40 protein-coding genes are annotated in these 51,623 nt (G+C 66.0%); 14 read left to right on the forward strand and 26 right to left on the reverse strand.

Going from position 1 to position 51,623, the window contains the following annotated elements:
• Positions 1 to 202 precede the first annotated feature (202 nt).
• A complete protein-coding gene (locus BDI24065_RS36465; protein WP_175035242.1) occupies positions 203 to 1,189 on the reverse strand; it encodes a FecR domain-containing protein in 987 nt (328 codons plus the stop codon).
• 3 nt (positions 1,190 to 1,192) lie between these two features.
• Positions 1,193 to 1,702, reverse strand: a complete 510-nt coding sequence (locus BDI24065_RS36470) for a sigma-70 family RNA polymerase sigma factor (protein WP_175035243.1) — start codon at positions 1,700 to 1,702, stop codon at positions 1,193 to 1,195.
• 555 nt (positions 1,703 to 2,257) lie between these two features.
• On the opposite strand from BDI24065_RS36470, the gene BDI24065_RS36475 reads away from it, so the two are divergent.
• Together BDI24065_RS36475 and BDI24065_RS36480 are read left to right on the forward strand one after the other, a co-directional pair.
• A complete protein-coding gene (locus tag BDI24065_RS36475; protein WP_175035244.1) occupies positions 2,258 to 3,418 on the forward strand; it encodes a porin in 1,161 nt (386 codons plus the stop codon).
• A 411-nt stretch (positions 3,419 to 3,829) separates the two neighbouring features.
• Entirely contained in the window at positions 3,830 to 5,059 is a 1,230-nt protein-coding gene (locus tag BDI24065_RS36480) for a transglycosylase SLT domain-containing protein (RefSeq protein ID WP_175035245.1), read from the forward strand.
• Between the two features lie 31 nt (positions 5,060 to 5,090).
• Here the strand turns inward: BDI24065_RS36480 and BDI24065_RS36485 are convergent, their stop codons facing one another.
• The 3 genes from BDI24065_RS36485 to BDI24065_RS36495 form a co-directional block, all read right to left on the reverse strand.
• The gene (locus BDI24065_RS36485) at positions 5,091 to 5,612 is read right to left on the reverse strand and encodes a hypothetical protein (RefSeq protein ID WP_254609929.1); all 522 of its coding nucleotides are present in this window, start codon (positions 5,610 to 5,612) and stop codon (positions 5,091 to 5,093) included.
• Between the two features lie 44 nt (positions 5,613 to 5,656).
• Complete coding sequence (locus tag BDI24065_RS36490) at positions 5,657 to 5,986, reverse strand: hypothetical protein (RefSeq protein ID WP_175035246.1); 330 nt, start codon at positions 5,984 to 5,986, stop codon at positions 5,657 to 5,659.
• 221 nt (positions 5,987 to 6,207) lie between these two features.
• A complete protein-coding gene (locus tag BDI24065_RS36495; protein WP_175035247.1) occupies positions 6,208 to 6,954 on the reverse strand; it encodes a MipA/OmpV family protein in 747 nt (248 codons plus the stop codon).
• Positions 6,955 to 7,200: 246 nt separating this feature from the next.
• Here BDI24065_RS36495 and BDI24065_RS36500 point away from each other — a divergent pair, with 246 nt between their 5' ends.
• Positions 7,201 to 7,926: a response regulator gene (locus BDI24065_RS36500; RefSeq protein WP_175035248.1), complete on the forward strand. Its 726-nt coding sequence runs from the start codon at positions 7,201 to 7,203 to the stop codon at positions 7,924 to 7,926.
• Positions 7,927 to 9,303, forward strand: a complete 1,377-nt coding sequence (locus tag BDI24065_RS36505) for an ATP-binding protein (RefSeq protein ID WP_175035249.1) — start codon at positions 7,927 to 7,929, stop codon at positions 9,301 to 9,303.
• Between the two features lie 63 nt (positions 9,304 to 9,366).
• Here BDI24065_RS36505 and BDI24065_RS36510 read toward each other — a convergent pair whose 3' ends face one another.
• From BDI24065_RS36510 to BDI24065_RS36535, 6 genes are all read right to left on the reverse strand, one after another.
• Positions 9,367 to 10,407 (reverse strand): FecCD family ABC transporter permease, encoded by a 1,041-nt coding sequence (locus tag BDI24065_RS36510; RefSeq protein ID WP_175035250.1) that lies wholly within the window; start codon positions 10,405 to 10,407, stop codon positions 9,367 to 9,369.
• Positions 10,404 to 11,420, reverse strand: coding sequence for an ABC transporter substrate-binding protein (locus BDI24065_RS36515; protein WP_438820046.1), 1,017 nt, complete (start codon positions 11,418 to 11,420; stop codon positions 10,404 to 10,406). The genes BDI24065_RS36510 and BDI24065_RS36515 overlap by 4 nt, the downstream gene beginning before the upstream one ends.
• Positions 11,417 to 12,193 (reverse strand): ABC transporter ATP-binding protein, encoded by a 777-nt coding sequence (locus BDI24065_RS36520; RefSeq protein ID WP_175035252.1) that lies wholly within the window; start codon positions 12,191 to 12,193, stop codon positions 11,417 to 11,419. The genes BDI24065_RS36515 and BDI24065_RS36520 overlap by 4 nt, the downstream gene beginning before the upstream one ends.
• A gap of 20 nt (positions 12,194 to 12,213) precedes the next feature.
• On the reverse strand, positions 12,214 to 14,304 hold the full coding sequence (locus tag BDI24065_RS36525) for a TonB-dependent receptor (RefSeq protein ID WP_175035277.1): 2,091 nt from the start codon (positions 14,302 to 14,304) through the stop codon (positions 12,214 to 12,216).
• 270 nt (positions 14,305 to 14,574) lie between these two features.
• Positions 14,575 to 15,483: a SphA family protein gene (locus BDI24065_RS36530; protein WP_175035253.1), complete on the reverse strand. Its 909-nt coding sequence runs from the start codon at positions 15,481 to 15,483 to the stop codon at positions 14,575 to 14,577.
• Between the two features lie 162 nt (positions 15,484 to 15,645).
• Positions 15,646 to 16,569: a LysR family transcriptional regulator gene (locus tag BDI24065_RS36535; RefSeq protein ID WP_089430918.1), complete on the reverse strand. Its 924-nt coding sequence runs from the start codon at positions 16,567 to 16,569 to the stop codon at positions 15,646 to 15,648.
• Between the two features lie 118 nt (positions 16,570 to 16,687).
• Between BDI24065_RS36535 and BDI24065_RS36540 the strand changes: the two genes are divergently transcribed.
• The 5 genes from BDI24065_RS36540 to BDI24065_RS36560 are packed head-to-tail and all read left to right on the forward strand — an operon-like array spanning position 16,688 to position 21,751.
• The gene (locus BDI24065_RS36540; RefSeq protein WP_175035254.1) at positions 16,688 to 17,569 is read left to right on the forward strand and encodes an intradiol ring-cleavage dioxygenase; all 882 of its coding nucleotides are present in this window, start codon (positions 16,688 to 16,690) and stop codon (positions 17,567 to 17,569) included.
• Positions 17,566 to 17,868: a Dabb family protein gene (locus BDI24065_RS36545; RefSeq protein WP_174934753.1), complete on the forward strand. Its 303-nt coding sequence runs from the start codon at positions 17,566 to 17,568 to the stop codon at positions 17,866 to 17,868. The genes BDI24065_RS36540 and BDI24065_RS36545 overlap by 4 nt, the downstream gene beginning before the upstream one ends.
• 7 nt (positions 17,869 to 17,875) lie before the next feature.
• Complete coding sequence (locus BDI24065_RS36550) at positions 17,876 to 18,943, forward strand: maleylacetate reductase (protein ID WP_175035255.1); 1,068 nt, start codon at positions 17,876 to 17,878, stop codon at positions 18,941 to 18,943.
• Positions 18,944 to 18,993: 50 nt separating this feature from the next.
• Positions 18,994 to 20,661 (forward strand): bifunctional 3-(3-hydroxy-phenyl)propionate/3-hydroxycinnamic acid hydroxylase MhpA, encoded by a 1,668-nt coding sequence (gene mhpA, locus BDI24065_RS36555; protein ID WP_175035256.1) that lies wholly within the window; start codon positions 18,994 to 18,996, stop codon positions 20,659 to 20,661.
• Between the two features lie 13 nt (positions 20,662 to 20,674).
• Complete coding sequence (locus BDI24065_RS36560; protein WP_175035257.1) at positions 20,675 to 21,751, forward strand: alpha/beta hydrolase family protein; 1,077 nt, start codon at positions 20,675 to 20,677, stop codon at positions 21,749 to 21,751.
• Positions 21,752 to 21,799: 48 nt separating this feature from the next.
• Here the strand turns inward: BDI24065_RS36560 and BDI24065_RS36565 are convergent, their stop codons facing one another.
• Positions 21,800 to 22,531 (reverse strand): transporter substrate-binding domain-containing protein, encoded by a 732-nt coding sequence (locus BDI24065_RS36565; protein ID WP_175035258.1) that lies wholly within the window; start codon positions 22,529 to 22,531, stop codon positions 21,800 to 21,802.
• 52 nt (positions 22,532 to 22,583) lie between these two features.
• Positions 22,584 to 23,744 carry a pyridoxal phosphate-dependent aminotransferase gene (locus tag BDI24065_RS36570; RefSeq protein ID WP_175035259.1) on the reverse strand — a complete coding sequence of 387 codons (1,161 nt, stop codon included), beginning with the start codon at positions 23,742 to 23,744 and terminating at the stop codon, positions 22,584 to 22,586.
• A 167-nt stretch (positions 23,745 to 23,911) separates the two neighbouring features.
• Here BDI24065_RS36570 and BDI24065_RS36575 point away from each other — a divergent pair, with 167 nt between their 5' ends.
• Entirely contained in the window at positions 23,912 to 25,345 is a 1,434-nt protein-coding gene (locus BDI24065_RS36575; RefSeq protein ID WP_175035260.1) for a PLP-dependent aminotransferase family protein, read from the forward strand.
• Positions 25,346 to 25,379: 34 nt separating this feature from the next.
• Here the strand turns inward: BDI24065_RS36575 and BDI24065_RS36580 are convergent, their stop codons facing one another.
• Both BDI24065_RS36580 and BDI24065_RS36585 read right to left on the reverse strand, forming a co-directional pair.
• Positions 25,380 to 25,820 carry a nuclear transport factor 2 family protein gene (locus BDI24065_RS36580; RefSeq protein WP_175035261.1) on the reverse strand — a complete coding sequence of 147 codons (441 nt, stop codon included), beginning with the start codon at positions 25,818 to 25,820 and terminating at the stop codon, positions 25,380 to 25,382.
• 50 nt (positions 25,821 to 25,870) lie between these two features.
• A complete protein-coding gene (locus BDI24065_RS36585; protein ID WP_175035262.1) occupies positions 25,871 to 27,895 on the reverse strand; it encodes an NADPH-dependent 2,4-dienoyl-CoA reductase in 2,025 nt (674 codons plus the stop codon).
• A gap of 150 nt (positions 27,896 to 28,045) precedes the next feature.
• Here BDI24065_RS36585 and BDI24065_RS36590 point away from each other — a divergent pair, with 150 nt between their 5' ends.
• Together BDI24065_RS36590 and BDI24065_RS36595 are read left to right on the forward strand one after the other, a co-directional pair.
• On the forward strand, positions 28,046 to 28,582 hold the full coding sequence (locus tag BDI24065_RS36590) for a PadR family transcriptional regulator (RefSeq protein ID WP_172625589.1): 537 nt from the start codon (positions 28,046 to 28,048) through the stop codon (positions 28,580 to 28,582).
• Between the two features lie 30 nt (positions 28,583 to 28,612).
• Positions 28,613 to 29,257, forward strand: coding sequence for an SGNH/GDSL hydrolase family protein (locus BDI24065_RS36595; protein WP_175035263.1), 645 nt, complete (start codon positions 28,613 to 28,615; stop codon positions 29,255 to 29,257).
• A gap of 62 nt (positions 29,258 to 29,319) precedes the next feature.
• On the opposite strand, the gene BDI24065_RS36600 is transcribed toward BDI24065_RS36595, so the two are convergent.
• From BDI24065_RS36600 to wecB, 6 genes are all read right to left on the reverse strand, one after another.
• On the reverse strand, positions 29,320 to 30,300 hold the full coding sequence (locus tag BDI24065_RS36600) for an NADPH:quinone oxidoreductase family protein (protein WP_175035264.1): 981 nt from the start codon (positions 30,298 to 30,300) through the stop codon (positions 29,320 to 29,322).
• Positions 30,301 to 30,448: 148 nt separating this feature from the next.
• Complete coding sequence (locus tag BDI24065_RS36605; protein WP_175035265.1) at positions 30,449 to 32,278, reverse strand: acyl-CoA dehydrogenase; 1,830 nt, start codon at positions 32,276 to 32,278, stop codon at positions 30,449 to 30,451.
• Positions 32,279 to 32,387: 109 nt separating this feature from the next.
• Positions 32,388 to 33,155 carry a class II aldolase/adducin family protein gene (locus BDI24065_RS36610; protein ID WP_175035266.1) on the reverse strand — a complete coding sequence of 256 codons (768 nt, stop codon included), beginning with the start codon at positions 33,153 to 33,155 and terminating at the stop codon, positions 32,388 to 32,390.
• 72 nt (positions 33,156 to 33,227) lie between these two features.
• Positions 33,228 to 35,552, reverse strand: a complete 2,325-nt coding sequence (locus BDI24065_RS36615) for a xanthine dehydrogenase family protein molybdopterin-binding subunit (protein WP_175035267.1) — start codon at positions 35,550 to 35,552, stop codon at positions 33,228 to 33,230.
• Complete coding sequence (locus tag BDI24065_RS36620) at positions 35,549 to 36,010, reverse strand: (2Fe-2S)-binding protein (protein WP_011351636.1); 462 nt, start codon at positions 36,008 to 36,010, stop codon at positions 35,549 to 35,551. Before BDI24065_RS36620 ends, BDI24065_RS36615 begins: the two co-directional genes overlap by 4 nt.
• A gap of 848 nt (positions 36,011 to 36,858) precedes the next feature.
• Positions 36,859 to 38,076, reverse strand: coding sequence for a non-hydrolyzing UDP-N-acetylglucosamine 2-epimerase (gene wecB, locus BDI24065_RS36625; RefSeq protein ID WP_175035268.1), 1,218 nt, complete (start codon positions 38,074 to 38,076; stop codon positions 36,859 to 36,861).
• A gap of 1,322 nt (positions 38,077 to 39,398) precedes the next feature.
• On the opposite strand from wecB, the gene BDI24065_RS36630 reads away from it, so the two are divergent.
• Both BDI24065_RS36630 and glmS read left to right on the forward strand, forming a co-directional pair.
• A complete protein-coding gene (locus BDI24065_RS36630; RefSeq protein WP_175035269.1) occupies positions 39,399 to 40,487 on the forward strand; it encodes a hypothetical protein in 1,089 nt (362 codons plus the stop codon).
• 49 nt (positions 40,488 to 40,536) lie between these two features.
• Positions 40,537 to 42,354, forward strand: a complete 1,818-nt coding sequence (glmS, locus tag BDI24065_RS36635) for a glutamine--fructose-6-phosphate transaminase (isomerizing) (RefSeq protein WP_175035270.1) — start codon at positions 40,537 to 40,539, stop codon at positions 42,352 to 42,354.
• A 619-nt stretch (positions 42,355 to 42,973) separates the two neighbouring features.
• On the opposite strand, the gene BDI24065_RS36640 is transcribed toward glmS, so the two are convergent.
• The 5 genes from BDI24065_RS36640 to BDI24065_RS36660 all read right to left on the reverse strand — a co-directional run bounded on the left by BDI24065_RS36640 (position 42,974) and on the right by BDI24065_RS36660 (position 50,833).
• Positions 42,974 to 43,216 carry a hypothetical protein gene (locus tag BDI24065_RS36640; RefSeq protein ID WP_175035271.1) on the reverse strand — a complete coding sequence of 81 codons (243 nt, stop codon included), beginning with the start codon at positions 43,214 to 43,216 and terminating at the stop codon, positions 42,974 to 42,976.
• 364 nt (positions 43,217 to 43,580) lie between these two features.
• Positions 43,581 to 46,424, reverse strand: coding sequence for a hypothetical protein (locus BDI24065_RS36645; protein WP_175035272.1), 2,844 nt, complete (start codon positions 46,422 to 46,424; stop codon positions 43,581 to 43,583).
• 231 nt (positions 46,425 to 46,655) lie between these two features.
• Positions 46,656 to 48,158 (reverse strand): hypothetical protein, encoded by a 1,503-nt coding sequence (locus BDI24065_RS36650; protein ID WP_175035273.1) that lies wholly within the window; start codon positions 48,156 to 48,158, stop codon positions 46,656 to 46,658.
• A 381-nt stretch (positions 48,159 to 48,539) separates the two neighbouring features.
• On the reverse strand, positions 48,540 to 49,634 hold the full coding sequence (locus BDI24065_RS36655) for a hypothetical protein (protein ID WP_175035274.1): 1,095 nt from the start codon (positions 49,632 to 49,634) through the stop codon (positions 48,540 to 48,542).
• Between the two features lie 95 nt (positions 49,635 to 49,729).
• Positions 49,730 to 50,833: a peptidoglycan-binding domain-containing protein gene (locus BDI24065_RS36660; RefSeq protein WP_175035275.1), complete on the reverse strand. Its 1,104-nt coding sequence runs from the start codon at positions 50,831 to 50,833 to the stop codon at positions 49,730 to 49,732.
• Positions 50,834 to 51,623: the final 790 nt, after the last annotated feature.

Genomic DNA, 51,623 nt, shown 5'->3' on the forward strand with positions numbered 1-51,623 from the left:
CCCGGCGCGGCAGGCGCAGCGGATGCAGCCGGGCGCGACGCGCGCGGCAGATGTCGGGCGGGCGCCGGACGGCGCCGATACGTGAGACGGATGGAAACCATGATCGGGAAGTCGGTGGACGATGGGCCAGTGCTGCTTTCATTACCCATGTCACGCGAACATCGAGAAACAGCTCAGGTCAGCGAAAAAATTTCCGACGCGCTCACGAACGGGCCGGCACGACCGTGGCCCAGTAGCGCGTCAGGTAGTGAACGTCGATCGGCAACGTCGCCTTCAGCGTATCGAGCACGCGTGCCGGATCGTCGAGCGGATAGGTACCCGACACGAGCAGGTCGGCCACGGCCGGATCGCAGCGCAGGCTGCCGCGGCGGTAGCGGTCGAGTTCGGCGACGAGGTCGGCCAGCCGCATGCGCGACGCGACGAGCGTGCCGCCCGTCCACGCGGACGCATACGCATCGAGCGGGGCCGATGCACCGATCGCGTCGCGCGTGAAATCCGCGCCCTCTCCGGCCGCGATCACGCGCGCGTCGGCGGCCGCATCGTCGGGCTGCACGTGCACGGCACCGGCGAACACCTCGACGCGAGTCGCACCGTCGCGCTGCCGCACCGCGAAGCGCGTGCCGAGCGGCCGCAGCTCGCCCTGCGCAGTCGCGACGACGAGCGGCCGCACGGGCACGCGATCGTCGCGACCGCTCGTCACCATGATCGTGCCGCGCAGCAGGCGCAGGCGGCGCGTCGCATCGTCGAAGTGCACATCGAGCGCCGTATCGGTATCGAGGACGACGACCGTGCGATCCGCGAGCGTCACCGTGCGCCGCTCGCCGACTGCCGTGCGCAGGTCCGCCGGCCAAATCGCCGCGCGCCGCGCGGGTTCGGCCATCCATGCGGCGCCACCCGCGAACAGCAGCACGGCCAGCGTCTTCACTGCCACACGGCGGCGGCCCGCACGCGGCGGCAGCAGCGCCGCGTGCGCGGCCTGCGGGTCGAGCCCGGCCGCCAGCCCGCCGAACCTGCGTTGCATCGCTTCGATATGACGCCATGCCGCGTCGTGCGCAGGATCCTCCGCACGCCAGCAGGCGAGCGCGGCATCGAACGCTTCGTCGGTGCGGCCGGCCTGCCGGTCGACCCACCATTCGACTGCGCGTCGCGCCACATGCGGCGGCACCGCCGGCGCTCCCGGGGCGGCCATCGGTCAGGCCGCCATCGCGAAGAAGCACTGCGTGCCGGCCTTCACGAGATAGCGCTTCACCGTCGCCAGCGACACACCGAGTTCGCGCGCGATCTCGGCCTGCGTGAGCCCGTCGAGCTGCGCGAGCAGGAACGCCCGCTTCGCCGCGAGCGGCAGGCCGTCGAGCAGCCGGTCGATTTCGAGCAGCGTCTCGAGCACGACGGCCCGCTCCTCCGGCGACGGCGCAACCGCTTCAGGGCGCTGCGCGAGCACCTCGAGATACGCGCGCTCGACCTGCTCGCGCCGCCAGTGGTTGCTCAGCACACGCTGCGCGACCGTCATCAGGAACGCACGCGGCTCGTCTGCGCCGATCGGCTCGTCGCGCGCAAGCAGGCGCATGAACGTGTCGTGCGCCAGATCGGCCGCGCGATGCGCGCAACCGAGCTTCCGGCTCAACCAGCCGCGCAGCCACGCATGGTGGCCGGTATAGAGGGCGTCGATTTCTCGATGGAGAGACAGCTTGTCAGCAGACATGGCCGGGTTCCGGGGTGCGCAGGCGTCAACGATTTTGTAAATGAGAATGATTATTATATACAAAACCAGATCGGCGACCGGGGTTTCGGTGCGCGGTGGCTGCCGCTGCGCTCCGGCGGGTGGCGCGCTGCTGTTGGACACGCCGGCGTGGCACACGCCTGGCGTTCCACGCACGCCGCGCCAGTGACAAGGCATCGGCAGCCAAGCCGTGAGGCCGTCGCCGGACGCGCGGATAACACATCCATTACATCCCGGCCAATTCGATTCATTAAATAATTATTTGACGGATCGATAACAATATCCCGGCCATCTCGATTTCGCGCTGAATTACCCGAAATTATCGCGAAATATGCAATTCGCAATGACTAAATCTCGAAATACCAATCGATTGATACGTAATTTTAAACAATTCAAATCCCTCGATCGTGGAAATCGGAGGACATCCCTGTCTGCCTCAGGCCACAAAAGAGAATTTCATTTTTGCCGATTTAATCGGGCTCGGTAGTCTCCTGCCATTCCGGATCACGAACACAAGCCAATGCGCAAGGAGATGACATGAAACGCACGACCCTCTCGCTGATTTCCATCGCGTCATTCGCGGCGATACCCGTCGCGCATGCGCAATCGAGCGTCACGCTGTATGGCGTGATCGACACGTCGATCACCTACGTGAACCATGCGCAGGGCAAGGACAACGCGTGGATGCTCGGCAACAGCAGCGCGGGCAACCTGGCCGGCAGCCGCTGGGGCGTGAAAGGCACCGAGGATCTCGGCGGCGGGCTGAAGGCGCTGTTCCAGCTCGAGAACGGGTTCGACCCGAGCAACGGCCGGATGGGCCAGGGCGGCCGCATGTTCGGCCGGCAGGCGTTCGTCGGCCTGACGAGCGATCGCTACGGCACGCTCACGTTCGGCCGCCAGTACGATCCGCTCGTCGATCTCGTGCAGGGCATCACCGCCGACAACTATCTGGGCAGCGTGTTCGCGACGCCGGGCGACGTCGACAACTACGACAACAGCTTCCGCGTCGACAACGCGGTGAAGTACACGTCGGCCGTCTATTCGGGCCTGCAGTTCTCGGCGATGTATTCGTTCGGCGGCATCGCCGGCAGCACCGGCGCCGCGAATTCGTATTCGGCCGCGGTGTCGTACAACAACGGGCCGTTCAGCGTTGCGGGCGGCTACTTCCACACGACCAACAGCCCCGCGTCGAACACCCAGCGCACCGGCTGGACCAGTTCGTCGGACGGCACGTTCGACGGCCCGATCAACAGCGGCTATGCAAGCGCGCATTCGATCGGCATCGCGCGCATCGCGGGCCAGTACGTCGCCGGCCCGTTCACGTTCGGCCTCGGCTACAGCAACGCGCAGTACCGCCGCGATGGAAGCTCGGTGTTCGGCTCGAACGAGCACTACAACACCGGGCAAGGCTTCGTGAACTACCAGGCGACGAACGCGCTGCTGGTCGGCGTCGGCTACAGCTACACGCGCTCGGGCGGCGACACGTCGGCCACCTATCACCAGGTATCGGCCGGCGCGGACTACAACCTGTCGAAGCGCACGGACGTCTACCTGACCGCCGCGTACCAGCACGCAAGCGGCCGGACCGGCGACGGCAACGGCGGCTCGATGGCCGCGCAGGCGTCGATCGGTTCGTACGGCTATGCGGGCACGAGCTCGCAGACGATGGTCAACCTCGGCCTGCGTCACCGCTTCTGACGCAACACGGCCGGCTGCGCACCGCGCGGCCGGTCGAATCCGCATTCATCGATACGGCGGCTTCGGCCGCCGTGGTTTTTGAATCGCCTTTCCATCGCCCTTTTCAAACCCGGATATCGACTGCCGCGCATTTTCCATCCGGTTCGATTCAGCACCGATTTCCCCGCGCGAATGACGCGACGCGTCAGTATTCCGGCGCCGCCACTGCCCCGGCACTCACGCGGAAATCCGGCCATTTTTACCGACGATGCTTCGCCGAACCCCGTGATCGGACACGATAAAAATGCGTGGCGAACGCATGGGCAAATGCAAAGGAAAGTTTGACGTGAGCCATTTGCCTGCGCGCTATGGCACACTTCGCGTCTGCGTAATTTCCTTGCACCGGGCGGCCGGATTCCGCCCCATCCTGCCATGCCGCGTCAGACAACCCGTTCGATCAGCCGAGAAACGCTGAAAATCGCCTCGACGATTGCAATGTCGTGTGCGCTCGCCGGCGTCGCGCGGGCCGATTGTCTCGACGACGCGGCCGCGTTCCAGCACGTGAGCGTCAGCCTGATGCGCGGCATCGCGCAGGTCGAGTCGGGCATGAATCCGAAAGCCGTCAACACCAATACGAACGGCACGGTCGACATCGGCCTGATGCAGATCAACAGCACCTGGCTGCCGACGCTCGCGCGCGAAGGCATCACGCGGGAGAGCCTGTTCGATGCATGCACGAACGCGTATGTCGGCGCGTGGATCCTGTCGCAGAACATCCGCCAGCTCGGCGCCAACTGGAACGCGATCGGCGCGTACAACTCCGCCTCCCCCGACAAGCGCCTCGCGTATGCGCGCAAGGTCTATGATGCAATCCGGACCATGCCGGATTCGCCGGATACTCCCATGCCTATCCTTCCACCGTCCTTTACGCCGCCGCAACAGGCCCAGGCGTACAACCCGTTCGCGAGCCTGAGCGTGTCCGCTCCGCAGCAGGTCACGCGTCCGCGCACGATCTCGTCGGCCCCGCCTCCGCCGCCGCAGGGCGGCCCCGCCGGCCCGGCCGGCTCGTACAACTTCGGATGGTCGGTCACGGGCGCGGACCAGGCGAAGCCGACCCAGGTGTTCGACGACGGCGCGCGGATCTACGTGCAGTTCAGCGACATGAAGCACGTGCCGGCGATCTTCACCGAGACGTCGGCCGGGCGCGTGCTGATGTCGTGGGAGCTGCAGTTTCCGTATGCCGTTCTGACGCGTCCCGCGCAAACGTTAATCTTCCAGCTCGGGCCGTTCGAGGCGCGTGCGCAACGTGGTGCGGGCAATGGCGCCGGCATGACGGCGCAGGCCGGTACGGGGGGCACGGCGCCGGCTGCGGCCGCGGGGTCGAAAAAGTCGGCGAACGCGGCAAATGCGGCAACGAGCGCTGCAGCCAATCCGGCTACAGCGACGGCAAAACGCACGGCGTCTGCCGATGCGCTCTGGTACGTGAATACGCCTTCGACGTCGGGAACGGCGGCGGCCTCGCCGTCGACCGCGAACATTCCGGCCACGCTGCCGACCGCCATCACGTCGAACACGCCGCCGCCCGCGCCGGCCCAAGTGCCGGCTGCGGCCGCTCAGCCTTCGCGCGCCAGCGCGGATGCGCTGTGGTACATCTCGAAGTAGCGCACCGCCGATCGCACGCGTCGCGCGGCGATCATTTCTCCACGGTCGGCGGCAATTCGGGCGCGTTCATGTCGTCCACCCATTGCAGTTCGGCCGTACCGTTCTTCCTGAAATACACGCGCAGATAGCGCGACGTCGACGATTCCGGCTGCGGGATCGTCACGTCGATCGTCTTGTGTTCCGCCGCGACGCCACGCTCGATCTCGTCCAGCGGTTGCGCGAACGCCCACGCCAGCTTCACCGTTTGCCCCGGCGTGACCTGGCAGCCGCACGCGAACCCGCCGCCGCCGCCGAATGCCTCCCCTGCTTCCCGCGCGGACGGATTGCCGAAGCATCCCGACTTGTGTTCGTTGTCGAGCCAGAACTCGTGAAGCTTGCGGGTGTACTCGTTATAGCCGGTGATGCATACGGTGCGGGACGCCGTCGATGCTGCGTCGTCATGTCGCCCGCATCCGGCCAGCACGCCGAGCACCGCCAGTGTCAGCGCGCAGGCCCCTGCGCCGGACAGCTTCGCGAACGCGGCAATGCCGGGCACGGCATGCGTGCCGACCACACTCGCTCGCGTACCCGCAGGCACGCCGCCACCGGCCCGACCCCTCACCCGCGCCGCACCCAGATCACCTTGCCGTCGCGAATGCCGAGGTTGCGGCGCTCCTGCCGGTAATCCATCGTGCCCGGCAATGCCTTGCCGTCGCGCTCGAGCACGCGCCACAGGCAGCCGTCCAGTTGCGCCGCCGCATCCGCTTCGGCCTTGCCGACCAGCGCGTCATCCGGCCCCGCGTCTGCCTTGCATGCCTGCGACGTGAGCGCCGGCTCGCCATTCATCACCATGCCGCCGGCGGTCGCATTCTTCGTTTTCATGTCCGTGCATCCCGCAAACGTTGCGCCCGCAACCAGCGCCATCATCATCGCGATCGTCTTCTTCATCGGATTCTCCCTGTTGCGCCCGGCGGAACATCAGCGGCGTTCCCAGCCTGCCGGGCGTTGCATGCATGATCGGTTCCGCACGCCCGGGCCACGCCGATTCCGCGTGCCCGAGCCACGGGTTCGGCCTGCCGCCGAAGCCGCCTGCATGTTACCGCACGCGGCGCGGCGTGACGGCACGTGCATGCCGGCTGCGCCACACGATGCGTGCCGCGACGATCCGCTCAGAACTTGTAGGTTGCGCCCGCGATGGCGTAGTAGTTGCTGCGCGACTGGACGATCGGGCTGTCGCCGTAGCGGCCGAGCAGCCGCGTCACGCCGCCGGTCGCGAGCACCGACCAGTGCTGCGACAGCGTCCAGTTCCACGCGACCGCCATCGATGCGCTGTCGATCCCGCCGCTCGTCGAATACGGCCGGAACCGGCTCGTCATCGACTGCGCATCGGTCACGCCGTAGAACGTCTGCGTATAGCGCCCCGAGCCCGCATGCACGGTGCCCGTCACGATGATCTCGTGCTGCGCGGTCTTGAACACGGGCACCGCGAGATCCATGTGCCCCGACACGCCGCGCGACGTGTGCGTCACGGGCGAGTCGATCGTGACGCTCAGCTCCGCCGCGTTGAACAGCGTCACGCCCGCGCGCACGCCGACCAGCACCGAGCCCGGAATCCGGCCCATGCCCTTCAGGTAGTCGGAGCCCGGCATGTCGAAGCGGTTTTCGTCGGCCCGGCCCGCGTCGTAGCTCACGGCCGCCGACACGAACGCGCCGTGCGGCAGGTCCAGCCGGTAGCCGGCACCCTGGGTGCTGTCGACAAAGAAGCCATTGCCGAACTTCGCGGAAAAACCCGGCGCAACGACGCCGCGATACTGGTTGCTGCCCTGGTAGCGCGGCGCAGCCCCGCCACCAAGCGACAGCGAATACTGGTTTTCCGCATGGGCGGCGGCGGCAAGGGTGAGGCCGGCGAGCGGCATGCAATAGCGGTAGCGGCGGAGTATTGGGCGCACAATATTGAGATAGGAGTGACGGAGCCCGCAGTCTAGGGGCCGCCCTGCGCCGAGACTGTCCTGAATATTCGGAGAATCTGTGCTCAATTGTGTTCGATTGTTCGAGATTGTCGTCCCGCTCCCCCGGCCTTCTGCGCGCCGGATAGAATTCGCGTGCCGCGCCGCACCCCGGCTAGCCCGGGCGTGAGTTGGCGCGTGCGCCCCGAGGAGACCATGAACGAAGATCCACTCAAATACCGTGTACTGCTGATCGAGGACGACGACCGCCTGGCGCAGCTCGTCCGCGAATACCTCGACGGCTATGAATTCGCAGTGACGGTCGTGCGGCGCGGCGACCTCGCCGTCGCGGCGGTGCGCGAGCACCAGCCGGCCCTCGTGATACTCGACCTGATGCTGCCGAACCTCGACGGCATGGAAGTCTGCCGGCGCATCCGTGCGTTCACCAACGTCCCCGTGCTGATCCTGACCGCACGCCTGGACGTCTACGACCAGGTCGCCGGCCTCGAGACGGGTGCCGACGACTACGTGACGAAGCCGATCGAACCGCGCGTGCTGGTCGCCCGCGCCCGCGCGCTGCTGCGCCGTGCGCAGCCGGCCGTCGCGGAAGCGCCCGCGGCCGCGCCCGAAGCGCTCGTGTTCGGCGAGCTGGCGATCTCGCCGCCGAACCGCACCGTCACGTGGCGCGGCGAGCCCGTCGACCTGAAGACCGCCGAATTCAACCTGCTGCTGATCCTTGCGCGCGCGGCCGGCACCGTGCTGAGCCGCGACGACATCCTGAAGCAGTTGCGCGGGATCGAGTTCGACGGGCTCGACCGCTCGGTCGATTCCGGCATCTCGAAGCTGCGCCGCCGCTTCGAGGATGCCTCGTCGGAGCCGCACAAGATCAAGACGATCTGGGGTCGCGGCTACCTGTTCAGCCCTTCTGCGTGGGACGAATAAATGCTGCGCCCGTTGATCAGGCTGTACCTCGTCGTGATCCTGTTCGTCGCCGCGTCGATCCTGTTCATCCAGCTGTCGTTCGACCGGATCTTCTACGACCGCAGCGCGCAGGCGCAGCGCGACTCGTTGACGACCTATGCGTTCGTGCTCAACGACTACCTCGAACGGCATCCGGGCGGGCAGCGCGAACTCGCGCTGCGCGAGCTCGCGAAACACGGCAACGAAGGGTTCGGTTTCCTGTCGATGACTGCCGCCCGTGCGCAATTGAGCGGCGTGCCGCTGCGCGATCTCGATGCCGGCCGGATCGCGATCAGCTACAACGGCAAGGATTACTACATGCCGCTCGCGGACGGTACGGTCCTGCATGCGCGGCCGATCGAAGCCTCCGATCTCGACATCAAGATCTATGCGTACCTGCTGCTCGCGCTCAGCACGCTGTTCGCGGTGGTGCTGTGGATTCATTATCACTGGCGCGACCTGCGCAGGCTGCAGGAAGCCGCGCACGCATTCGGCGCCGGTACGCTGTCGACGCGCGTGAAGCTGTCCGGCAAGTCGAACATCTACGAGCTGTCGCAACAGTTCAACGACATGGCCGAGCGCATCGAGGCGTCGATCAAGCAGCAGCGCGAAATGATGCACGGCATCTCGCACGAACTGAAGACGCCGCTCGCGCGGCTCGAATTCGGGCTCGCGCTGCTCGCGGAGCCTGACGAATCGGGACGGATGCGCGAACGCCGCGACGCGCTGCGGCGCGACGTGCGCGAACTCGACGAGCTCGTCACCGAGCTGCTGACGATCGGCCGGCTCGAACAGGGCGCGAGCCAGCTCGCGCCGATGGAAGTCGTCGTCGATGCGTTGATCGACAGCGTCGCCGGCAGCGTCGCGAACGACATCGCCGATCGCGGCATCACGCTCGACGTGTCGGCGCTCGCCGCACCCGCCACCCACGTGTGCGACCCGAAGCTGGTCGCCCGCGCGTTGCTGAACCTGATCCGCAACGGCGCACGCTATGCATCGCGCACGGTGCTGCTCGCCGCCGAGGGCGACGCGTCCGGCGCGCTCGTGCTGAGCGTCGACGACGATGGCCCCGGCATTCCGGCCGCCGAGCGCGCCCGCGTGTTCGAACCGTTCCAGCGGCTCGACTCCAGCCGCGACCGGCAGACCGGCGGCTTCGGGCTCGGGCTCGCGATCGTGCGGCGGGTCGCGCAGGTGCACGGCGGCGACGTGCGGCTCGAGGATTCGCCGCTCGGCGGCGCACGCTTCGTGATCACGCTGCCCGCGCTGACGCTGCCGGACAATCTCTTCGACTTGCCGGATCCCTTCGCGCATACCGACGCGTTCGGCGGCAGCACCGGCATGGCCCTCCCGCGGCAGTGAAGCGCGCGGCGGGCGCCCTGCCCGCCCTCGCCTGGCCGCTTGCCGTCGGTGCGTGCGCGCCGCTCAGCGGCGGCGCAGCAGCGCGACGAAGAACAGGCTGCCGAACATCGCGGTGACGATCCCGATCGGCAGATCCTCCGGTGCCGCGAGCGTGCGGGCGGCCACATCGGCCCACACGAGCAGGATCGCACCGGTCAGCGCGGCCACCGGCAGCAGCCTGCCGTGCTCGGCGCCGACGACGCGACGGCACAGATGCGGCGTCACGAGCCCGACGAAGCCGATCGCCCCGCTCACCGCCACCATCGCGCCGGTCGCGAACGATGCGACGACGAAGACTTCGCGCCGCATCCGCGCGCTCGGCACGCCGAGCGCGGCCGCCGCGACATCGCCCGACATCAGCGCATTCAGCTCGCGCCGGCGCGCGTACAACGCGCCGCCGGCGAGCGCTGCGCACACGGCCGGCACCGGCAGCAGATCCCAGCGCGCGAGCCCGACGCCGCCGAGCATCCAGAACAGTACCGACGACGCGGCGCGCTGATCGCCGAGATACAGCAGCAGGTTGCCGAACGCGGCCATCATGAACGACACCGATACGCCCGCGAGCAGCAGCCGGTCCGATTCGAGCCGGCCGCGCCGGTAAGCGAGCGCGACGACGCAGGCGGTCGCCGCGAGCGCACCCGCGAACGCGGCAGCCGACAGCGTGAACGGGCCGAATGCCGCGCCGGCCATCACGGTGACCGCGACGGCGCCGAGCATCGCGCCCGCGCTCACGCCGAGCAGGTGCGGATCGGCCAGGCGGTTCGCGGTCGCCGCCTGCAGCGCCACGCCGACCGCCGCCAGCGTCGCGCCGACGATCGCGGCCAGCAGCGCGCGCGGCATCCGGATCAGCCAGACGATGCTGTCGTCGCCCGCCCCCGCCGCGAACGCGCCAGCGTCGCCGAACGCCGACGCGATGTGCGTGGCGACGATCCGCACCGCAGCCGGCATCGCGATCGGCGCGGGACCGAACGCGGCCGACGCGACGATCGACACGACCAGCAGCAGCGCCAGCACCGGCAGCACCACGCGCATGGCGGGCCGCGATGCACGCCCCTGCACGCTCATCGCGCCGGCCCGGCGAACGCGGCCGGATACAGCGCACGCGCCAGCGTCTCGACGGCCGCGACGTTCTCGGGGCCCGGCGTCGCCGCATCGTACGGAATCACGATGAAGCGCCGGTCGCGGATCGCGGCCACCCGCGCGAGCGACGGCTGGCTCAGCAGGAACTGCTGCTTCTGCGCAGCCGTCACGGCCGAATAGTCGACGATCACGATCACCTGCGGATCGCGCGCGACCACGCTTTCCCAGCTCACCTGCGTCCAGCTGCGCGGCACATCGGCCATCACGTTGCGCGCCCCGGCCGCCGCCAACAGCGCGGTCGGCATCGCGAGCCCGCCCGTCGTCATCGGCTTGTCGGTGCCGCTGTCGTAGACGAACACGCGCAGCGGCTCCGGATGCCCGATCGTGCGCGACACCGCCGCGAGACGCGCGCGCATCGCTGCGACAACCTGCGCGGCGCGCGCTTCGACACCGAAGATCCGGCCGAGATTGTTCAGGTCGCGGAACACGTCGTCGAACGACGCCGCCGACTGCTTCATCACGTGCGAACACGACTCGGTCAGCTCGTAGGTGCGGATGCCGAACGGCGCGAGCGTCGCGGGCGTCACCGGGCCGCCGACATGCATCCCGTAGTTCCAGCCCGCGAGATAGAAGTCGGCGCGCGCGGCCGCCAGCACCTCGAGCGACGGATACTGGCTCGCCAGTTCGGGCACGCCGCGCAGCGCATCGCGCACGCGCGCGGTGCCCGTCTTCCAGCCGCCGATGCCGGTGTAGCCGGCGAGCCGGTCCTTCAGGCCGAGCACGAGCATCATCTCGGTCAGGTTCACGTCGTTGCTCACCGCACGCGTCGGCGCGCGCTCGAACGTCACGTCGCGATCGCAACTGCGCACGGTGACGGGATACGCCCCCGCATGCGCGGCCGCGCAGCCGAGTACGGTCGCGGCAAGCAGCCGCCGGAATGCGGGCGATAACGCAGAGGACAAAGCGGAGGACAAGACTGGAATCGGCATGGCGGTCATTCCGGATGAAGCGGCGTGATGCGCGGCCGGCCCGTGACGGGATGGCGATCGACGAGCGCGGCGACGCCGAACACGTCGCGCAGCAGCGCTTCGGTCAGCACGTCGGCCGGCACGCCCGATGCGACGACCCTGCCGTGCGCAAGCACGTGGAGCCGGTCGCAATACGCGGCCGCGAGATTGAGGTCATGAATGGTCGCGAGCGTCGCGATGCCGAGGCGCCGCACGCGCGCGAGCAGTTCGAGCTGATGGCGCAGGTCGAGATGGTTGGTCGGTTCGTCGAGCAGCAGCAATTCGGGCTGCTGCGCGAGCGCGCGGGCCAGCAGCGCACGCTGCTTCTCGCCGCCCGACAGCGACGCGAAGCGTTGCGCACGGCGCTCGGCGAGGCCCACGTCGTGCAGCGCGGATTCGACGATCCGGCGATCGTCCGCCGTCTCCGCATCGAACGGCCGCTGGTGCGGCGTGCGTCCCATGCCGACGAGTTCGTCGACCGTCAGCCCGAAATCGTCCGGCGTCTCCTGCTGCAGCACCGCGATGCGCTGCGCGACCGCGCGCGGCCGCATGCGCCACACGTCCTGCGCATCGAGCGCGACGTGGCCGGCGTCGGGCCGCGCGTAACGGAACACGCAGCGCAGCAGGCTCGTCTTGCCGCTGCCGTTCGGGCCGACCAGCCCGACGAACTCGCCTGCGGCCACGCTCAGCGTCACCGATTCGAGCACGGTGATCGCGCCGCCGGGAGACCAGCTCACGCGTTCGATGTCGAGCATGTGCGTCATGGGAGGCTCGCCGCGCCGCACTAGAAGCGCATCGTCGCGACGAGCTCCGCCGAGCGCGACGGGCCGAGCAGCCATTGCTCGCCGCCGTTCGACGTCGTCACCGCATACGTGCGGTTCGCGAGATTGCGCAGGTATAGCGCCAGCTCGGTGCGCGACGTCGGCTGCCAGCGCAGCGACGCATCGAACACCGTGTACGACGGCACCTGCACGCGGTTCGCGTCGTCGCCGTACGTCGCGCCGACGTAACGCACGCCCGCATTCGCCTGCCAGCGCTCGGCGAACGCCCAGCCGAGCCACAGGTTCGCCGTCTGCTGCGGCACGTTGGCCGGCGCATTGCCGGCGCGCGACACCGTCGCGCTGCCGACCTTCTGGTTGAACTCGTCATAGCGCGCGCGCAGCAGCGCGATGTTCGCATCGACCGTCCAGCCGTGCGGCAGCCGCGCGCCGCCCGTCAGCTCGATGCCGCGCGACGATTGCCGGCCGACCTGCTGGCGTAGCGCGGGATTGAACGGATCGGTGCTCAGCAGGTTGCGCTTCGTGATGTCGTACACGGCGAACGTCCAGTACGCGCGGCCGTCGAGCAGCGTCTGCTTGACGCCGGCTTCCCACTGTTCGCCGGTCGCGAGCCGGTAGCCTGCCTGCGACGCGGACAGCGTCACCAGCGAGCCGAGGCCCTCCGCGCCCGTCGTGTACTGCGCATACGCGCTGAGCGTCGGCGCGACTTCGAACACGAAGCCCGTGCGCCAGCCGACGTTCGCGAAACGCTTGTCGAAGCCCGCGCCGGTTGCCGCCTGCTCGCGGCTGAACGCGATGTGGTCGTAGCGCAGGCCGCTCACCCACGCGAGCCGCGGCAGCACTTCGAGCCGGTTCTCGGCGAACACCGCGGCCTGCCGCGCCCGCGTGCTGAACTGCGGCACCGTCGGGTCGGGGCTCGTGAACACGCCGGGATCGAAGCCGTGCGCGGGCACCGTCGATTCGCCGCCGTACGGCGAATTGTTGGTGCCGCTGAACGTGATCTGGCTGAATTCCGTGCCGACGACGAAGCGGTTCGCGCGGCCGAACAGCGTGCCGTCGAAGCGCGCGCTCAGCCGATCGCCGATCTGCCGCTGATGGTGGCCGATGTCGAGATAGTCGCTGCGCGTGACGAGACCCGTCGCGGCCTCGAGCGCATACGATTCGGCATTGCGCCAGTGGCGGTTCGACGTCAGGTAGTAGAGCTGGTTGTCGATCGTCACGCCGGCCGTCGGCCGGTAGCTGGCCGACAGGCGCGTCCACTGGTCGTAGTACGACATTGTCGCGTCGCCGACGTTGTAGTTGAGCTTGCGCAGCGACGGATCGAGCACGCCGTTCGGCGCCGGCACACCATAGTAGGTCGCCGGCATCTGGCGGCCGTAGTCGAAGTCGAGCGTCAGCGTCAGCTTCGGGCTCACGTCGAATTTCAACGCGCCGCCGACGGCCGTCGTATGCGTATCGGCCCGCTCGGCGAGACCGTTCGCGCGCGCATCGCTCGCATAAAAGCGATACGACAGCTGCGGGCCCAGCGCGCCCGTCGTATCGAACGCGGCGCGCTTCGCGCCGTCGGGGCCGACACCGACCTGCAGCGTCGTCTCGCGCGTGCGCTGCGGCCGCTTCGGCACGACGTTCACGACGCCGCCGATCGCCCCTTCACCGTACAGCACCGACGCCGGGCCGCGCAGCACCTCGATGCGCTCGACCGACCATGTATCGAACGGGAACGTGATCGTGCCGGCGGCCGGCATCAGGCGCACGCCGTCGAGCAGCGTCATCACCGATTCCTGCCCGCTGAAGCCGCGCACGCTCAATGCGGTGCCGCCGGTGCCGGGTGCCATCGCGCTCGAGAACCCCGCGGTGCGCGTCACCGCGTCGAGCACCGTGCGATCGCCGCGCGCGTCGATCGTGTCGGACGTGACCGTCTCGACGCTCGCGGGGGTATCGAGGCTTGCCAGCCCGAGCCGCGAACCCGTTTCGAGCGGTTGCGTCAGCGGGTCAGCCGGTGCGGATTGCGCACTGACGTTGATCGCCGGCAGCGCATGCCGCTCGTCCGCTGCGGGTGCGGCCACTTCGGCGGCCAACGCGCCGGAGGTCGCCATCGCGCAACCCACCAGGGTCGTGCAGCCGCGTGCACGCCACGCGCGGGGGGGCCGGCGCGGCGCGGCGGCGTGCCGCTCCCCGCGCGCCGGGTTGTTTCTGGTTTTCGTCACGTCGTATCGATCTTCGTCTGGAGTCGCCGCACGCGGCCGCACCGGGTAGCCCGGGCGGCCGGCGACGCGAAACGTCAGATGATACAAAATATCAATTCACTTCGTCAGGATTTTGTCAGCTTGTGCCGGGCGCCCGGCCGACGGGCGCCGCGCCCGCGTCTACAGCGGAAAACTGAACTGCACCCACAGCTTGTCGCCCTGCGGCCGGTTGCGCACCGCGAACTCGTGCTGGTATTTCACGACCACGCCCGACGCCGGCCCCCACATGTAGCGCAGCTGCGGGCCGATCGCGACCGATTGCCCGCGAAAGCCGTCCGACCCGACCTTCACACCATCCTGCGTATCGTCGGTGAACTGCTTCAGGAACGTGCCCTGCACGCCGAGCTGCACGCGCCGGTCGATCGAATAGCCGATCAGGTAGTCGAGCACGGCGACCGCCCCCGAGTGGTACCGCGTCGCATGGTTCGGCGAATTCAGCTCCAGCAGCGTGGTCGTCGAGATCTCCCAGTCGCGGCCCGGAAACCACGTCGCGCTGACATACGGCAGGAACGCATACGTGTTCAATCCCGGATTCGCGATCCGGTTCACCGCATACGCACCGGTCGGCACCGCGAACGACGGCGAGAAGAATGCGAAGAAGGTCTTCGATGCGTTCGCATAGTCGATCATGACCGGCTCGAGGATCACGTCGCCGAGCGACGTGCGGTTGCCGGTGCCGCCCGGCGTCGACAGATGCAGGTGGACGATCGGCACGATCGCGCTGCTCGACAGCGAGAACGGCCCGAGCGTCGCGCCCCAGGTGTGCACGACGCGCGGCGTTTCCGCGACGACGCTCAGATGGAATCCCGGCACCGCGCTGCCGCCGTCCGGCCCGGCAAACCGGTTCGACGCGTAGTAAAGCGAATAGTTGAAGTACTGCGTGTTGCCGGGCGGCGGAAGCAGCCCGTTCAGCACCGTGTTGACGCCGAACGGATAACTGATCTGCCCGCTCTCCGTGGCCGACGCCGGAACGTGAACGGCTCCAGCGATCAGGAGTGCCAACGGCACCTGTCGCAATGCGAATGTCATGTCGTCTCCAAACCGGATTGTTATCGTGTCATCGCGAGCCCGGCACTGCAGGCCCGGGGAGACGCAATGTAAAGCGCACGACAGCGGCGAAAAAGACGACGTTCGGGAGAACAGTTCTCCGTTACACGGAGAAATGCGCGACGGCCCGGCGCCGGCCCGCGATCAGCGGCCGACTTCCTTCCATTTGCGCGCGAGCCCGAGGCGTTCGAAACGCTCGATCAGGAACTCGGTGAACACGCGGATCTTCGCCGGCTGGTGGCGGCGGCTCTGGTACGCGATGTTGACGGTGAGCGCCGGCAGTTGCCAGTCGGTGAGCACCGGCACCAGCTTCCCCGCGACGATATCGTCGTGAATGATGTAGAGCGGCTGGATCAGGATGCCGAGCCCGGCAAGCGCCGCGGCGCGGATCACCTGCCCTTCGTTCGCATCGAGCACGCTCTTGATCGTGACCGACTGCTTCTTCGCGCCGTGGCGGAAATGCAGCACGTACGGATCGTTCGCGAGGTTGTAGACCAGCAGCCGGTGGTCGCACAGCGCGTCGGGCGTCGCCGGCGCACCATGCTTCGCCAGATACCCGGGCGACGCGGCCAGCACGCGTCGTGTCTCGGCGAGCTTGCGCACCGTGATGCCCGAATCCGCCTCATGCTCGCGCGTGCGGATCGCCACGTCGATGCCGGCCTCGATGAAATCCGGGTAGCGGTTCGCCGCGACGATCTGCACGTTCAGGTTCGGGTAGCGTCGGTGAAACTCCGGCAACGCGGGTGCGATATAGATCGACGCGAACGATACCGAAGCGGTCACGCGCAGCGTGCCGGCCGGATTGACGCTCGCTTCGTTGACCGCCGCATCGGCCTCCGACAGCTCCATCAGGATCGCGACGCAGCGCCGGTGGTACTCGTGCCCGGCATCGGTCAGCCACAGGCGCCGCGTGGTGCGCTCGACGAGCCGCGCACCCAGCCGCTCCTCCAGCGCGTTCAGGCAGCGGCTCGCCGCCGCGCTCGACATCCCGAGCCGCTCGGCGGCCTTCGACAGGCTGCCCAGCTCGGCCACCTGCACGAAAAATTCGATCTGCGTCCACTTGTCCATGCGTTCGATTCTTCCACCTGACGGAGAACAAAACTCCTCCAAACCATCTTTTTTACGATCCAAGGAGGAATTAATGTTACGTCAACGCGCCATCCAACGACATCAGGAGACACCCCCTATGCGCAATCTCAACGAAGACACCATCACGCAGGCCGTGATCGCGTCGCTCGGCGGCTGTCGCGACGAGCGGTTGCGCACGGTCATGACCAGCCTCGTCCAGCACCTGCATTCGTTTGCGCGGGAGACGAAGCTCACCGAGGCCGAATGGCAAGCCGCGATCGGCTTCCTGACCGCGGTGGGCCACATCACCGACGACAAGCGCCAGGAGTTCATCCTGCTGTCCGACGTGCTCGGGGTGTCGACCCTCGTCACCGCACAGAACCATGCGAAGCCGGCCGGCTGCACGGAGGCGACCGTATTCGGTCCGTTCTACGTCGAAGGCAGCCGCGATTTCGGCATGTTCGACGACATCGCGAACGGCGCATGCGGCGAGCCCTGCTTCGTGTCGGGCCATGTGCGCGGCATCGACGGCATGCCGATCGCGCACGCGTCGCTGGAAGTCTGGCAAGCCGACGAGGACGGGCACTACGACGTGCAGCTACCGGCCGACGACGGCTCGGTCACGCATCGCGCGCGCGGCCGGCTGCGCACCGGCGCCGACGGCCGTTACGCGTTCCGCTCGATCCTTGCCGAGCCGTATCCGATTCCGCACGACGGCCCCGTCGGCGCGATGCTCGACGCGCTCGGCCGTCATCCGTGGCGCCCCGCGCACCTGCACTTCATGATCGAGGCGCGCGGCTACGAAACGCTGATCACGCACGTGTTCCGCGACGGCGACCGCTATCTCGACTCCGATGCGGTATTCGGCGTGCGGTCGACGCTCGTCGCCGACTGGGTCCGGCACGCGCCCGGCATCGCACCGGACGGATCGCGCATGGACACGCCGTTCTACACGCTCGATTACGACTTCGTGCTCAATCCCGCGGAGCGCGCCGCATGATCCGGCACGTCGTGATGTGGAACGTCGCAGGCGCGACCGAGCCCGAGCGCGCGGTGGCACGCACCACCGTCAAGACCGCCTTCGAAAGTTTGCGCGGCCGGATTCCCGGCATGACGCACCTCGAGGTGGGCGCGGATTTCAGCGCGGCCGACTACGCGTGCGACCTGATTCTCGTCGCCGACTTCGAGTCGCGCGAAGCACTCGACGCTTACGCGACGCATCCCGAACACACACGCGTACGCGACGCACTGACGGGCCTGCGCATCGCGCGCCACCAGGTCGACTACGCAACGGAGTGACGACGACATGAACTTCATCTACCAGGCACGCCCCGCACGCGTGATCTTCGGCGCGGGCAGCCTCGAGCATCTCGAACGCGAAGTGCTGGAACTGGGCGCGCAACGCGCGATCGTGCTCTGCACGCCGGACCAGCGCGACCTCGCGCAACGCATCGTCGAGCGGCTCGGTGCCCGTGCCGCCGGGCTGTACGATCGCGCAACGATGCACGTGCCGATCGAAATCGCCCGCGATGCGCAGGCGTTCGCCAGGTCGTGCAATGCCGACTGCGCGATCGCGATCGGCGGCGGCTCGACGATCGGCCTCGGCAAGGCGATCGCACTCGAAAGCAGCCTGCCGATCCTCGCGATTCCGACGACGTACGCCGGCAGCGAAATGACGCCGATCTACGGCCTGACCGAAGGCGGCCTCAAGCGCACGGGCTCCGATGCGCGTGTACTGCCGAAAACGGTGATCTACGATCCCACGCTCACCGTCACGCTGCCCGTCGAGTTGTCCGTGACGAGCGGCCTCAATGCGATCGCGCACGCGGCGGAAGGCCTCTACGCGAACAACGCGAATCCGGTCATGAGCCTCGTCGCCGAAGAAGGCATTCGTGCGCTGGCGCGCGGCCTGCCCGGCGTGCGGCGCGACCCCGCCGATCTCGACGCGCGCAGCGACGCGCTCTACGGCGCATGGCTGTGCGGCATGGTGCTCGGCAACGTCGGCATGGCGCTGCACCACAAGCTCTGTCACACACTCGGCGGCAGCTTCAACCTGCCGCACGCGTCGACCCATACGGTCGTGCTGCCGCATGCGCTCGCGTACAACGCCGCGCACGCGCCGGACGCGATGCAGCGGATCGCCCGCGCGATCGGCACGAACGACGCGGCACGCAGCCTCTACGCACTGGCACTCGACAACGGCGCGCCGGTTTCATTGAAGGCGATCGGCATGCAGGAAGCCGACCTCGATCGCGCCGCCGATCTCGCGGCCGCCAATCCGTACTGGAACCCGCGCCCGATCGAACGCGACGGCCTGCGCGCGCTGCTGCAGGACGCGTTCGACGGCAACCTGCCCGGCTCGACCGCGCGCTGAATCGAACCCACGACACACCAACAAACGACCCCGTCATGGAGACACCCCGCATGAACACCGAATCGAGCGCGCACGGCGACAGCACCGTCGAACACTGTGACGTCGCCATCGTCGGCTACGGCCCGACCGGCCTCGTCGCCGCATCGATGCTGGGCCGCGCCGGCCATCGCGTGATCGTCCTCGAACGCTGGCCGACCCCATACGGTCTGCCGCGCCTCACGCACATCGACGGCGAAACCGCGCGCATCGTGCAAGCCAGCGCCGACGTCGATCACGCGCTGCGCCACGCGAAAGCCGTCGACACCTACCACTACCGCGACGCGAACGGCGACTTGCTGCTCGAACTGAACTGGTCCGGACGCGCATGCGGCTACCCCGCACACATCTCGATCTACCAGCCCGACATCGAGGACGCGATCGATGCGCGCGCCAGCACCTTCAAGAACGTGACGATCCTGCGCGGCTGGGAAGTCGATACGCTGCTGCAGGACGACGACGGCGTGACGCTGACCGCGCATCCGTCGCGCGGCAGCCAGGACGCGCAATGGACCGGCAAGCCGCGTGCCATTCGCGCCCGCTACGTGATCGGCGCCGACGGCGCGAACAGCTTCGTGCGCCGCACGCTCGGCATCGAGCGATCGGATTTCGGCTACAACGAGCGCTGGCTCAACCTCGACTCGGAGAACCAGCGCGATCTCGGCGACGGCTGCGCGCGCACGACGATCTACTGCGATCCGGCGCGCGCGTACATGCACATGCCGATCGGCACGAAGCGCACACGCTTCGAGCTGCGTGTGCTGCCGGACGAATCGACCGCCGAATGGGAAACGGAAGAAGCCGGCTGGAAGTGGCTCAACGACCACTACGGCTACGGCCCGGACGACCTGAAGCTGCTGCGCCACGTCGTCTACACGTTCGAGACGCGCATGGCCGAGCGCTGGCGCGCCGGCCGCGTGCTGCTCGCGGGCGATGCGGCGCACACGATGATGCCGTACATGGGACAAGGCGCGTGCTCCGGCATGCGCGACGGCATCAACCTCGCGTGGAAGCTCGACCTGGTGCTGACCGGGCGCGCGGCCGCCGACCTGCTCGACACGTTCGAAGCCGAGCGCCGCCCGCACGTGACCGCGATCACGCAGATGTCGCTGTTCCTCGGGCAGGTCGTCAACGAGGACGATCCGCGCAAGGTCGCCGAGCGCGACGCGGCGTTCCGCGCCGGCAACATGCCGCCGATGCCGCCGTTTCCGAAGCTGGACCACGGCATCGTGCACGACGAAGCCGACGGCACGCGCCTGCCGACGACCGGCGCGCCCGCCCCTCAAGGGCGGGTTCGCCGCGGCGCGGCCGAGGGCCGCTTCGACGACGTGGTCGGCCGGGGATTCCAGCTCGTCGCGCGCGAACACCCTTCCCGCTATCTCGACGATGCGCAGCGCGCCTTTCTCGCGCAGCTCGGCTGTCACGTGGCCGTGCTGTCCGACGACGTGAGCGCACCGGATGCCGTGGTCGATCTCGACGGCGAGCAGCAGGCGTTCATGAATGCGCACGGGATCGGCGCGTATGTCGCTCGGCCCGATTTCATCGTGTTCGGTTCGGTGACCGACCTGCGCGATCTCGGCGCGCTCGTCGATGCGCTCCGCGACAAACTGCACTGGTCCGCCGCTTCGAGCGAGCCGGCTGCGGTTTCGGCGGCTTCGGCTGCCGTTACCCACGCATCGTGAAGGAGTGGCATGCATGACAACTGAACTGTCACCGTTCGCGCTGTCGCTGCAACGCGCGATGCCCGTCACGCGCCTGCTCGATTGCGGAGTGGACCATGCCGACGCAATGGCGCTGCACGCGCGCACGTCGGCAGGCGAACCGTGGGATGTCGCGGCCGAAGCGCTGGCCGACACGCAGCTCGCGCGCGCCGCCCGGGCGGCGGAAGCCGGCCATCTGGTCACGGCCGCCGACGCACAGGCGATGGCCATCGCGAACCTGCTGTTTGCGCAGATGGCGTTCAACCACGACGTGCCGCGCAAGCGCGCGCTCTATGCGCGGCTCGTCGACGCGTCGCACGATCTCGCGCGCTGGTCCGACAAGCGCATCGAGCGCGTCGAAGTGCCGTTCGGCGATGCGCACCTGATCGGCTGGCTGGTCCGGCCGCCGACCGAGCGCATCCGCGGCACCGTCATCCTGTTCGGCGGCCAGAGCGGCTGGGGCTTCGCGTACTGGCCGATCGCACGCGCGCTCGCGGCGCGCGGGATCGCCACGCTGCTCGCCGAGGGGCCGGGCCAGGGCGAGACGCGGCTCGAACAGCGGATCTTCGTCGACGTCGACATGAGCGCCGCGTACCGGCGCTTCGTCGATGCTGTCGCCGACCGCGTGCCCGGGCCGATCGGCATCTGGGGGAACAGCATCGGCGGGTTGTGGGCGGCGTCGACCGCCGCAGCCGATAGCCGGATCGCCGCCTGTTGCGTGAACGGCGCGCTCGCGGCACCGACGCTGCTGCCGTTCCGCACGTTTGTCGAACAGGCCGCGGCGATGCTCGGCAACGACGATCCCGATGCGGTCGCGGCGAATTTCGCGCGGATGCGCTTCTCGTCCGAACGCGACCGCATCGCGTGTCCACTGCTGGTACTGCACGGCGGTGAAGATCCGCTGATCCGGCTCGACGATCAGCAGCCGTTTCTCGATGCGGCGACGTCCGGCGATGCGACGCTCCAGGTCTGGCCGGACGGCGAGCACACGATCTACAACCACGCGTCCGAGCGAACCGCACTCGTCTGCGACTGGTTCGTCGAACGATTGGCGAGGGCCGCGATTGCGTGACCACGCATGCGGTGTCGACCGTGCGAACGGTCGACACCGCTCGTAGCACTACGGCTTCGCGCCGCCGTTCGCCACCACGCCGTCGATTTCCGCGCGCGTGAAGCCGTACTTCGCCATCCGCTCGCGATGATCGGCCGAGCCGAGATACTCGCGCAGCTTCGCGTTCACGGCCTCCACGAGCGCGCCGCTGTTCCGGCTGAACGAAAACCCGCCGACAGGCACGGCCGCACCCGCATCGCGCTCGTGCGACACGGCCGCCAGCCGCTTGTCCGTATCGGCAACCGCGCGGGCCCCGATCGCCGTGCTCGCGAACGCGTCGACCTGCCCGCCTAGCAACGCAGCCACGGCGTCGGGTTGATCCTTGAAGATGACGATCCGGTCGTCGCTCACACCGGCCGCCTTCGCCGAATCGATCTGCACCTGGTCGGTCACGCAGCCCAGCCGCGCATCGCTGCGGGCCGCGACGGCCGCGTAGCTCGTCAGCCGCTTCGGGTTGCCGGCCTGCAGCACGAATCCGTCGCCGATCGCCCACACCGGAGCACTGAACGCCACGTGCCGCGCGCGTTCTGCCGTCACGAAGATCGGCACGTTCATGTCCCAGCGCCCGGCCTGCACGCCCGGCAGCAGCGCCTCGAACGACGTCGGGTGATATTCGATTTCCGTCGCGCCGATCGCGCGCAGCACCACCTCGGCCAGCTCGATATCCGCGCCGGTCACGGTACCGTCATCTGCCGTCCAGTAGAACGGCGGCTCCTCGATGTACGCAATCCTTACCTTCATGGTGTCACTCCTGACGTTCAATGATGTTCGCCGCGCCCGCCTGTTGCCTGATTTACACGACAGCCGCATCCATCGCCTGCGACAGCGCCGTCAACGCCGGCTGGAAGCGCTCAGGCGGAAGATAGCCGAACCCGAGCCTGAACACGCGGCTGCTTTCGCCGAACCACGTGCCTGATGCGAGCTGCACATCGTGGTCGGGCAATACCTGCCAGAAACGCGCCACGGCCGGCTCGTCGAATGCATCCTGCCGCAGCCGTACGCAGCACATCGCGCCGGCGTCCGGCCGCACCCACTCGACTCGTCGCTGTTCACGCTCGCACCAGCCCGATAGGGTATCGAGCGTACCCGCAAGCAATCGGCGGCGTGGCGCGAGCACGTGTTCGCGGTTGCGCAGCACCGTTGCGGCAAGCAGCTCGTCGAGCACCGAACCCGAGATGACCGTATTCAGCTTCGCGACGAGCAGGCGCGCCCGAAGCCCCGCGTCGGCCACCGTGAGCCACCCCGTCCGCAGCCCGGGTGCACCCAGCGCTTTCGACACCGACGAACCCGTGACGATGCGTGCATCGACGCCGGCGAAACTGGCTGCCACGGCGGCATCGCCATAAGTCGCTTCGCGATAGGTCTCGTCGATGAACAGTATCGCGTCCGGGCACCGTTGCGCCATCAACGCCAGCAATGCATCGATCTCGGCGCGCGATGCCTGTACGCCGCCGGGATTCTGCGGGGACGCGATGCTGACCAGCCGCGTCTTCGACGACAGGCTCGCGTCGAACTGCGCGAGGTCCAGCCGATACCCGTTCTCGAACGACAGCCGCACTTCTCGCACCGTTGCGCCGGCGCCGACCAGGCAATCTCGACTCGGCGGAAAGCACGGCGTCGCGAGCACGGCCTCGTCGCCGGGCCGGCACACTTCATAGGCCAGCAGAAACAGCCCGAGCGCAGTGCCTTGCGTCGTCACGATCTGCGCGGCCGGCACGTTGCAGGTATCGGCAATCGCATCGCGCAGCACGGCGGCGCCCGCCGATTGACTGTAACCGAGCTTCAGGTTGCGGACGGTGTCGACGCCGGCCAGATCCAGCAGCTCGCCGACCGTCAGGTCTTGCGACGTGCTCTCCGCCAGGTTGAACGTCCGGTTCACGTCGAGCAGCGAGATGATTTCGTTGTGTGGAAACCGTCCGCGCCACTCGCCGGATGGTGCTTGTGTCGTCTGCATGGGCAAGCCTCGCATTGGCCGATCGATGGATCGAATCATCGCCATCGTAGCGTCCGCACAAAAACCATAACAGCCACAATTTTCCGCCGATTGGACCGACACAATTGGGCGTGGCGAGATAGCGTCGAACGGCCGATAATCAGGCACTCCCCTGCCACTGGTACCCCATGGAAGCGCAAACGTCATTCCGCTACAGGCAGCTGGCCGACCTCATCGTCGGCATGATCGAGAACGGTACGCTGGCGCCGGGCACGCGGCTGCCGTCCGTGCGTACCGTCAGCGAGCAGCAGCGCATCAGCGTGTCCACCGCGCTGCAGGCATACCGTCTGCTCGAAGATCGCGGCGTGCTCGTCTCGCGGCCGCAGTCGGGTTTCTATGTCGCGGCTGAGCGTGACGGCACGCTTGCATTGCCGAGCGCATCGCGCTCGCGCGCCAAAGCATCGACGGTGTCGATCAGCGGCGCAGTCGCCGCGATGCTCGAACACGCGGCCAATTCGGCGCTCGTGCCGCTCGGATGCGCGGTGCCCGATCCGGCGCTGCTGCAATCGAAGCGGCTCGACCTCGCCCTCTCGCGCGCGGCGCGCCAGCATGGCACGCGCTACAACGTCTATTGCGCGCCCTATGGCGAACCGGCGCTGCGCCGCGAAATCGCGCGGCGGGCCATGCGCTTCGGGCATCCACTTTCGGCGGACGACATCCTCGTCACGAATGGCTGCACCGAAGCATTGACGCTCGCGCTGAATGCCGTGGCAACGCGCGGCGATACGATTGCGGTGGAATCGCCGACCTATTTCGGTCTGCTTCACACGCTGGAGGCACTGGGGCTGAAGGCGCTGGAGTTGCCGACCGATCCGCTGCGCGGCGTCGACGTCGGCAGGCTGGCGCAGCGGCTCGAATCGGAATCGATCGCCGCCTGCGTGCTGTCGTCGAGCTTCGGCAATCCGCTCGGCTCCGCGATGACCGAGGACGACAAGCGCGCGCTGCTTGCGCTGCTCGCGCGCCATCGGGTGCCGCTGATCGAAGACGACGTCTACGGCGACATCCATTTCGGGCGGGATCGGCCGCGTCCGTTCAGCGCACTCGACAGCGATGCCGATACGATCTACTGCAGTTCGTTCTCGAAGAGCCTCGCCCCGGGATATCGGATCGGCTGGATCGCGGCGGGCGCCCGCACCCAGCAGGTGATGGAGCGCAAGCTCGCGCTCAGCCTGTGCGGCCCCGTGCTGCTGCAGGTCGCGCTGGCCGAGTTCCTCGCCAGCGGTGCATACGACGCACACTTGCGCCGCATCCGGCGCGTGTTCGAGGACAACCTGGCGCGGATGACGCGCACGATCGAGGCCAGCTTTCCGGCCGACACGAAAGTGAGCCGGCCAGCCGGCGGTTTCGTGCTCTGGCTCGAACTGCCGAAGCGATTCGATTCACGCGCGCTATTCGATGCCGCGCTCGAACAGGGCGTGTGCTTCGCGCCGGGCGACATCTTCTCGGCCAGCCGGCGCTTTCGCCATTGCCTGCGCCTGAGCGCGGGGCACGTGTGGGACGCACACATCGAGGACGGCGTCCGGTGCCTGGGCCGGCTCGCGCACGCACAACTCGCGCGCTAGGCGCGCGGCGGCCACCGCCCCGCAAGCGCGCCGCTCAACCGCCGAGCTTGAACGACGGCAACTGCTGCCCGAGCCGCGCGCCCATTTCGGCACCGAGTGCCTGCAGCCCGTTGAACGGCCGGATCATGACCTCGAACTCGACGATCCGCCCTTCATCGTCGAAGCGGATCATGTCGATCCCCTTCAGCGCCTTGTCGCCGATGGCCGCGCTGAACTCCAGCACCACGCTCTTGCCGTCGTCGGTGACGAACTGGCGGTAGTAGGTGAACTTCTCGAGAATCGTGATCACCGTGCGCAACGCCAGCAACAGCGCGGGCGCCGGCCCGTAGGGGTTGAACGCCATCGGCGAGCGGAACACCGCGTCCGGATGGACGATCGATTCCAGTGCGCCAAAATCCTTGCGTTCGATCATTGCATGCCACTTGTCGAGCGATTGCGCGACAGCGGGTTGAAGATGCAGCGGCGAGTTCGTCATCGAAGGCTCCTGTATCGTCGGGCGGAAAAGAAACGAATCAGTCTGAAATCTCAAAGGGTCGCGGCAAGCGTCGTGCCCTGGTGAATCGCGCGCTTCGCATCGAGCTCGGCCGCTTCGTACGCACCGCCGATCACGTGCACCTTGCGCCCGGCGGCCTCCAGTTGCGCCGCCAGTTCGCGCAACGGCTCCTGTCCCGCGCAGATCACGACGTTGTCCACCGGCAGCGTCTGTTCGGCGCCGTCGATCGTCACGTGGAAGCCATCGTCGTCGATGCGCCCGTAGGTCACCGCCGACGACATCCCGACACCACGCGCCTTCAGTGCCGTGCGGTGGATCCATCCGGTGGTCTTGCCGAGCCCGTCGCCGACCTTCGACGCCTTGCGCTGCAGCAGATGGATTTGCCGCGCCGCCGGCTCGGGCTGCGCATGGCGCAAGCCGCCTGCGTTCGCATACGACGGATCGACGCCCCACTCGGCGAAGAACCGGTCCGCGTCGACGTGCCCGGCACCCTCGCGATGCACGAGATATTCCGCGACGTCGAAGCCGATGCCGCCGGCACCGACGATCGCGACGCTGCGACCCACTGCCTTGTCATCGCGCAAGACGTCGAGGTAGCCGAGCGTCTTCGCATGCCCGACACCGTCGATCGGCGGCGTGCGCGGCACGATGCCCGTCGCGATCACCACTTCGTCGAATTCGCCTTGCAGCAGCATCTCGGCGGTCGCACGCGTATCGAGGTGGAGCGTCACGCCGCGCAGTTCGATCTGCCGGCGGAAATACCGCAGCGTCTCGTTGAATTCTTCCTTGCCGGGCACCTTCTTCGCAATGTTGAACTGGCCGCCGATCTCGGCGCCGGCTTCGTACAGCGTCACCGCATGACCGCGCTCGGCCGCAGTGACCGCAAAGCCGAGGCCCGCCGGCCCGGCGCCGACCACGGCGATCCGCTTGCGCTGCTGCGCAGGGCGAATCACGAGCTCGGTTTCGTGGCACGCACGCGGATTCACGAGGCACGAAGTGATCCTGCCGCTGAACGTGTGATCGAGGCACGCCTGGTTGCAGCCGATGCACGTGTTGATTTCGTCCGCGCGCCCTTCCCGCGCCTTGCGGACGAACTCAGCGTCGGCGAGGAACGGCCGCGCCATCGACACCATGTCGCAATAGCCGTCGGCGAGCAGTTGTTCGGCGACCTCCGGCGTGTTGATCCGGTTGGTCGCGACAAGCGGGATGCCGACCTTGCCCATCAACTGCCGCGTGACCCATGCGTACGCGGCGCGCGGCACCTTGGTCGCGATGGTCGGAATGCGCGCCTCGTGCCAGCCGATGCCCGTATTGATGATCGTCGCACCGGCCGCTTCGATCGCCTGTGCGAGCCGGATCACCTCGTCGAGCGTCGAGCCGCCTTCGACGAGATCGAGCATCGACAGCCGGTAGATGATGATGAAGTTCGTGCCGACCCGCTCGCGCACGCGCCGCACGATCTCGACCGGGAAACGGATGCGGTTCTCGTAGGCGCCGCCCCATGCGTCGTCGCGATGGTTCGTCCGCGCGGCGATGAACTCGTTGATCAGGTAGCCTTCCGACCCCATGATCTCGACACCGTCGTAGCCCGCATGCTGCGCGAGCGCCGCGCATCGGACGAAATCGGCGATCGTCTCGTCGACTTCGTCGCTGCTCAGCGCGTGCGGTGTGAACGGGTTGATCGGCGCCTTCAGCGCGCTCGGCGCGGCGAGCGCCGGGTGATACGCGTAGCGCCCGAAATGCAGGATCTGCAGCGCGATCTTGCCGCCCTCCGCGTGCACTGCGCGCGTGACGACACGATGGCGCTCGGCTTCCGCCTCGGTCGTCAGCATCGCGCCGCCCGGCGCCGGACGGCCCCGCTCGTTCGGCGCGAAGCCGCCGGTGACGATCAGGCCGGCCTCGCCTCGTGCACGCTCCGCATAAAACGCCGCCATCCGCTCAAAGCCGTTCGGCGCTTCCTCGAGCCCCACGTGCATCGACCCCATCAACACACGGTTCCTGAGCGACGTGAAGCCGAGCTCGAGCGGGGTCGTCAGATGCGGATAACGCGATGTCATGGGGTGTCTCCATTTTTATGCAACAAGTTGCACAGATAGTAGTTCACCGCTTTCGTTTATGCAACCCGTTGCATAAACGCGTCTCTCACCTTGTACTGCGGCCCCGATATGGCAAGATGCGGTTCATTCCGCGGCCTCCTCCGATCCGACATGTCCCTGCCCCACGCACTCCTCACCGCTCTCGCCGAACGCCCGGGTTCAGGCTCCGAACTCGCCGACCGTTTCGATCGCTCGATCGGCTATTTCTGGCAGGCGACGCACCAGCAGATCTATCGCGAGCTCGGGCGTCTCGAGGAAACGGGCTGGGTCGAATCGCTGCCGGCCGAATCGGGGCGCGGCCGCAAGCGCGCGTACCGGATCCTGCCGGCCGGCAAGAAGGAGTTGCGGCGCTGGATCGCCGAACAGGAAGATCCGACGCCGCTGCGCGAAGCGTTGATGGTGCGCCTGCGCGCGGAAGCGGTGCTCGGCCCGGCCGGCCTCGAGGACGAAATCAGGCGGCGTATCGCGCTGCACCAGGAGAAGCTCGACCTGTACCTGCAGATCGAGGCGCGCGATTTTTCGGAAGACGGGGATTCGCGCACGAAGCGCCTTCAACATCTGGTACTGCAGGCCGGCATCGCGAACGAGCGGTTCTGGGTCGAATTTTCGCAGCACGCACTCGACGTGCTGCGCTTGCCGAAAGACTGAACGACTTAACGACTGAAGGAGGAGATGACGATGACGCAGAAAACCGTGCTCTGCTACGGCGATTCGAACACGCACGGCACGCGCCCGATGACGCGTGCCGGCGTACTGGAGCGGTTCGAGCGCGAAGAACGCTGGACCGGCGTGCTGGCGCAGACGCTCGGCGCGGGCTGGCGGGTCATTGAAGAAGGGTTGCCCGCGCGTACGACCGTGCATGACGATCCGATCGAAGGCCGGCACAAGAACGGTTTGTCGTATCTGCGCGCGTGCGTCGAAAGCCACTTGCCCGTCGATGTCGTCGTGCTGATGCTCGGGACGAACGATCTGAAGACACGTTTCTCGGTCACGCCCGCCGACATCGCGACATCGGTCGGCGTGCTGCTTGCCGAGATCGCCGCATGCCGTGCCGGTCCGTCCGGTGCGTCACCGAAGCTCGTACTGATGGCGCCCGCCCCGATCGCCGAGGTCGGCTTCCTCGGCGACATCTTCGTGGGCGGCGCCGCGAAATCCCGACAGCTCGCGCCGCTGTACGAGCAGGTCGCCGCGAACGCCGGTGCGCATTTCCTCGACGCTGGCACGGTCATCGAAGTGAGCCCGGTGGACGGCGTTCACTTCGCGGCCGATCAGCATCGCGCGCTCGGGCAGCGGGTCGCGTCCCTTCTGCAGCAGATCGCGTAACGCGCACGAGCGCCGAAGCGCAGCCGTGCGACTGCGATCGGCGCACGGCGCGCGCAAGGCGGTCACGCGTCCGGCAGGATCACTACCTTGCCCTTCACCTGCCGGTTCGCCATCCGAGCGATCGCATCGGCCGCGCCGGCCAGCGACACGCGCTCGGTGATCGCGGGTCGCACCTTGCCGGCCGCGAACCATTCGGCGAGCAGGCGCATGTTCGCGACATGCTGCTTCGGATCGCGGCGCACCGCATCGCCCCAGAACACGCCGAGAATGTCGCGCTCCTTGAGCAGCGCCAGGTTCAGCGCGATCTTCGGGATCTCGCCGGCCGCGAAGCCGACCACGAGGAACCGGCCGTGCCACGCGGTCGCGCGCAACGCCGCCTCGCTGTAGGCGCCGCCCACCGGATCGTAGACGACGTCCGCGCCGCGCCCGCCGGTCAATTCGTCCACGCGGCGGCGCAGGTCTTCGGTCGCATAGTCGATCGTCTCGTCGGCGCCCGCTTCACGGCACAGCGCCAGCTTGTCCGCACTCGACGCCGCCGCGATGACGCGCGCGCCGAGCGCCTTCGCGATCTCGATCGCGGCGAGCCCGACACCGCCCGCCGCGCCCAGCACGAGCAACGTCTCGCCCGGTTGCAGCCGAGCACGCTGCTGCAATGCGTGCAGCGACGTGCCGTATGCGAGCACGAGCGCCGCGCCTTGCTCGAATGTCATGCCCGGCGGCAGCGCGGCAATCTGGTGCACGTCGGCCACGCACTGTTGCGCGAACCCGCCGTGCCCGGTGAACGCAACCACCGAATCACCCGGCTGCCACGCGGTCACGCCCTCGCCCACCGCGTCGATCACGCCGGCAAATTCCGCGCCCGGCGAAAACGGCAGCGGCGGCTTCACCTGATACAAGCCCTGGACGATCAGCGCGTCGGGGAAATTGAGCGACGCGGCCTTGACCTGAACCCGGACCTGGCCCGCGGCCGGTTCGGGAATCGCCACGTCCTCGATACGCAAAGTGTCAATCGGGCCGAATGCGGTACACAACAGCGCTTTCATGTTCGTCTCTCTCCTTGTGCGGCGTGGCCGCGCATCGGGTCAACCTGCGGGGCACGCCCGCACGGCCGGTTCACGACGAATGCGCAACGGCCGACGGAATCGGCATCCGCGACATCGTCTGCATTCCGGAATGTCGGTGAAACAGCGATCAGAACCACGCGTCGCGCATGGCGAGCGTCGTCGTGTCGACGCTCGCCAGCAGATCGAGCTGCGCATCCACTTTCGGCAATTCCCAGTTGAAGAAATAGCGGGCCGCCGCACGCTTGCCGTCGTGGAAATCGTCGGTTTTCCCGTGCGCGGCGAGCGTCACGTCGAGCCACTGCCACGCAACGACGAGATGGCCGAACGCTTCCAGATAGACGCTCGCGTTCGCGAGCCGCATCTGCGGATCGCCGATCGCGCCGAGTTGCCGCGTGACGTCGACCAGCCGCGCCCAGCGCTGCGCCAGCGCATCGGCCTGCTCGCGCAAGTTGGCATCGAGCGTACGCGCACGTTCGACGGTCGCGCCGATCCGCGCATCGAGCGCATGCAGCAATGCGCCACCGTCCTGCGCGACCTTGCGGCCCAGCAGGTCGAGCGCCTGGATCCCGTGCGTGCCTTCGTGAATCGGATTGAGCCGATTGTCGCGATAGAGGCGCTCGACCGCGTAATCGCGCGTATAGCCATAGCCGCCGTGCACCTGGATCGCGAGGTCGTTCGCGGCGAGACACCACTGCGACGGCCAGCTTTTCGCGATCGGCGTCAGGATGTCGAGCAGGCGCGCGGTGTTGGCGCGCACGTCCGCGTCGTCGTGCGCGCGTGCTTCGTCCACCAGCTTCGCGCAGTACAGGATCAGCGCGAGACCGCCTTCGACATAGGCCTTCTGCGCGAGCAGCATGCGCCGCACGTCCGGATGTTCGACGATCGGCGCCTGCGGCGCGGCGGCATCCTTGCCGGCCGGCCCGAGCGGGCGCCCCTGCGGCCGGTTGCGCGCGTAGTCGAGCGCGTGCAGATAACCCGTGTAGCCGAGCGCTACCGCGCCCGCGCCGACACCGATGCGCGCTTCGTTCATCATGTGGAACATGTACGCGAGGCCGTGGTTCGGCTGGCCGACCAGATAGCCAATCGCGCCTGCGCGCCCTTCCGGGCGATAACGCGTACCTTCGCCGAAGTTCAGCAGGCAGTTGGTGGTGCCGCGGTAGCCCATCTTGTGGTTCAGCCCGGCGAGCACCACGTCGTTGTGCTCGCCATGCGCGGCGCCGTCGGCGCCCGGCAGGTACTTGGGCACGATGAACAGCGAAATGCCGCGCGTGCCGGGCAACAGCCGGCCGTGTTCGTCGGGAATCTTCGCGAGCACGAGGTGGACGATGTTCTCCGTCAATTCGTGTTCGCCGCCCGAGATCCACATCTTGTTGCCGGTCAGCCGGTAGCGCGGGCCGAGCGGCGAGTCGCCTTCGAAATCCGCGCGCGTCGCGATGTCGGACAGCGACGAACCGGCTTGCGGCTCGGACAGGCACATGGTGCCGAGGTAGCGCCCTTCCAGTTCCGGGCGGGCGAACGCGTCGATCTGCGCGGCGCTGCCATGCGCGACGAGCAGGTTCGCGTTGGCGACGGTCAGGAACGGATAGGCGGCCGTCGCGATGTTCGCGGCCTGGAAGAACAGGAACGACGCGGCTTCGACCAGCTTCGGCAAGCGCATGCCGCCGAGCGCTTCGTCATGGCCCGCCGCGATCAGCCCGGCGTCCGCAAAGGCGCGCACGGCCGGTGCGACATCCGGGATCAGCGTCACGCGCTCGCCGTCGAACTGCGGCTCCTCGCGATCGCCGCGCGCCGCATGCGGCGCGAACAGGTCTTCCGCAATCCGCTCGCTGGTATCGAGCACCGCGTCGAACGTCTCGCGACTGTGCTCGCCGTAACGCGGCAGCGCGACGAGCGCTTCCGCGTCGAGCCAGTCATACAGCAGGAACGCGAGATCGCGTCTCGACATCAACAAGCTCATCGTGCTGCCTCCCGGGATGCCGGCTTCGTCAGCCGAATGAAGGGTTCCGTGACTGCAAGTGCTGGCAGGAATTTAGCACGGTCGTTCGCAAACGACAACGACGGATGCGCTAGTCCGCGTAACCGGGATTGCGTCGATCGAGCCGGCGCAGCAAGCCGGGCCAGACGAGCGCCCCGGCACCCATTCCGCGCGTCACCGCGGCGATCTGCTGCTTGATGCCGTCGAGAATCGGTTGCCCGATCGGCAACAGCGCCGAGCCGCCCGCCTGCGCGCGGACCTGGATCATGCAGGCCGCTTCGAAGAAGTACATCGCGACGAACGCGTCTGCCGGCGTCGCGCCGACGGTCAGCAGGCCGTGGTTGCGCAGCATCAGGTTCGTGTTGGCGCCGAGGTCGTGCACGAGGCGCGCTTTCTCGCCCTCGTTGAGCGCGATGCCCTCGTAGTCGTGATAGCCGAGCGACGCCAGCACGCCGAGCGACTGCTGCGACAGCGGCAGCAAGCCGCCTTCCTGCGCCGACACGGCAACGCCGTTGATCGAATGCGTATGCATCACGCACAGCGCGTCGTCGCGGGCCGCATGCACCGCGCTGTGAATGGTGAAGCCGGCCGGGTTGATCTCGTACGGTGATTCGGACACCTTGCGTCCGTCGAGATCCACTTTCACCAGCGACGATGCGGTGATCTCGTCGAACATCATCCCGTACGGGTTGATCAGGAAATGGTGCTCCGGGCCGGGCACGCGCGCGGAAATATGGGTGAACACGAGATCGTCCCAGCCGAACAGCGCGGTGAGGCGATAGGCCGCCGCGAGGTTGACTCGCGCTTCCCATTCGGCGGGGGAAACCGACTGCTTCACACTGACTTCGGATGAGGTCACGTTACGCTCCTTGCTCAGGGGTCGATGTGCACCGGGCCGCGCGATGCGGCCCGGCGTGGGGGATATTGTGCGTCAACCGGCGTCCGCCTTCGCGAGCTGATCGGCAACCGGCAGGCTGCGGATGCGCGTGCCGGTCGCCGCGAAGATCGCATTGGTCAGCGCCGGCGCGACGGGCGGCAGGCCCGGCTCGCCCACGCCCCCGAGCGGCGTCGCAAAATCGTCCGGCGCAACGAGATGCACGCGGATTTCGCGCGGCGCTTCGTTCATGCGCAGCACCTGGAAACCGTTGAAGTTGCTCTGCTCCGGATGGCCGTCCTTGAACGTGATCTCGCCGTGCAGCGCGATGCCGAGCCCCATCACCACCGCGCCCTCGAGTTGCGAGCGGACGCGCTCCGGATTGACCTGCGGCCCGCAGTCGATCGCGATGTCGACCCGCGGCACCGCGATCTTGCCGTCGGCATCGACCTGCACCTCGCACACCACCGCCGTATACGACACGAAGCTGCGATGCGCGGCGATCCCGAGCCCGTGCCCCTTCGGCAGCTTGCGCCCCCAGCCGGCGCCGCGCGCGACCGTCTCGACCACGCGCCGCAGCCGCCCGGTATCGACCGGATACAGCGCCGGATCCTCGCCGTAGTTCACGTTCTTCACCGTGATATGCGGCTCGAATCGCCGCACGGGTCCGATCAGTTCGAGCAGGAAATCCTTCGGATCGCGACCGGCCGCGTACGCCAGCTCCGACACGAAGCTCTGGATGCCGAACGCATGCGGGATGTTGTAGACCGAGCGGAACCAGCCGATCCGCGTGTGCGCTTGCGCGGCCGGATTCTCGATTCGCACGTTCGGAATCGCGAACGGGAGGTCGGCGATCCCCTGCGCGAGCTCGCCCGGCTGCTCATGCACGACGCCGGCCCTGAACGTCGACTGGATCGACGGCGCGACCGTGCGATGCTGCCACGCGACCACTTTCCCCGACGCATCGATCCCGCCGTCGAACGCCTCGAGCGACACCGCGTGGAAATAGTCGTGCGCGATGTCGTCCTCGCGCGTGAACGTCAGCTTGACGGGCGCGCCGACCGCTTTCGACAGCAACGCCGCCTCCACCACGTAGTCCGGCTTCGACTTGCGGCCGAAACCGCCGCCAAGCAGCGTCACGTTGACGGTCACGCGCTCCGTCGGCAACCCGAGCGCTTTCGCAACCTCGTCGCGCGTCGTCTGCGGCGCCTGCGTGCAGGTCCACACTTCGCAGCGGCCATCCGCCACACGCGCGACGGCTGCGGGCGGCTCCATCGTCGCGTGCGCGAGATGCGGGATGTAATACGTTGCACGCACGCGCTTCGCGGCGCCGGCCAGCGCCGCGGCCGCATCACCATCGTTGCGGATCACGTCACCCGGTTGCTCGGCAGCCGCTTCGAGCGTCTTGCGATACGCGGCCGAGTCGTAGTTCGCGTTGGGGCCGTGCTTCCAGTCGATCTTCAGTTGCGCACGGGCCTGGATCGCAGTCCACGTATCGCGCGCGACGACGGCCACACCGCCAAGCGGCTGGAAACCGGACGGCAGCGGTGTCGGCGCGAGCTGCACGATCTTGACGACGCCCGGCAGCTTCTCCGCCCCCGAAGCGTCGAACGACGCGACCGTATCTCCGTAGGCCGGCGGTCGCGCGACGACCGCATACAGCATCCCGTCGAGCCGCGTGTCGATCCCGTAGTGCGCGCGGCCGACGACGATGTCACGTCCGTCGATCAGCGCCGTTTCGCCTTTGCCGACATAGCGGAATTCGGCCGGCGCTTTCAGCACCACCGTTGCCGGGTCCGGCGCCGGCAGCGCGGCAGCCTTCGCCGCCAGGTCGCCGAAGCCGAGCTTGCGTCCGCTCTTCGTGTCGACGACCTCATGCACCGTCGCCTTGACCTGACGCACATCGACGCCCCACGTCGCCGCGGCAGCCTGTTCGAGCATCGTGCGCGCGGCCGCGCCCGCGCGACGCAACGCGGCGAAGCTCTGGCGCAGGCTGCGCGATCCGTCGGTGTTCTGGTTGCCGTAGCGCGGCTCGTCGCCGACGGCCTGCGCGACCTTCACGCGCGCCCAGTCGGCGCCCAGTTCGTCCGCCACCACGAGCGCGACGCTCGTGCGCACGCCCTGCCCCATCTCGGAGCGGATGCAGGTCACGGTGACGGTGCCATCCGGCGCGATCGCGACGAACAGGTGCGGATCGTCGCGCAACCCGTGCGGCATCCCCGCGCCGCCGTACTGCGGATTCGCGCTGACGGGCGGCTGCACCGGTGCGGCCGCGTGGACGAGCGACGGCACGCCAAACGCAAGCAGCAGCCCGCCGGACGCGAAGCCGAGCAGCAGCGCGCGGCGGCTTTCGTTATGGACGGAGAGATCCGGCGCGCTCATGCGGCACCTCCGCGGCGCACGGCCAGGCGGATCGCCGCGCGAATGCGCGTGTAGGTGCCGCAGCGGCAGATGTTGCCCGACATCGCATCGTCGATGTCGGCGTCGGTCGGATGAGGGTTGGTCTTCAGCAATGACGCGGCCTGCATGATCTGCCCGGACTGGCAGTAGCCGCACTGCGCGACGTTCAGTTCCTGCCAGGCCTGCTGCAGCGGATGATCGAGATCCGTCGACAGACCCTCGATCGTCGTCACGCGCTTGCCGGAAGCGGCCGCGACCGGGGTGATGCACGACCGGATCGCGACGCCGTCGAGGTGCACGGTGCACGCGCCGCACAGTGCCATGCCGCAGCCGAACTTGGTGCCGGTGTGGCCGAGGACATCGCGCAGATACCAGAGCAACGGCATGTCGGGATTGCCGTCGAAGTGCTGCTCGCTACCGTTGACGGTCAGCGTGATCATCGTTCACCTCCTGGTCGAGGCGCCCGCATCGCACCACGGGTGCCGGGTGGGGATTCGAACGGCGGCGGGTGCGTTCTGCTGCGCCGGCCCCGCGCCGTCTTGTGGACTGCTCCGCCGGCAGAACCGGCGTTCAATGCGTTGTGATCGGTGCGGCTGGGTGAAGATGGCTATCGGGCATGCGGTCCGGATGGAAAGCGGACACGGCCCGTCCGGATTTTGCCCCACGCAAACCGTCATTCAGGCAACGAGACCATGACCGGACTGCCAGAAACGGCGCCCCGGAAATCGGCACCCGCGTACCATGCTCCGCCCCGGCGGCTTCGACCTTGCCCCGGCGGCCAGAATCGTATGGGGAATGACCCGGCCTCCAACTCTAACTGATGTGCGGCAGTTTTGCGCCGTCGGCCCGTATGGATACGGGCGACGCAAGCCGGGGAAATGTGGGAAGGAAATCGATGACGCATGACGTCCGTCATGCGGGTGGGACCGGCTGGCGCGCCGGTCCCGGCGACCGATGCGGGCACGACGCTGCCGCGAGCCGACGCGTCGACGGTTCGCGGCAATGCTTCGTTAGATCGGGACGCACTGCCCTGATTGAGTCCGGTATCGTCCGTATCGCGTCGTCGCGCCGGATCAGTCGCGAACGAAGCACACGTGCTTCACATGGCGCCGACGTCGAGCGCCGATGCTTCATGCCGATCGCAGGAGCCTCGGTGGATCGCCAACGCAGGCCGGGAACGTTGCTGCGCCGGGTTACCCGGCTCGATTCCCGACCTCCGCGGCCTCACGCCGCACTCAATTGATCGCCGGGCATCCCGCTCGCACGGCATGCGGCCGCCCCGCCACGCTCACGGCGACCTCAACGCCTGCAACCCGAGCGTGAGCGCGTTGAACGGCATCTCCGACGTGCCCATCGAAAAGCTTGTCGCCTTCGTGGGTGCCCCCGGATTGCGCATCAGCGCGTGAACGATTCGCTCGCTCGCATGACCGTCGCCGTATGGGTTGCTCGCGCGCGCCATTTCCCCGTACGCGCTCTCGCTGTCGAACAGCCGCGACGCCTCCCACACGATCCGCTCCTGATCGGTGCCGACGAGCCGCGCGGTGCCGGCCTGGATCGCCTCGGGCCGCTCCGTCGTCTCGCGCGTGACCAGCACCGGCTTGCCCAGCGCCGGACCTTCTTCCTGAATGCCGCCCGAGTCGGTGATGATGAAGTGCGCGCGAGACATCAGGAATACGAACGACAGATACTCCTGCGGCTCGATCAGGTAGATGTTCGGCACGTGGCCGAGCCGTGCGCGCGCCGGCTCCCGCACGTTCGGATTCATGTGCAGCGGATAGACGAACTGCGCGTCAGGATAGCGGTTTGCGAGCGTGCACAACGCATCGCAGAAATTCCGGAACGGCTCGCCGAAACTTTCGCGTCGATGGCCGGTGATCAGTACCACGCGCCGCGACGGCTCGATAAATGGAAACTGTGCCGCGACCTTCTCCGACAGCGCCGCGGTGGAGTCCAGCATGCGCTTGACCTCGTGCAGCGCGTCGATCACGGTATTGCCGGTCAGCACCACCGCCCCGCCCGGTACGCCCTCGCTGAGCAGGTTGTCGCGTGCCTGCCCGGTCGGCGCGAAATGCCACGACGACACCGCATCGGTCACGCGGCGGTTCAGTTCTTCCGGCCACGGCGACCAGATGTCGCCGCTGCGCAAACCGGCCTCCACGTGCCCGACCGGCAGATAGCGGTAGAACGCCGCGAGACTGACCGCGAGCGTGGTCGTCGTGTCGCCGTGTACCAGCACGACGTCCGGACGCAATTCGTCGAAGACGATGCCGATTGCCTGGAGAATGCCCGTCGTCACGTCGGTCAGCGTCTGACTTTGCCGCATCACGTTGAGATCGTAGTCGGGCTTGATATCGAACAGTGTCAGCACCTGGTCGAGCATTTCGCGGTGCTGCGCGGTCACGCATACCCTGGCGTCGACACCGGCTTGTGCCTTCAATGCACGCACCAGCGGTGCCATCTTGATGGCCTCAGGCCGAGTCCCGAACACAAGCAAAATCTTTTTCATCGTTATCCTCGTTGAGCCATTTCGCGCTGAATGACCCTGCTCGTGGCGCGAAGCATGTATTCAGGCGGCACCTCCCGTACTCGCACGCGATCGACACGTTGCGGTGTCGCGGAGCGAGCGCGCCGCCCGGTCCGCGCGGTCTACGCCACGCGAATCGTCGTACTACCGGCGTCCCGTTGCACTTGATCAGTCACGTCATGAGGCGTTCCTCGCTTGGCCAGGCGTCACGTCTGTGCGTCACGTCTTTTCCTCTACAGCAATATTCAAACCAGCCGCCCTGCGACCGTGCCCGGTTCACACCGCATGCACCGCGCGCACGCGGCGCGCAGCGGAATGTTTCACAACTGCTACGCGTATCGCGTCGCCGGGTGAGCACAAAACAGGCGAACATCGGGGCAGTCGCGAGGTCCCTTCGGCGACGTCGTCCGACGAATCGCGAACGCATGTCGCGCGTCCATTTCACGTCGGATCTCGCGCATCTGTCGAAGCGCGTTGCGTTTCCTTGATTCGCCACTTTTGTCTGTGCAGCGAGCGGCGTAATCGACTGCCTGGCCGTGGTCATGCACGAGGGATTTACCCGACACGCAACGTCGTTCACGTCGCACGAATCGATGGGTCGGGAAATGTTGCGAATGTGTAACGCGGGTTCGGAACGGGGTCGTGGCATCGGCATCCGATCGGTGCGAGGCATCCAACTGCATGGAACCCACCGACATCCCGGCCGATGCATACACAACGAACGGCGCGACGCTCGTCACAGCGCGGAGTCGTGCTGCCAAGGCGGTACCGGTTCGGCAGACAATTCGCCCGACGCATGACGTATGCGAGCCTCGATGTCGGTCGCGCGCGCGCATTCGGCCTGCAAGCAGGCTGATTCTTCGATGAATCAAAATCCACCGCTGCCGCCCGAGCCATGTCCCCGGCCGCCACCCCCGCCCCTTGCTGCGCGCGGCATCGCGACCGATGGCTCACGCCTTGCTTGATGACAGTCAGGTGTACCCCGAAACACTCGCCCGACAACGGACGGGGACGCCCACGCAACGAAGCCGGGAGGAAACGCGGCGCGTCCGCCTGGAGCGAAAGACCAGCGCTCCTGCGCGCCCACGTGCCGACGTGTCCTGTTGAAGTACGTGCGATCCGCGAGCCTGGTTCCGGCTCCGATGCACGGAGCCGGCTCGTGAGCACAAGTATCGGTACCAGCCTCGGGTTTACCGGCACCAGGGTGACCCGAGCCACAACGTCTACACGCTCGCCGGGCGCGACGCGGCCAACGCCGCGCCCGGCGACGATTGCACAGGACCGCCGCGCAGGAGCCAAAGACCATGAACCGGCCCGCGCTTTGCCCCACCGCACGCTCGCGCGTAGCGGCCACCGTCGCGCTGTGCCGCCTGTGGCACATCGCCTGCTGTATCGCCGCGTGCGGCTTCGCGCTGCACGCGAGTGCCGCCGAACTCCGGCTCAACGGGCTGTACCAACGCGCCGACGGTGCGATCACGGTGCGCCTGAGCGGCGTCGGCATCGATCCGTATTTCGCCGCGAAGGCGCTGCTCGCCGCGTCCGACGCACAACTCGACGCCCGTCAGGCCGCACTCGCGTGGATCGCATGGCTGCTGCCGCGCCAGCGTCCGGATGGCGGCTTCGATCGCTACTGCGTGAAGAACGGCCGCTATCGCGCATGTGCCGACGCAGAAACCGACGACGCGATGATCGCGACCTGGATCGAATTGCTCGCCCGCTTCGCGCCGCCCGACGGCTTGCCCGCTGCGTGGGAACTCAGCATGAACCGCGCCGGCGTGCATCTGGACACGCTGCTCGACAAACCCTCCGGCGTCTATCAGATCTCGTCGTCGCTGCACGTCGCGTTGCTGATGGACAACGTCGAGGTGCACAGCGCGTTCCAGGCCCTCGCGGCGTACTACGTCCGGCGCGCCGACTACACCCATGCCGGCCCGTGGAGCCAGCGCGCGGACCGGCTGGCATCCGCGATCCTGAAGGTGTTCTGGCGCGGCACGGAATCCGGCTTTCGTGCCAGCACGCAACAGGTCAGCGATACGAGCTTTTATCCGGCGAAGATCGCGCAGATCCTCCCGCTCCTCTCGGGTATTCAGGTACCCGAACAATCCAGCGAGACGATCTACGCGCAGTGGATGCGGAAGTACGGCAAGAGCTGGCCGCAACTCGCCGACACCGATTATCCGTGGGCCTTGATCGCGCTGGTCGCGGTCAGGATGAACGATTGGGGCACGGTCGCCTGCTGGCAGGCACGATCGGGGCCTTACCGGCACGGTGCGCACTGGAACGTACTGGAGGAGTCGCTTTATCTGGCATTCGAAAGCCGGATTGCCGCTCCCGTCGTACCCGCTCGATGCGGATTCACGACGGCGGCGGCAACGGCAACCGCCTCGCGCTGACGCAACGGTGCGCGCGGTTCATGATGACTAACAGGGAAGGAGACGTGTCATGTGTGGCATCGTCGGCGCGGTCGCGCAACGGGACATCGTCCCGATTCTGATTGAAGGTTTGCGTCGCCTCGAATATCGCGGCTACGATTCATGCGGCGTGGCGACGGTCGTCAACGGCCAGGCGCGTCGCGAACGCAGCGTGTCGCGCGTCGCCGATCTCGACGCGCACGTGCGCACCGCCGGCCTGACCGGCAGCACCGGCATCGCGCACACGCGCTGGGCGACGCACGGCGCACCGGCCACCTGCAACGCGCATCCGATCTTCTCGCGCGACGAAATCGCGCTCGTGCACAACGGCATCATCGAGAATCACGAAACGTTGCGCAAGCAACTTTCAGACGCACACTACGAGTTCGACGGCCAGACCGACACCGAGGTCGTCGCGCACCTGATCCACAGCAAGTATCGCGGCGACCTGCTCGCTGCCGTGCGCGCAGCGACTTCACAGCTTCACGGCGCGTACGCGATCGCCGTGTTCAGCAAGCACGAGCCGCAACGGCTGATCGGCGCGAAGGTTGGCTCGCCGCTCGTCGTCGGCGTGAAGGACGGCGAATACTTTCTTGCCTCCGACGCACTCGCGCTCGCCGGCATCACCGACCGCTTCATCTTTCTCGAGGAAGGCGACATCGTCGAGCTGACGCCGGGCGGCGTGCGCGTGCTCGATCGTGGCGGCGCACCGGTCGAGCGCACGGTACAAACCATTTCCTCCGCGCAGGCCGCGGTCGAGCTCGGGCCGTACCGGCATTTCATGCAGAAGGAGATCTTCGAGCAACCCGAGGCCGTGGCCGCGACCATCCCGGATGCGGGGCTGTTCGATCCGGCCGTTTTCGGCCCGGACGCCGCGCGGGCGTTCGAGCAGATCGACAACGTGCTGATTCTCGCGTGCGGCACGAGTCACTATTCCGGCCTGACCGCGCGCCGCTGGCTCGAAACGATCGCGCGTGTGCCCGCGCAGGTCGAGATCGCGAGCGAATACCGTTACAGCGACGCGCTCGCGATGCCGAATACGCTGGTAGTGAGCGTGTCGCAATCCGGCGAGACCGCCGACACGCTCGCCGCGCTGAAGTACGCGCAGGCGCTCGGCCATATGGACACGCTGGCGATCTGCAACGTGCCGACCAGCGCGATGATGCGGCAGACCGGCTTGCGCTTCCTGACGCGGGCCGGCCCGGAAATCGGCGTCGCGTCGACCAAGGCGTTCACGACGCAGCTCGTCGCGCTGTTCATTCTCGCTGTCACGCTCGGGCGGCTGCGCGGTTACGTCGACGATGCGCAACTCGCGCGCTACACGATGCAGTTGCGGCGGCTGCCCGGCGCGCTCGAGGATGTGCTCGGGCTCGAGCCGCAGATCGAGCGCTGGGCGGCGGAATTCTCGCAACACGAGAATGCGCTGTTTCTCGGGCGTGGGCTGCACTACCCGATCGCGCTCGAAGGCGCGCTGAAGCTGAAGGAGATTTCGTATATCCACGCGGAGGCGTATCCGGCGGGCGAGTTGAAACATGGGCCGCTGGCGCTCGTGACGCACACGATGCCCGTCGCGACGATCGCGCCGAACGACGCGTTGCTCGAAAAGCTGAAGTCGAACATGCAGGAAGTGCGGGCGCGCGGCGGACAGCTTTACGTGTTCGCCGACGCCGATACGCGGATCGACAACAGCGAAGGCGTGTCGGTGCTGCGGATGCCGGATTACTACGGATTGTTGTCGCCGATCCTGCATGTCGTGCCGTTGCAATTGCTCGCGTATCACGCGGCGTGTTTGCGCGGTGCGGATATCGACAAGCCGAGGAATCTGGCGAAATCGGTGACGGTCGAGTGAGGGGGTTGAGTAACCCCGGGCGGATGGCAATCCGGATTAGAAGCGTTTTCACGTAAACGCTTCTAATCCGTCGGGAGCCAGTTTTTGACTCCAAATGATTGTTTTTGCTACGTAAACGCTTCTAATCCTGAAACGTTAAATTCCCACTTCAGAGGTGAAATTCCGAGAAATTTTCACCAAAATGATTCCATCTGTTCGCCAGAAGTGAAAGTATCTCGTGGCCACCCGTAAAAGCGTTCTAGGAAGTGGGCCAATATTCCCCTAGATGCTTGCTGGGCGGGGCGCAATGCGCTTTTACTGTGCCACGCGTATTTCATCAAAATACGTGCTCGCGGCCCCCTTGTTTTTGGCGCAATCATAGGGGTTGAGCCGCCGCGGGACGTTTCCTCCCCTCAGGTATAGCACCGCCACAGCCGCATGCGGCTGGACGTGACTTGCAGTGCGTCTTGGGACCCGGTAGCCAAGCTCGACTTCGACGCGCATTCGTCGGCCCGAATGACGCGGGCGAAAGCTGCCGTGGATGCGTTCCCCGCGCGCTTCGGCAAGGGAACGGTGGTGGTCGGCGGCGCGCCGTATGCACCACCTTGGCCGCGTCGAACTGCCAATCGGGGGCAGTCCGCTACCCGGTGCGCCGCTGTGCCTGGCCCAGCAACAGTTCGGCGGCTTCAACCAAGGTGATAGTCGCGGCATAGCTCCGGTGTTCGAGGAACACGGCGATAGCCGTCTCGAGCCGCTCGCTGGCGAGGTCGATGCGGTTGCCGGTTTGCGCGGGCGTACGTCGCTTCCGGGACAGATGCGAATACCTCAGTCTATCGGCGCCTGGGGTGCGTTTCCGCTGAATTTGACAGCCATTGGTCGACATGACTGCACCTACTTCCTGTCGCTCGAAGCTGGCGCCGCGCGTAACGCCACGGCTAATGCAACGAATATCGCGCTGAGGGTCACGAGCGCAATGAGGACGATAGCGGCACCGAACCGGTGCGCGTCCAGCTGCGCGACAAAGGTGTTGCACTCATGTATGAGCGCGGCGCCCCCAATGACACTGAACGTCCGGCGTCGTATCGGGCGCACTCCCTTCACCGCCTTTACTGAATCCACCCACGGTTGCTGCTTGCTCATCTCGTATCACCATCCCGCCATTTGGCGCTCGTTCAAGGTGATACGGATTTTTTCTCATGTTGCTGCGTTCTCCGATAGACGCGCGCCATAACGAGGCTTCGCGCGCCTTACCGCGCCTTAGCGCGCCGCACACGGTCCGCTAGGTTCCTCTTCGTGAAGAATTTCACGGTTCCGTTATCGTCCCACTTGACGCCCTCAGCATCTGCATATCCGAGCAACGGGGCCGGACGGTTGGCGTCCTGCGCCAGTTTCACAAAGGCGGCCCAGACCGAATGAATGTCGCTCTGGTCTGCGGCTGAAGACTTGGCAATGTCGATGACCGCTTTGAGGGGATTACTACGTGTCCCGATGGAGCGCTTTGTGATGACGCTTGGTCCTGAGTTGCGTGCTTGGTCGCCCTCCACAAATTTCGGCTGACCGTTAGCGCTGCGGCTTCTGTCTACGCCAGCTACTTTTGGCTGGACGTCGCACCACGGTAGGTTATATCGGTCCAGATATCGCTTCACGTCTTCCCTGCGAATAAAACCCTTAGTGATGTCCATCGTTGCGATACGGTCTGCCGTCACGAGTGGCAGGCCGTCGTCGCTGGCCCACTTCGCGATTTGCTGCTTGTGCGCCAGCAATACTTCGCCCCATCGAGCCTGCGCCTTGGTCATTTCGTTACTCTCGCGGAACTCACCTACCAAGGACCACTCGGGCCGATTCTCTGCCGCGGCGAATTTCTGTCGGTGCGCCTCAAATTCGGCACGTGAGCAACCCGCCAGGGACTTGCCGCATATCGAATGGACAAGCCGCCGGTCATCGCTGGTCAGCAGTTCCATATGTGCTACGCCATCACCGGCGGGCACTTCCTTTTTTATCGTAGCCAGCCTTTCATCGTCGGGTATCGCGACCAATGAAAAGGCAATATGGCCGGCCAGCCACTCAGCGGAAAGCAGTGGCGCGCTTGGAATCACTACCACGCCCGAACCCAGCGCGGCCTTCATGTCCTCTTTCTCCCTGTTTACTGCGTCCTCCTCGATGCTTCGCAACCAGGCAGTATCGAAGCCCCTGACCCGACACCACCGGATGAAGTCGAGCGGACGCACCTTGGCAGGCGGGTTCTCCTGGCTGCGCCAGATGCCCAGCACGCGCTTTGCTTCGTGAAACGGGTCTTGGCTGCCCGAGATGAAACAGCTATCGAGCCCCATAGCGCCATTTTCAGGAATTTCCGTGCAAAGCTGGCCGTCGATGAAGGGGGCTTGCAGACCACAGACGAGCATCGCAGCGGCTTCGGGTGTCCAAGTGTCGTATTGGAGATACCGAGTTAGCGTCGTCTGCTTCTGCATTTCCTCGCTGAATCCATCACCGTAAAGGCGCGCAGGCTGACGAAGTGCCCACAAATCGGCCTGTTCCTGAATCTGCTTCAACGTGTGCGCTTGTTCTGTCCAACTTACGTCGTCGGTGCTCGATGCGAATGCTGGTCTGTTTACCGTTCCGGGCGCTGCCACGCACTGCGACGATGTGGCGGTAGTGACGGGCTCGGCGAATTGGAACTTAACACGGGGTTCGTTCGTGTTTAACCATGCGTTCAGGTCATCCCAATAGGCTTCTTCATAGAAAGCCCTTACGGTCTTCGGACGGTAACGCGCCTGCTCGCCGGGGCGATACACCGGCAGGTGGTCATTGGGGACTGCCTGCTCAAGTTTGACTAGCCAATCCTGTGCGGTTGTGCCCGTGTGCAGCTCGAGAGCATCTGCAGCTTCTTGAAGCGTATAGCGCCCCACAGTACGGCGCTCTTCATCCTGCTGCTTCCAGATTTCGGCTCGGCAGCTCCTTGCCAGCCATTCCGGAAATCTGTCGAAGTGGTTTGTGATGGCCCACCGTGCAGCGCTTACCCGCTCGATGCGCCATTTCCCACCGTACACCGCATTACCGGCGCGGGTTTCATGTGCGTCTAACTTGCCGCTCCTGCACGCAGACAGGATGGCCTGCCTGATTGGCCCCCGCTCAGCCTCCGGGACGCAGTCGTCGCGGTACTGGATAGGCGGTACTCCAAGACAAAGGGCCTCAAGCTCTGTTTCGCTCCAGTGCGACTCGTTTGCTATCACCACGCGGGCTTCTGGCACAAACTCATATTTGACCTCAGAGAAATCAAACGTAATCTTCACCCCGACGCCAGATGCGAATTTCTGCACGTCTTCCACGGGTACCCACGCATTGGCAAGCGGTGCTCCCTTCAGCGGAAGACTGGTTAACTGGCCCGTCAACGGCCGCATTGTCGACGGTTCAAAGCCGCGGATTTCACCTCGACGTATCGCGGCGTCGAGTTCCTGTCTTTGATAGTCCAACGCAGCAGCCCATACGATGCTGCCATTTGGATGAACTGCTTGCGCTGTCATTTCGGCAATCTCCCCCACCGGCACGTGCGTCCTGACGGGGTCAATAAACAGAGTCGCAACGATTGAAACGGGTGTCGCCGCGCCCTGCGAGGCATCGACGATTCGAGCACGAGCACTCTGGAGAAAAGCATCTGAGTTTTCGCAGTAGCCGAGCCGTGCAGGACTCACGTCAATTTTCGTGTACGTCAGCGTGTCATACAGGTTAAGTTCGCCATCGTAGACCGCACACAATAGCAGGCGGTCGTAGCGTGTCACCACCAGGTCACGCAGCCGGGAAACCGGATTGGACGGCTCGACGTTATCGTGTGCCGCCGTGAGCTGCACCTTTGCGTCGTTCGGGTTCATGCCCTCGGGGACCAGATTCGACGCAATCGTGTTGGACAGGATTTCGTACGACACGCAATGATGACGCGGGTCTCTCTGCAATCCGTCGCTTGAAAACAACTTCTGAAACGCGACAGGAACCTTGTTCAGCGTGGCCCATGCGTCCAATTCGGCAACATTGAACAATGCGCCGTTGGCAAACTCGAGTACAGCGCGATAGCGGTTCTCATAATTCTCAGCGTCCATTTGCGCCCTTCACGCGCAGACCTTCATTGTCGAGGCCCCTGCCAAGCTGGTGAAGGTGTCCGGCTTTTCCGCCCGTCGACGTAGGTAGAGGTAAAACAGTATGACAATTCCTCCATCCCTTGACTACAAGCGGAGTCAATTTGGACGGTGTCGCCGGCGGAATCGCCTAGTCCCCGCGCGACTTTACCCTACGCTACCCGTAGCTGGCGGAGCTTGGCTTGCTCGACCGCCTCAAGCCACTGAAGGCCTATCGACAAGGCGAGGCGTCCAGTGGTTACCCTCGACGGCACGCATCGCCAACTCCATCGCCAGCCCCGTCTCGATGTTCGCTGGGCCAACCACGTGGATTCCGACTGCCGGGCATGACACCTCCACCCCAAAAGGACCATAGCTACGGCCATAGAGTTCCAGGTCGATGCGGTGCTTGAGCGTCATTGCCTCCGGCACATGGTTTTCGAGGATAGCCTTCAACGGCATGGCTTGGTCGGACGACGTCGCGAAAAAATTGACTTCGGCCTCTCCGGCAGTTTCGATGTTAATCAAATCGAGCAGCCAGGTCATGTCGACTTGGAGGAGCAGTACGTCGCTGATGTCTGCAGGCAACGCGATGTTCATGTCGAAGAAATCATCAACTCGCCGAATAACCGCAATTTCATCGAAAAGCGCACGTAATGGCCGGAATGATTCACTTCCATCGAACTGACCGGTGCCGAATTCAGATTCGAGGCCTTCACGCGTGCATAGGATTAGACATTGAACTGGCGCCGCGAGAAGCTGGACTATCTGCTGAAGACGGGAGAAATGGGGCAGCCGGCGAACCGGCTTGCTCGCCCACTGCTGGATATCGATGTTAAAAGTGAAGTCGGTTAAAGCGCCAGAGTAGTCGGCGGTCAGGATAGCCGTGAGCATTCCTCCGAATGCCGTACCTTCGAGCCTCACACCTTTGTTACCTTGGGTGCTGTTACCGCTGAATTCGATATACAGGGGCGAGCATGAACCCGCCGTCAGCGCAATTGTCAGCGTGACCGGACGTGGTTTCGACGAAAGCTGCCAGCAAGTGGCGCCTACCTCATTCGTTTGAAAAAGCGGGGAACCTTCCATCCGGAGGTCGGCGCCATCCATCACCAGGTTGCCGCCATAGTCGAGAAAATCGCGTAGCGCCTGGACGTTGTGTTCGTTGTCTTTGGCAGCGACTACGAGTCTGGCTTCAACTCTCTCTTTTGCCGTTACCTCGTACATGGGACCCGACTCGCCCATGCGCACATCCACCTTGAAGCGCGGGTCGATGCGTTCCTGGCGAGCTGACTCCCGACTGCAAAACACGTCCACCGCATGCTTGATTGCAGTGGGGTTCGTCAATGCAGACAACTCGCTGCCAGGCGGTTTGCCTGCTCTTACGTTTGCTACCCACTCAGCGTCTGACTTGATATGGAGTAAGTCCGCGACCGAATACGCGTCGGCGTCGCGGTCGATGAGGTCCGCACAGGTGGCGCAGGCCCACAAACCATTTTCAATGGACTTCCGCTCGGCCGGTGTCTGGTTTTTGTCGTACCGCGGACCGTTCTTCGCGGCGGCCTTGATGTGCGCCGCCTTGCCGACCGAAAACCTCTTGTCCGTTGTGCCGGTTTTTGGCCCCAGAGTCGGCGCGTCGCATACCGAGCAATGGAAGTTGACACGCTCTGCAAGCATCTGCTTTACCGGCTGACTGAAGTCGTCTCTTGCGTTATTTCCCATCTGGCTTCCGCGGCCTATGCGCATGATTGTGGTGGCATTCTAACTCCGCGCACCTCCCTAAACACTGCTACGACACCCTCCCTGATTCTCTGGAAATCGAGCCTCGTAACTATCGCTCTCATGCAAAAAAGAGGGACGCATCTCGGGCGCGTCGCGGCGATTTTGGAAAAACATGGCCAGTGCCGCAGGCGTTCGGTTCCGGGATAGTGGCGATGCCGGCGATGACCGGTCAACCCTACAGGAGAACTGCCATGCGCACCTTGAAAGTCCACACCTCGAACCCTTCAAACCCCACGAATCCGAACTGGCCCAGCCGTACCGGCAATCCTTCCGGCGGCGGCCGGGGCAACAATCCGTCAAAGCGATAGCGCAGCCAGCGGCCTAGCCTTCGCACCCGGGCAAGATGGAGCGGTCCGCCGTTCCATCTCCGTTTCGGCTTCGGTGGAAATTTAGCCAGAACGGATACCGGTTGGATGCCCAGGATTCGAAATCCGGGAACTCAAATGGATACGCCGGCCATGGCCAGAACAGCTGCGGCCGCGCCGATTCGCGTGCTCTCGCCTGAAGGCGCTGGGCGCAATGGCCCAGCATGTGGATATGCCGCGAGCATCCCAGTTGCGCATAGAGCAGCTCATCCGGCTGGTCGAGTCCGTACTCGCCGAGTATCACCTTTAGCGTCTCCACATCCGGCAAGCGCGTACCGTTGCTCCAGCGGTCTAGCGTCGAGATGTCGTCAAGGCCAGACTCCGCCGGTATCCGATTGAATATCTCGGTCGCGCCGCTCGCGCCTAGGCGGCGCTTCAATTCATCGAAGAAGAGACTGGTTGGGTTGCGGCCCGGTCGATGCGCGCTGGGAAGCAGCTTTTCGAGACAAGACGACCTACCCAGTTCGCGCGCGCGGTCGACGTCCCACGCCGCCATCCAGCCCAGGTGTACATCGAGCGCCATCGCGCCGAAAAGAGGAAGCAGTTCGTTCACATGCGACGCCTTGCGTATCGCGTCTTCTGCGCCGGGCCACAACAGGTGGCGCAGAATCGGATGGGCGGCCATATGCGCGAGCGCGCCGGCCATATCTCCGGTTTCGAGCCGCCGAACCAGCGCGAGGTCCGCCGCCCCGACATCCTCGAGGTAGCCCTGGTGAGGCTTGAGGTCCGCTCGCTGGAGTCCCCTCGCTCGGTTAATTGCCTCAAAAACGGTCATCTGGCCGAGGCGGGCTAGCGCGTGGCTTTCACCGCCGCTCGCCAGTTGCAAATCGGACAGGTAGTCGGAATACTCCGGCGAGCGCGCAGCCAACTCGTCCATCCACATCTGCGCACGGCGCTCCCGGTTGGGGGCCGTACTCGTCATGAGCCGCACTCCCCTGCGATACCAGGACAGCAGCCCCTCCCTCGCAAAGATAGCCGGCAGGGGTGTGCCGCTGAGCTTGAAGTGCACCTCAGGGTCGAACGTCAATACGCCCGCGAGCTTGAGCGGCACGGGCGGGCCTTCAAATGGGTTCAGGAAGGTGAGAGTCGACGATACGGCCATGGCCGCCAAGTATGGCCGCATTGCGGGCGCGACGACAATACGCGCTAACGCTGCCCCATGTACACCATGAGGTCCTGCATCGATGTTGTCGGACTCAGATGTTCGTGTTTCTCGTAGCGTGCTATTGCCGCGACCGTGCGCGGGCCAATGCTTCCATCCGCCTGCCCACGCAAATATCCGCGGGCAATCAACTGACGTTGAACCGCGCGACGGACGTCCGCTTCGGCTAGCGTTACAGTTGCCGCCCCCGGAGTGTCGCGAGTCGTATATTTCACGAGCAAAAGGTGTGCTTGCGAATCGGCAGCGGTATGCGTCATCGCATACGCAATCGCTGGAGTCGCTGCTTCGCGAACCGTTGGCACCCAGTGCATGGTGCCGGCCGCACCGTACAGCGCGCCACAAAAAGCCGCAATAGCTGAGAACAGGCAGGCGCCTTTCAATGGCGCCCAATTGCGCCCGCGCTGGCGGTACTCGACGGGGACCTTCCGTCGCAGAAGCGAGCTTGTCGCAGCACTAAGCATCCAGCCCACTGGCGATACCAATATCATGGTCAACACTGTCATGACCATGGCTAGTGCCAGAGGTAGCAGAGCACTCGAAGGGTTCGCTATCGAAAAGTTTGCGAAGTTGTTAGCCGTCAGGACGAATCCAGCGACCGCCGGGCATGCAGCAACAAGGGCCCAGGCCGCCCGCGAATTTGGCGGCGAAACCTTGTCAAGCACGTGGAGAAATGCTCGCCCAATCGACTCCGCTGCCTCGTTCGTGATGAAGCCCTCCGCCGCGCGCGTGACCGCATGCTCGGGATTTGCTCGAGCCAGCTTGTCAAGCTTTGCGAGCCCGCGCATCGCGTGGTCGAGGACTGGCAATTCACATAATGATGAGAATAGCTTCTTAGCTTGCCGCCGGACCTTCGAGCGCCCCCGCTTACTATTGCTCAAGGACGAAATCTGCTCCAACTCGGCACGCAGCAGTTGGTCAAATACCGGGGGCGTCACAATAGGGACGATGTTGCTGCCGACAGCTGTTACTTTGTACGGCTTCTGCACAACGTTGAGGCTGAGTTCGACAACGTCGGCTGCGCCTTCATAGCACGCCACCCAGTTGTCGCTGTCGTTGTATTCCGTGCCAGTTAGTTCAAATGTGACCAACCTCCGGGCACTGGTTGGCCCCCCTCGCTCGAGAGCTCGAACAAGAGAATCGGCTGCAAGGCCGAGAAGGGGGGGCACGTGCCACGACGGGCGTGCCAACGCTTGAACACGAGCAACGTCGGTGAAGAACCCGTGTCCGGAGCACGCACCGCATGTTTGCTTACCGGAGCCACCGCAACGCGCGCAAACAACACGTCCACTCCCAATACAGAAGCCGCAAGTTTCGCGAACTGTTTGTGTGTAAGTCTCGTTACGGCTGCCGTTCCATCGGGTATGCGTGACCGTTCTGTTCTTCGAGCCGACACCTGCGCAGCTAGAACAACTGCTCCGTCCTCTACCCGAGCACCCTCCACACGACACTTTGCCGCTGCCGCTGCAACTTCCACATTGACGGAAAACAGAGTATGAGCCGAAATCGTGAACGGGATGGACCGCTGCCGATGACTCGAGTCCGTTCGCACCCGCGACATCGATGCGCTGCATGAACGGAACGCGAATGTCGCGGTCGCGTACAGCCTGCTCGCACAACACCCGCAGATGTTTCTGGAAGTCGACCGTGTTATAACCGAAGTGTCCGCCGGATATTGCGGAATTACCTTTCGACGTTGTCGTCGTGACGTCGTGGTCGAATCGCCAGACAACAAACGCAGTCGCAATGTATCTTGCAGTAGACTCACCCGTGGGTACTACATCTTCTTCTCGAGCATGATTGCCTGTTGATGTCCGCACAGAACTGACCCACTAGAGCTGAAAATTTTCATCGAATTTTGACCCACGTGATTGAATGCCC

The organism is Burkholderia lata, from assembly GCF_902499025.1.
Classification (GTDB): domain Bacteria; phylum Pseudomonadota; class Gammaproteobacteria; order Burkholderiales; family Burkholderiaceae; genus Burkholderia; species Burkholderia lata_C.

What these genes read in the sequence shown, in the direction of transcription:
- BDI24065_RS36465 (WP_175035242.1), bottom strand. Translation starts at nt 1,189, where the DNA reads ATGGCCGCCCCGGGAGCGCCGGCGGTGCCGCCGCATGTGGCGCGACGC.
- BDI24065_RS36470 (WP_175035243.1), bottom strand. Translation starts at nt 1,702, where the DNA reads ATGTCTGCTGACAAGCTGTCTCTCCATCGAGAAATCGACGCCCTCTAT.
- BDI24065_RS36475 (WP_175035244.1), top strand. Translation starts at nt 2,258, where the DNA reads ATGAAACGCACGACCCTCTCGCTGATTTCCATCGCGTCATTCGCGGCG.
- BDI24065_RS36480 (WP_175035245.1), top strand. Translation starts at nt 3,830, where the DNA reads ATGCCGCGTCAGACAACCCGTTCGATCAGCCGAGAAACGCTGAAAATC.
- BDI24065_RS36490 (WP_175035246.1), bottom strand. Translation starts at nt 5,986, where the DNA reads ATGAAGAAGACGATCGCGATGATGATGGCGCTGGTTGCGGGCGCAACG.
- BDI24065_RS36495 (WP_175035247.1), bottom strand. Translation starts at nt 6,954, where the DNA reads ATGCCGCTCGCCGGCCTCACCCTTGCCGCCGCCGCCCATGCGGAAAAC.
- BDI24065_RS36500 (WP_175035248.1), top strand. Translation starts at nt 7,201, where the DNA reads ATGAACGAAGATCCACTCAAATACCGTGTACTGCTGATCGAGGACGAC.
- BDI24065_RS36505 (WP_175035249.1), top strand. Translation starts at nt 7,927, where the DNA reads ATGCTGCGCCCGTTGATCAGGCTGTACCTCGTCGTGATCCTGTTCGTC.
- BDI24065_RS36510 (WP_175035250.1), bottom strand. Translation starts at nt 10,407, where the DNA reads ATGAGCGTGCAGGGGCGTGCATCGCGGCCCGCCATGCGCGTGGTGCTG.
- BDI24065_RS36515 (WP_438820046.1), bottom strand. Translation starts at nt 11,420, where the DNA reads ATGACCGCCATGCCGATTCCAGTCTTGTCCTCCGCTTTGTCCTCTGCG.
- BDI24065_RS36520 (WP_175035252.1), bottom strand. Translation starts at nt 12,193, where the DNA reads ATGACGCACATGCTCGACATCGAACGCGTGAGCTGGTCTCCCGGCGGC.
- BDI24065_RS36525 (WP_175035277.1), bottom strand. Translation starts at nt 14,304, where the DNA reads ATGGCGACCTCCGGCGCGTTGGCCGCCGAAGTGGCCGCACCCGCAGCG.
- BDI24065_RS36530 (WP_175035253.1), bottom strand. Translation starts at nt 15,483, where the DNA reads ATGACATTCGCATTGCGACAGGTGCCGTTGGCACTCCTGATCGCTGGA.
- BDI24065_RS36535 (WP_089430918.1), bottom strand. Translation starts at nt 16,569, where the DNA reads ATGGACAAGTGGACGCAGATCGAATTTTTCGTGCAGGTGGCCGAGCTG.
- BDI24065_RS36540 (WP_175035254.1), top strand. Translation starts at nt 16,688, where the DNA reads ATGCGCAATCTCAACGAAGACACCATCACGCAGGCCGTGATCGCGTCG.
- BDI24065_RS36545 (WP_174934753.1), top strand. Translation starts at nt 17,566, where the DNA reads ATGATCCGGCACGTCGTGATGTGGAACGTCGCAGGCGCGACCGAGCCC.
- BDI24065_RS36550 (WP_175035255.1), top strand. Translation starts at nt 17,876, where the DNA reads ATGAACTTCATCTACCAGGCACGCCCCGCACGCGTGATCTTCGGCGCG.
- mhpA (WP_175035256.1), top strand. Translation starts at nt 18,994, where the DNA reads ATGAACACCGAATCGAGCGCGCACGGCGACAGCACCGTCGAACACTGT.
- BDI24065_RS36560 (WP_175035257.1), top strand. Translation starts at nt 20,675, where the DNA reads ATGACAACTGAACTGTCACCGTTCGCGCTGTCGCTGCAACGCGCGATG.
- BDI24065_RS36565 (WP_175035258.1), bottom strand. Translation starts at nt 22,531, where the DNA reads ATGAAGGTAAGGATTGCGTACATCGAGGAGCCGCCGTTCTACTGGACG.
- BDI24065_RS36570 (WP_175035259.1), bottom strand. Translation starts at nt 23,744, where the DNA reads ATGCAGACGACACAAGCACCATCCGGCGAGTGGCGCGGACGGTTTCCA.
- BDI24065_RS36575 (WP_175035260.1), top strand. Translation starts at nt 23,912, where the DNA reads ATGGAAGCGCAAACGTCATTCCGCTACAGGCAGCTGGCCGACCTCATC.
- BDI24065_RS36580 (WP_175035261.1), bottom strand. Translation starts at nt 25,820, where the DNA reads ATGACGAACTCGCCGCTGCATCTTCAACCCGCTGTCGCGCAATCGCTC.
- BDI24065_RS36585 (WP_175035262.1), bottom strand. Translation starts at nt 27,895, where the DNA reads ATGACATCGCGTTATCCGCATCTGACGACCCCGCTCGAGCTCGGCTTC.
- BDI24065_RS36590 (WP_172625589.1), top strand. Translation starts at nt 28,046, where the DNA reads ATGTCCCTGCCCCACGCACTCCTCACCGCTCTCGCCGAACGCCCGGGT.
- BDI24065_RS36595 (WP_175035263.1), top strand. Translation starts at nt 28,613, where the DNA reads ATGACGCAGAAAACCGTGCTCTGCTACGGCGATTCGAACACGCACGGC.
- BDI24065_RS36600 (WP_175035264.1), bottom strand. Translation starts at nt 30,300, where the DNA reads ATGAAAGCGCTGTTGTGTACCGCATTCGGCCCGATTGACACTTTGCGT.
- BDI24065_RS36605 (WP_175035265.1), bottom strand. Translation starts at nt 32,278, where the DNA reads ATGAGCTTGTTGATGTCGAGACGCGATCTCGCGTTCCTGCTGTATGAC.
- BDI24065_RS36615 (WP_175035267.1), bottom strand. Translation starts at nt 35,552, where the DNA reads ATGAGCGCGCCGGATCTCTCCGTCCATAACGAAAGCCGCCGCGCGCTG.
- BDI24065_RS36620 (WP_011351636.1), bottom strand. Translation starts at nt 36,010, where the DNA reads ATGATCACGCTGACCGTCAACGGTAGCGAGCAGCACTTCGACGGCAAT.
- wecB (WP_175035268.1), bottom strand. Translation starts at nt 38,076, where the DNA reads ATGAAAAAGATTTTGCTTGTGTTCGGGACTCGGCCTGAGGCCATCAAG.
- BDI24065_RS36630 (WP_175035269.1), top strand. Translation starts at nt 39,399, where the DNA reads ATGAACCGGCCCGCGCTTTGCCCCACCGCACGCTCGCGCGTAGCGGCC.
- glmS (WP_175035270.1), top strand. Translation starts at nt 40,537, where the DNA reads ATGTGTGGCATCGTCGGCGCGGTCGCGCAACGGGACATCGTCCCGATT.
- BDI24065_RS36640 (WP_175035271.1), bottom strand. Translation starts at nt 43,216, where the DNA reads ATGTCGACCAATGGCTGTCAAATTCAGCGGAAACGCACCCCAGGCGCC.
- BDI24065_RS36645 (WP_175035272.1), bottom strand. Translation starts at nt 46,424, where the DNA reads ATGGACGCTGAGAATTATGAGAACCGCTATCGCGCTGTACTCGAGTTT.
- BDI24065_RS36650 (WP_175035273.1), bottom strand. Translation starts at nt 48,158, where the DNA reads ATGGGAAATAACGCAAGAGACGACTTCAGTCAGCCGGTAAAGCAGATG.